The 54,736-nt window shown below is 68.4% G+C and carries 58 protein-coding genes and 4 pseudogenes (1 of these 62 cut by a window edge); 37 read left to right on the forward strand and 25 right to left on the reverse strand.

The genetic code is table 11. The features are described 5' to 3' along the window. Positions 1 to 553: 553 nt before the first annotated feature. The 3 genes from ACTMTI_RS50865 to ACTMTI_RS50875 all read right to left on the reverse strand — a co-directional run bounded on the left by ACTMTI_RS50865 (position 554) and on the right by ACTMTI_RS50875 (position 2,568). Positions 554 to 1,699, reverse strand: a complete 1,146-nt coding sequence (locus ACTMTI_RS50865) for an MFS transporter (protein WP_441128118.1) — start codon at positions 1,697 to 1,699, stop codon at positions 554 to 556. A gap of 77 nt (positions 1,700 to 1,776) precedes the next feature. After that, entirely contained in the window at positions 1,777 to 2,298 is a 522-nt protein-coding gene (locus tag ACTMTI_RS50870) for a tyrosine-type recombinase/integrase (RefSeq protein WP_441128174.1), read from the reverse strand. A gap of 6 nt (positions 2,299 to 2,304) precedes the next feature. Beyond that, on the reverse strand, positions 2,305 to 2,568 hold the full coding sequence (locus ACTMTI_RS50875; protein ID WP_441128119.1) for a hypothetical protein: 264 nt from the start codon (positions 2,566 to 2,568) through the stop codon (positions 2,305 to 2,307). Positions 2,569 to 2,621: 53 nt separating this feature from the next. On the opposite strand from ACTMTI_RS50875, the gene ACTMTI_RS50880 reads away from it, so the two are divergent. The 5 genes from ACTMTI_RS50880 to ACTMTI_RS50900 all read left to right on the forward strand — a co-directional run bounded on the left by ACTMTI_RS50880 (position 2,622) and on the right by ACTMTI_RS50900 (position 9,513). Next, positions 2,622 to 3,746 (forward strand): aminotransferase class I/II-fold pyridoxal phosphate-dependent enzyme, encoded by a 1,125-nt coding sequence (locus ACTMTI_RS50880; protein WP_441128120.1) that lies wholly within the window; start codon positions 2,622 to 2,624, stop codon positions 3,744 to 3,746. 222 nt (positions 3,747 to 3,968) lie between these two features. Continuing rightward, a complete protein-coding gene (locus ACTMTI_RS50885; protein WP_441128121.1) occupies positions 3,969 to 4,595 on the forward strand; it encodes a GNAT family N-acetyltransferase in 627 nt (208 codons plus the stop codon). Between the two features lie 666 nt (positions 4,596 to 5,261). Then, positions 5,262 to 5,516, forward strand: a complete 255-nt coding sequence (locus ACTMTI_RS50890; RefSeq protein ID WP_441128122.1) for a transposase — start codon at positions 5,262 to 5,264, stop codon at positions 5,514 to 5,516. Between the two features lie 70 nt (positions 5,517 to 5,586). Continuing rightward, positions 5,587 to 6,504, forward strand: a complete 918-nt coding sequence (locus ACTMTI_RS50895; protein WP_441128123.1) for a carbohydrate ABC transporter permease — start codon at positions 5,587 to 5,589, stop codon at positions 6,502 to 6,504. 888 nt (positions 6,505 to 7,392) lie between these two features. Continuing rightward, complete coding sequence (locus ACTMTI_RS50900; RefSeq protein WP_441128124.1) at positions 7,393 to 9,513, forward strand: recombinase family protein; 2,121 nt, start codon at positions 7,393 to 7,395, stop codon at positions 9,511 to 9,513. 11 nt (positions 9,514 to 9,524) lie between these two features. Here the strand turns inward: ACTMTI_RS50900 and ACTMTI_RS50905 are convergent, their stop codons facing one another. The 4 genes from ACTMTI_RS50905 to ACTMTI_RS50920 all read right to left on the reverse strand — a co-directional run bounded on the left by ACTMTI_RS50905 (position 9,525) and on the right by ACTMTI_RS50920 (position 14,288). Next, a complete protein-coding gene (locus ACTMTI_RS50905; RefSeq protein ID WP_441128125.1) occupies positions 9,525 to 10,394 on the reverse strand; it encodes an IS4 family transposase in 870 nt (289 codons plus the stop codon). Continuing rightward, on the reverse strand, positions 10,391 to 10,600 hold the full coding sequence (locus ACTMTI_RS50910) for a Tn3 family transposase (protein WP_441128175.1): 210 nt from the start codon (positions 10,598 to 10,600) through the stop codon (positions 10,391 to 10,393). The genes ACTMTI_RS50905 and ACTMTI_RS50910 overlap by 4 nt, the downstream gene beginning before the upstream one ends. A gap of 66 nt (positions 10,601 to 10,666) precedes the next feature. After that, the gene (locus ACTMTI_RS50915) at positions 10,667 to 12,052 is read right to left on the reverse strand and encodes a glycoside hydrolase family 6 protein (RefSeq protein WP_441128126.1); all 1,386 of its coding nucleotides are present in this window, start codon (positions 12,050 to 12,052) and stop codon (positions 10,667 to 10,669) included. A 46-nt stretch (positions 12,053 to 12,098) separates the two neighbouring features. Next, on the reverse strand, positions 12,099 to 14,288 hold the full coding sequence (locus ACTMTI_RS50920) for a glycoside hydrolase family 9 protein (RefSeq protein ID WP_441128127.1): 2,190 nt from the start codon (positions 14,286 to 14,288) through the stop codon (positions 12,099 to 12,101). Positions 14,289 to 14,583: 295 nt separating this feature from the next. Between ACTMTI_RS50920 and ACTMTI_RS50925 the strand changes: the two genes are divergently transcribed. From ACTMTI_RS50925 to ACTMTI_RS50955, 7 genes are all read left to right on the forward strand, one after another. Then, positions 14,584 to 15,867, forward strand: a complete 1,284-nt coding sequence (locus ACTMTI_RS50925; RefSeq protein ID WP_441128128.1) for an ABC transporter substrate-binding protein — start codon at positions 14,584 to 14,586, stop codon at positions 15,865 to 15,867. Positions 15,868 to 15,871: 4 nt separating this feature from the next. Next, entirely contained in the window at positions 15,872 to 16,792 is a 921-nt protein-coding gene (locus tag ACTMTI_RS50930) for a carbohydrate ABC transporter permease (RefSeq protein WP_441128129.1), read from the forward strand. 2 nt (positions 16,793 to 16,794) lie between these two features. Beyond that, positions 16,795 to 17,616 (forward strand): carbohydrate ABC transporter permease, encoded by an 822-nt coding sequence (locus ACTMTI_RS50935; protein ID WP_441128130.1) that lies wholly within the window; start codon positions 16,795 to 16,797, stop codon positions 17,614 to 17,616. Then, positions 17,613 to 18,947, forward strand: coding sequence for a GH1 family beta-glucosidase (locus ACTMTI_RS50940; protein WP_441128131.1), 1,335 nt, complete (start codon positions 17,613 to 17,615; stop codon positions 18,945 to 18,947). The genes ACTMTI_RS50935 and ACTMTI_RS50940 overlap by 4 nt, the downstream gene beginning before the upstream one ends. Next, positions 18,944 to 19,936, forward strand: coding sequence for a LacI family DNA-binding transcriptional regulator (locus tag ACTMTI_RS50945; RefSeq protein WP_441128132.1), 993 nt, complete (start codon positions 18,944 to 18,946; stop codon positions 19,934 to 19,936). The genes ACTMTI_RS50940 and ACTMTI_RS50945 overlap by 4 nt, the downstream gene beginning before the upstream one ends. Then, positions 19,933 to 20,895, forward strand: a complete 963-nt coding sequence (locus ACTMTI_RS50950; protein ID WP_441128133.1) for an aldo/keto reductase family protein — start codon at positions 19,933 to 19,935, stop codon at positions 20,893 to 20,895. The genes ACTMTI_RS50945 and ACTMTI_RS50950 overlap by 4 nt, the downstream gene beginning before the upstream one ends. An 82-nt stretch (positions 20,896 to 20,977) precedes the next feature. After that, positions 20,978 to 21,979 (forward strand): LacI family DNA-binding transcriptional regulator, encoded by a 1,002-nt coding sequence (locus ACTMTI_RS50955; protein WP_441128134.1) that lies wholly within the window; start codon positions 20,978 to 20,980, stop codon positions 21,977 to 21,979. A gap of 688 nt (positions 21,980 to 22,667) precedes the next feature. Here the strand turns inward: ACTMTI_RS50955 and ACTMTI_RS50960 are convergent. Both ACTMTI_RS50960 and ACTMTI_RS50965 read right to left on the reverse strand, forming a co-directional pair. Next, positions 22,668 to 23,582, reverse strand: coding sequence for an IS1380 family transposase (locus tag ACTMTI_RS50960; RefSeq protein WP_441128135.1), 915 nt, complete (start codon positions 23,580 to 23,582; stop codon positions 22,668 to 22,670). A gap of 471 nt (positions 23,583 to 24,053) precedes the next feature. Then, complete coding sequence (locus tag ACTMTI_RS50965) at positions 24,054 to 24,599, reverse strand: GNAT family N-acetyltransferase (protein WP_441128136.1); 546 nt, start codon at positions 24,597 to 24,599, stop codon at positions 24,054 to 24,056. Between the two features lie 156 nt (positions 24,600 to 24,755). On the opposite strand from ACTMTI_RS50965, the pseudogene ACTMTI_RS50970 reads away from it, so the two are divergent. From ACTMTI_RS50970 to ACTMTI_RS50995, 6 genes and pseudogenes are all read left to right on the forward strand, one after another. Further along, positions 24,756 to 25,975 (forward strand): annotated as a pseudogene (locus tag ACTMTI_RS50970) (IS30 family transposase). Between the two features lie 36 nt (positions 25,976 to 26,011). After that, on the forward strand, positions 26,012 to 26,707 hold the full coding sequence (locus ACTMTI_RS50975) for a class I SAM-dependent methyltransferase (RefSeq protein ID WP_441128137.1): 696 nt from the start codon (positions 26,012 to 26,014) through the stop codon (positions 26,705 to 26,707). A gap of 174 nt (positions 26,708 to 26,881) precedes the next feature. Beyond that, positions 26,882 to 27,298 carry an IS3 family transposase gene (locus ACTMTI_RS50980; protein ID WP_441128138.1) on the forward strand — a complete coding sequence of 139 codons (417 nt, stop codon included), beginning with the start codon at positions 26,882 to 26,884 and terminating at the stop codon, positions 27,296 to 27,298. A 99-nt stretch (positions 27,299 to 27,397) separates the two neighbouring features. Then, the gene (locus ACTMTI_RS50985) at positions 27,398 to 27,616 is read left to right on the forward strand and encodes a hypothetical protein (RefSeq protein WP_441128139.1); all 219 of its coding nucleotides are present in this window, start codon (positions 27,398 to 27,400) and stop codon (positions 27,614 to 27,616) included. Beyond that, entirely contained in the window at positions 27,613 to 28,398 is a 786-nt protein-coding gene (locus ACTMTI_RS50990; RefSeq protein ID WP_441128140.1) for a thioesterase family protein, read from the forward strand. The genes ACTMTI_RS50985 and ACTMTI_RS50990 overlap by 4 nt, the downstream gene beginning before the upstream one ends. Before the next feature lie 159 nt (positions 28,399 to 28,557). Continuing rightward, positions 28,558 to 28,938 (forward strand): winged helix-turn-helix transcriptional regulator, encoded by a 381-nt coding sequence (locus ACTMTI_RS50995; protein WP_441128141.1) that lies wholly within the window; start codon positions 28,558 to 28,560, stop codon positions 28,936 to 28,938. A 66-nt stretch (positions 28,939 to 29,004) separates the two neighbouring features. On the opposite strand, the gene ACTMTI_RS51000 is transcribed toward ACTMTI_RS50995, so the two are convergent. The 3 genes from ACTMTI_RS51000 to ACTMTI_RS51010 all read right to left on the reverse strand — a co-directional run bounded on the left by ACTMTI_RS51000 (position 29,005) and on the right by ACTMTI_RS51010 (position 30,830). Next, positions 29,005 to 29,268 carry a hypothetical protein gene (locus ACTMTI_RS51000; protein WP_441128142.1) on the reverse strand — a complete coding sequence of 88 codons (264 nt, stop codon included), beginning with the start codon at positions 29,266 to 29,268 and terminating at the stop codon, positions 29,005 to 29,007. Positions 29,269 to 29,426: 158 nt separating this feature from the next. Further along, positions 29,427 to 30,251 carry a hypothetical protein gene (locus ACTMTI_RS51005; protein WP_441128143.1) on the reverse strand — a complete coding sequence of 275 codons (825 nt, stop codon included), beginning with the start codon at positions 30,249 to 30,251 and terminating at the stop codon, positions 29,427 to 29,429. A 15-nt stretch (positions 30,252 to 30,266) separates the two neighbouring features. Further along, entirely contained in the window at positions 30,267 to 30,830 is a 564-nt protein-coding gene (locus ACTMTI_RS51010) for a hypothetical protein (protein ID WP_441128144.1), read from the reverse strand. Positions 30,831 to 31,124: 294 nt separating this feature from the next. Between ACTMTI_RS51010 and ACTMTI_RS51015 the strand changes: the two genes are divergently transcribed. After that, positions 31,125 to 31,454, forward strand: coding sequence for a hypothetical protein (locus tag ACTMTI_RS51015; protein ID WP_441128145.1), 330 nt, complete (start codon positions 31,125 to 31,127; stop codon positions 31,452 to 31,454). Here ACTMTI_RS51015 and ACTMTI_RS51020 read toward each other — a convergent pair. Next, positions 31,444 to 32,412: a GlxA family transcriptional regulator gene (locus ACTMTI_RS51020; protein WP_441128146.1), complete on the reverse strand. Its 969-nt coding sequence runs from the start codon at positions 32,410 to 32,412 to the stop codon at positions 31,444 to 31,446. The two genes, ACTMTI_RS51015 and ACTMTI_RS51020, sit on opposite strands and share 11 nt — an antisense overlap. A gap of 71 nt (positions 32,413 to 32,483) precedes the next feature. Between ACTMTI_RS51020 and ACTMTI_RS51025 the strand changes: the two genes are divergently transcribed. Further along, positions 32,484 to 33,227, forward strand: a complete 744-nt coding sequence (locus ACTMTI_RS51025; RefSeq protein WP_441128147.1) for a DJ-1/PfpI family protein — start codon at positions 32,484 to 32,486, stop codon at positions 33,225 to 33,227. A 66-nt stretch (positions 33,228 to 33,293) separates the two neighbouring features. On the opposite strand, the gene ACTMTI_RS51030 is transcribed toward ACTMTI_RS51025, so the two are convergent. Further along, entirely contained in the window at positions 33,294 to 33,491 is a 198-nt protein-coding gene (locus ACTMTI_RS51030; RefSeq protein WP_441128148.1) for a hypothetical protein, read from the reverse strand. Between the two features lie 350 nt (positions 33,492 to 33,841). On the opposite strand from ACTMTI_RS51030, the gene ACTMTI_RS51035 reads away from it, so the two are divergent. The 9 genes and pseudogenes from ACTMTI_RS51035 (at position 33,842) to ACTMTI_RS51075 (ending at position 41,191) form a co-directional block, all read left to right on the forward strand. Beyond that, positions 33,842 to 34,066 carry a hypothetical protein gene (locus ACTMTI_RS51035; protein ID WP_441128149.1) on the forward strand — a complete coding sequence of 75 codons (225 nt, stop codon included), beginning with the start codon at positions 33,842 to 33,844 and terminating at the stop codon, positions 34,064 to 34,066. Between the two features lie 279 nt (positions 34,067 to 34,345). After that, positions 34,346 to 34,813, forward strand: a complete 468-nt coding sequence (locus tag ACTMTI_RS51040; RefSeq protein ID WP_441128150.1) for a hypothetical protein — start codon at positions 34,346 to 34,348, stop codon at positions 34,811 to 34,813. A gap of 691 nt (positions 34,814 to 35,504) precedes the next feature. Further along, positions 35,505 to 36,134: a beta-galactosidase small subunit gene (locus ACTMTI_RS51045; RefSeq protein WP_441128151.1), complete on the forward strand. Its 630-nt coding sequence runs from the start codon at positions 35,505 to 35,507 to the stop codon at positions 36,132 to 36,134. After that, a complete protein-coding gene (locus tag ACTMTI_RS51050) occupies positions 36,131 to 36,307 on the forward strand; it encodes a hypothetical protein (protein WP_441128152.1) in 177 nt (58 codons plus the stop codon). The genes ACTMTI_RS51045 and ACTMTI_RS51050 overlap by 4 nt, the downstream gene beginning before the upstream one ends. A 195-nt stretch (positions 36,308 to 36,502) precedes the next feature. Further along, positions 36,503 to 37,384, forward strand: a pseudogene (locus ACTMTI_RS51055) (MFS transporter); the annotation flags it as partial. Positions 37,385 to 37,424: 40 nt separating this feature from the next. Then, positions 37,425 to 38,033: a hypothetical protein gene (locus tag ACTMTI_RS51060; RefSeq protein WP_441128153.1), complete on the forward strand. Its 609-nt coding sequence runs from the start codon at positions 37,425 to 37,427 to the stop codon at positions 38,031 to 38,033. Between the two features lie 213 nt (positions 38,034 to 38,246). Then, complete coding sequence (locus ACTMTI_RS51065) at positions 38,247 to 39,299, forward strand: ABC transporter substrate-binding protein (protein WP_441128154.1); 1,053 nt, start codon at positions 38,247 to 38,249, stop codon at positions 39,297 to 39,299. Next, positions 39,292 to 40,389 carry a FecCD family ABC transporter permease gene (locus ACTMTI_RS51070; protein WP_441128155.1) on the forward strand — a complete coding sequence of 366 codons (1,098 nt, stop codon included), beginning with the start codon at positions 39,292 to 39,294 and terminating at the stop codon, positions 40,387 to 40,389. Before ACTMTI_RS51065 ends, ACTMTI_RS51070 begins: the two co-directional genes overlap by 8 nt. Beyond that, positions 40,379 to 41,191: an ABC transporter ATP-binding protein gene (locus ACTMTI_RS51075; protein ID WP_441128156.1), complete on the forward strand. Its 813-nt coding sequence runs from the start codon at positions 40,379 to 40,381 to the stop codon at positions 41,189 to 41,191. The genes ACTMTI_RS51070 and ACTMTI_RS51075 overlap by 11 nt, the downstream gene beginning before the upstream one ends. Before the next feature lie 20 nt (positions 41,192 to 41,211). On the opposite strand, the gene ACTMTI_RS51080 is transcribed toward ACTMTI_RS51075, so the two are convergent. From ACTMTI_RS51080 to ACTMTI_RS51090, 3 genes and pseudogenes are all read right to left on the reverse strand, one after another. Next, positions 41,212 to 41,547: an iron chelate uptake ABC transporter family permease subunit gene (locus ACTMTI_RS51080; RefSeq protein ID WP_441128176.1), complete on the reverse strand. Its 336-nt coding sequence runs from the start codon at positions 41,545 to 41,547 to the stop codon at positions 41,212 to 41,214. A 534-nt stretch (positions 41,548 to 42,081) separates the two neighbouring features. After that, a complete protein-coding gene (locus ACTMTI_RS51085; RefSeq protein WP_441128177.1) occupies positions 42,082 to 43,008 on the reverse strand; it encodes an RNA-guided endonuclease InsQ/TnpB family protein in 927 nt (308 codons plus the stop codon). 100 nt (positions 43,009 to 43,108) lie between these two features. Then, a pseudogene (locus ACTMTI_RS51090) lies at positions 43,109 to 43,180 on the reverse strand (helix-turn-helix domain-containing protein); the annotation flags it as partial. A gap of 22 nt (positions 43,181 to 43,202) precedes the next feature. Here ACTMTI_RS51090 and tnpA point away from each other — a divergent pair. Both tnpA and ACTMTI_RS51100 read left to right on the forward strand, forming a co-directional pair. Further along, on the forward strand, positions 43,203 to 43,619 hold the full coding sequence (gene tnpA / locus ACTMTI_RS51095) for an IS200/IS605 family transposase (protein WP_441128157.1): 417 nt from the start codon (positions 43,203 to 43,205) through the stop codon (positions 43,617 to 43,619). Between the two features lie 436 nt (positions 43,620 to 44,055). Further along, positions 44,056 to 44,493 carry a pyridoxamine 5'-phosphate oxidase family protein gene (locus ACTMTI_RS51100; protein ID WP_441128158.1) on the forward strand — a complete coding sequence of 146 codons (438 nt, stop codon included), beginning with the start codon at positions 44,056 to 44,058 and terminating at the stop codon, positions 44,491 to 44,493. Between the two features lie 206 nt (positions 44,494 to 44,699). Here ACTMTI_RS51100 and ACTMTI_RS51105 read toward each other — a convergent pair. The 5 genes and pseudogenes from ACTMTI_RS51105 to ACTMTI_RS51125 form a co-directional block, all read right to left on the reverse strand. After that, positions 44,700 to 44,962: pseudogene (locus tag ACTMTI_RS51105) on the reverse strand (BMP family lipoprotein); the annotation flags it as partial. A 22-nt stretch (positions 44,963 to 44,984) separates the two neighbouring features. Next, a complete protein-coding gene (locus ACTMTI_RS51110; RefSeq protein WP_441128159.1) occupies positions 44,985 to 46,226 on the reverse strand; it encodes an IS110 family transposase in 1,242 nt (413 codons plus the stop codon). A gap of 258 nt (positions 46,227 to 46,484) precedes the next feature. After that, positions 46,485 to 47,216: a hypothetical protein gene (locus tag ACTMTI_RS51115; RefSeq protein ID WP_441128160.1), complete on the reverse strand. Its 732-nt coding sequence runs from the start codon at positions 47,214 to 47,216 to the stop codon at positions 46,485 to 46,487. 25 nt (positions 47,217 to 47,241) lie between these two features. Beyond that, on the reverse strand, positions 47,242 to 47,856 hold the full coding sequence (locus ACTMTI_RS51120; RefSeq protein ID WP_441128161.1) for a hypothetical protein: 615 nt from the start codon (positions 47,854 to 47,856) through the stop codon (positions 47,242 to 47,244). Positions 47,857 to 48,035: 179 nt separating this feature from the next. Further along, a complete protein-coding gene (locus tag ACTMTI_RS51125) occupies positions 48,036 to 48,164 on the reverse strand; it encodes a hypothetical protein (RefSeq protein WP_441128162.1) in 129 nt (42 codons plus the stop codon). Positions 48,165 to 48,262: 98 nt separating this feature from the next. On the opposite strand from ACTMTI_RS51125, the gene ACTMTI_RS51130 reads away from it, so the two are divergent. The 6 genes from ACTMTI_RS51130 (at position 48,263) to ACTMTI_RS51155 (ending at position 51,632) form a co-directional block, all read left to right on the forward strand. Continuing rightward, entirely contained in the window at positions 48,263 to 48,853 is a 591-nt protein-coding gene (locus ACTMTI_RS51130) for a DinB family protein (RefSeq protein ID WP_441128163.1), read from the forward strand. A gap of 68 nt (positions 48,854 to 48,921) precedes the next feature. Then, positions 48,922 to 49,401 (forward strand): nitroreductase family deazaflavin-dependent oxidoreductase, encoded by a 480-nt coding sequence (locus tag ACTMTI_RS51135; RefSeq protein WP_441128164.1) that lies wholly within the window; start codon positions 48,922 to 48,924, stop codon positions 49,399 to 49,401. A gap of 209 nt (positions 49,402 to 49,610) precedes the next feature. Further along, the gene (locus ACTMTI_RS51140) at positions 49,611 to 50,039 is read left to right on the forward strand and encodes a hypothetical protein (protein ID WP_441128165.1); all 429 of its coding nucleotides are present in this window, start codon (positions 49,611 to 49,613) and stop codon (positions 50,037 to 50,039) included. After that, positions 50,036 to 50,332, forward strand: coding sequence for a hypothetical protein (locus tag ACTMTI_RS51145; RefSeq protein ID WP_441128166.1), 297 nt, complete (start codon positions 50,036 to 50,038; stop codon positions 50,330 to 50,332). The genes ACTMTI_RS51140 and ACTMTI_RS51145 overlap by 4 nt, the downstream gene beginning before the upstream one ends. A 219-nt stretch (positions 50,333 to 50,551) precedes the next feature. Next, the gene (locus tag ACTMTI_RS51150; protein WP_441128178.1) at positions 50,552 to 50,905 is read left to right on the forward strand and encodes a Mu transposase domain-containing protein; all 354 of its coding nucleotides are present in this window, start codon (positions 50,552 to 50,554) and stop codon (positions 50,903 to 50,905) included. Between the two features lie 91 nt (positions 50,906 to 50,996). After that, complete coding sequence (locus tag ACTMTI_RS51155) at positions 50,997 to 51,632, forward strand: GntR family transcriptional regulator (protein WP_441128167.1); 636 nt, start codon at positions 50,997 to 50,999, stop codon at positions 51,630 to 51,632. A 24-nt stretch (positions 51,633 to 51,656) separates the two neighbouring features. Here ACTMTI_RS51155 and ACTMTI_RS51160 read toward each other — a convergent pair whose 3' ends face one another. The 3 genes in view from ACTMTI_RS51160 to ACTMTI_RS51170 are tightly spaced (at most 11 nt apart) and all read right to left on the reverse strand, a layout consistent with a single transcriptional unit that may run on beyond the window. Further along, positions 51,657 to 52,043, reverse strand: coding sequence for a RidA family protein (locus ACTMTI_RS51160; RefSeq protein ID WP_441128168.1), 387 nt, complete (start codon positions 52,041 to 52,043; stop codon positions 51,657 to 51,659). A gap of 11 nt (positions 52,044 to 52,054) precedes the next feature. Next, the gene (locus ACTMTI_RS51165) at positions 52,055 to 53,287 is read right to left on the reverse strand and encodes an alanine racemase (protein WP_441128169.1); all 1,233 of its coding nucleotides are present in this window, start codon (positions 53,285 to 53,287) and stop codon (positions 52,055 to 52,057) included. Then, positions 53,284 to 54,736, reverse strand: partial view of an N-acyl-D-amino-acid deacylase family protein gene (locus ACTMTI_RS51170; protein ID WP_441128170.1) — the 3' portion only. Its footprint extends 113 nt past the window's final position; 1,453 of the gene's 1,566 nt are visible here — the last part of the coding sequence; its start codon lies beyond the right edge, outside the window — the gene reads right to left on this strand; the stop codon is at positions 53,284 to 53,286. Before ACTMTI_RS51170 ends, ACTMTI_RS51165 begins: the two co-directional genes overlap by 4 nt.

The following is a 54,736-nucleotide window of genomic DNA, read 5'->3' on the forward strand; positions in this document are numbered from 1 at the left end:
ATCCCGTCAACCTGGCGCTGTCCGGCGCTGCCAGTGCTTCCAGGTTGGAACTGGACCGGCCGGACTTCGCGGCCGCCCTGGTTCTGGACGGAAAACCGCCACCCGCTGGTCATCGCAGTGCGCTGACGACAAGGTCAAGGTCGCCGATCCGTCGAAGGTCGACCACGTCACGCTCAAGTGGCCCAACGCCTGCGCTCGCGACTTCGTGCTCCAGACCTCGATCGACGGCCTCACCTGGACCGACGTCGCATCCCTCCAGCCCGCGTTCGACGTAATTCGGTTGTCCTGGAGGTAACAGCGGCGTGATGCCGCAGGTCACGGCGTTGAGGGCTGGTCCACGAGTCGATTTTGCCTAGAGACACGCGCACGTGAACATGCTGGGCCGCTACTCCTTCGCTCTGCCCGAGCTGCCGGGAGGGTTGCGACCGCTGGGTGATCCAGGCGATGTCCACGACGACGACATCGGCGGCTGAGACGTCAGGGTCGATGAAGCGGCGGATCCGCTAGGGGCAGGCGATCCGGTCGGTCTTGGGACGGGTCCTGGCCACCTAGATCACGATGGGCCTCCGGCGGGGAGTTCGACGCGGCGGAAGATCCGCCACAGGGTCAGGTCGTAGAGGGTCTTGGCGGTCCCGGCGATGAGGAACGGCCAGGCCAGACCGAGGGGCTGCAGCAGCCCGGCCAGCGCGGGACCGGCGGGCCGGGTCAGGTAGCGGGCGGTGTTGGTGACGGCGGCTGCGGTGGTGCGCTCGGTGGGCGGGACCATGGCCATGACGTAGGCCTGGCGGGTGGGCACGTCCATCGAGGACAGGCAGGCGCGGGCCAGCAGCAGCCCCGCCGCTACTGGGAACCCCGGGGCGAAGGCGACGCCGATGAGCAGCAGGTTACTCGGCAGGTGGGTGAAGACCATCGTGTTCAGCAGCCCGATCCTGGCCGCGATGACCGGCGCGAGCAGGAAGGAGGCGGTCTGCAGGGCGGCACAGCCCGCGAACAGCAGCCCGATGCTCACCGTGTCAGCTTGGTAGTGGACGCCCAGCCAGTAGGCCAGATAGGCCTGCACAACGAAACCCCCGGCCAGGCTGTCCACGGCGAACAGCGCCGCCAGCCGGACCACGACCGGGCGAGGCCGGACCGGCGCGGAGACCTGAACCGAGGCCACCTCGAGCGAGGCGGGCAGCCGCAGGGCCAGCAACGCACCAGCCACGCCCACGGCCAGCAACACCCCGCCGAGCAGCGACCGCGAGGGCGGGAGCGCGCCCAGCAGCGCGCCGGCGGCCCCGGCGGTGGCAGCGACGGCGTTGTAGAGGCCGAAGCCGCGCACGGCCACGCCGCTGCCATCCAGCATGACCTGCTCCACGGTGGTGAACGGCCCGGACTCGACCACCTCGACCGACAGCGCGCCGGATAGAGCGGCCAGGATCAGCAGCCACACCGGAGCTCCGAGCGCGATCAGCGACCCGCACAGAGCCAGGGCCAGGTACAACACGGCGTAGGAGCGGCGACGGCCGAACCGGTCGCCCCAGCGGGCCAGGGCGATGCTGGCCAGCGCGCCCCCGGCCATCACGGCGGCCAGCACGAGACCGACCCCGGCGGCCTGCAGCCCCTCAGCCTGCAGCAGCGTGGCCAGCTGGACGGCGGCCAGGCCGTACGCCAGACCGCGTAAGGCCTGCGCTGCGAAGATCAACCGCGCGGCACTCACGCGGGCTTCCTGCCGTCCCCCTGCCATCCATCAGGCATATCGATCCCCTTGCACTCAGATTCCTCGAAGGTCCGCCCTCACCGCTTGCGGGCGGCAGGATCGCGTCCAGCCTGCCAGCGCCCGAGAGCTTCACTCGAGACCCGGGCATAGCGGGCCAGCGGGCGCAGCGCATCCTGGTCGACTTTGGCATAGAGCGACGTGGACAGCTGGCTGCGGTGCCGCAGCACCTGCCCGACCTCGGGCAGCGACGCGCCGGCGCGCAGCATCTCGGTCGCCAGCGCGTGACGGAGCAGGTGCGCGCCACGGCGCTCGAGCCCGGCCCGGTCGCAGGCCCGGCCCATGACCGCGCGGACCGCCTCCGGCGTCAGCTGCCGGTAAGGCCGCCGCACCGTCACGAACACCGCCCGCGACTGGCAGGCGGGACGGCCGCCACAGAGCCAGGCGGCCAGCGCTTCCCCGGCCGGGGCCGGCAGGGGAAGCCGCTCGGTGCGGCTGCCCTTGCCCGTGACCGCGATCTCGCCGGCCCGCCAGTCGATGTCACCGAGCTGCAGGCCGGCGGCCTCGGCGCCGCGCAGCCCGAGCCGGGCCAGCAGCGACAGGACTGCCTAATCGCGCAGGCCGGCCGCCGTGTCCCGGTCGCAGCCCGCCAACAGCAGCTCGATCTCGGCTGCCGGCAGCCCGCGCGGCAGTGCGGACAGCCGCCAGGACGCGACCGCCGGGACCGCCCCGGCAAGCGGAACGGCGGTCCGCCCCGTCGCGTGCGCGAACCGCCCGTCCGCGGTGCCCAGCATCACGTGCGCGTCGACCAGTCGCTCCAGACCGCAGCGCTCGGCCAGCCTGCGGGGCAGACGGCGCTGCTTTCCGGGCACGGCCTAGGATCAGCCGCTAAGTCGACACACGTACCAGCAGACGGGATCGCGACGTGCAACTGCCTCCGTTCTTGATCGAGCGCATGTTCGCCAAGCATGAGTTCACGTGCCGGGTGAACCTGACCGGATCAGACACCGAAGGACTGTCGCTGGATGCGCTGTGGGAGGTCGCCCCCGAGGACACGCGTCGGTGGTACGAGTCCCTGACGCTGGGTTACACCGAATCCCCGGGCCACCCGCTGTTGAGGGAGTTGGCCGCCCAGTCCTCCGGTGTCCGATCGGGCTCAGCGGTGCAGGTCTTCGCCGGCGCCACCGAGGCAGTGTTCGTGCTCTTCAACGCCATCCTCAGCCCCAAGGACCAGGTGGTGGTCATCGGCCCCACGTACCAGCTGCTGATCGATGTGCCACGTGCGATCGGGGCGGAGGTGACCGAGATCCGCCTCCGGCGGGAGGACGGTTGGCGCTTGGATGTGGACGAGGTCAGGCGCGCCCTGCGGCCGAATACTCGGCTGATCGTGGCGAACTTTCCCCACAACCCCACGGGAGCATTGCCGGAAGCGCCTGTCTTCGAGGAGCTTCTGGGCCTGGTAGACGGCAGCGAGATCCTTCTGCTGAGCGACGAGATCTACCGAGGCATCGAGCTGGAGCCGCAGCGCCGGCTCCCGTCCGCGGCGGCGATGACGGCCAACGCGATCTCGGTCACGGGCGTTTCGAAGGTACTGGGCATGGCCGGGGTCCGGATCGGCTGGACGGTCACGCAGAACGCAGCGGTGACGGCGCGCCTGCTGGACTACCGCTACTGGACGACGCTGGCCACGAGCGCGCCGAGCGAGGTCCTGGCCATCGCGGGCCTGCAGGCGGCTCCCGCGCTTGTGGATCGCGCCAACAGCCTGGTCCGCGCCAACGCAGGTGCGCTGGCCTCGTTCGTGGAGTCCACGCCTGGGTGGGACTGGGTGCCCCCGGTCGGTGGGACCTGCGCCTACCCGTGGCTGACGGCGACGGAGGCGCGGGCGTTCTCCGAGTGGCTGGTCGACCGTCACGGTGTGCTGTTGGCTCCTGACGTGATGTTCGAGCATACCGGGCAGCACCTGCGGTTCGGCATGGGCAGGGCGCTGTTCCCCGAGGGGATGGCCACGCTCTCCCAAGCGTGGCCGGAGTGGCAGCGCGTAACCTCCTGAACATGGCAAGTTATGGCGAATAAGAGGTAACGAGCTTTCGGAAGCTGCACGTTTCTCGGACTTGCCGAGCGGTTCGGAGTGGCCCTGGGCATAAACAAGTTGGTCTCGTGCCTTGCCAGCCGGGATCATCGACGAATGTCGCGGAGTTCCTTGGATCGAGCGCGCCAGTTGTGGGCGGACCTGGCTCGTGTTCCTGTCACGTTTCCCGAACGTGGGAGTGTCGTGGTCTCGCCGGGATCGTGGTTGTGCCCGCCGGGGTGGACGGGCGTCGTCGCGCTGGACGGAGCGGTCCTGGCCACCGTGCCGAGCGCTGACTTGATAAAGCCGGTGCGGGGCACGCTGCTCCTCGATATCGCTCGAACCGGTATTGATCTTGCTCTGCTTCCGCCTCAGCTGCCCGCCCTGGACGTTCTGGGTCCGGCAACGCTGGCATACCTCGACGCTGGGGATTTCGTTGCTGCTCATACCGAGGGCGAGGTCGAGGGCCTGCCTGCGGGTCATCACGATGTTCGCGAGCTGGTGGCCTCGGTGGACCAGCAGGACGCGGAGGAGAGCGGTCTGGAGGAGATCGCTTCGACTGCCTTCGCGATTCGCGAAGGGCGGGCTGTGATCGCTGCCGCCGAATATCAGGCATGGCTGAGCATGGCGGCGCATCTGTTCGTCTTGACCGCCCCGGGCCATCGTGGTCGTGGCTTGGCTCGTCGGGTGGCCTCGGCGGCGGCTGCCGACGCGATGGAGAACGGGCTGGTGCCGCAGTGGAGGGCGCGGCCGGAGCCGTCGCGACGGGTGGCCCGAGCGCTCGGTTTCCGGGAGTTCGGTTCGCAGATCAGCATCCTGCTCGGGCGCTGACCAGCGTGCACCTGCCACGTCGCCCAGGTGGCGGTATGGGTGAGAAGCCTCCGATAGCGGAGCGGCGATGCAGGCGGCTACGTTCTTCCGAGTCATCGTGTGTCCCTCCGCAGACTGTCGTGCAGAACGGTCAGCGGGATGAACGCCGTCTGGGCAGCGAGATCCTTGGGGTGGGACCGGCTGGCGTGGGCACCTGTTAGGCGTTCGGCCAGCGCGGCAACGGCGTCTCGATCTCCTTCGAACGCCTGGCGCTCCTCCTCGGTGAGCTCGAGGCCGGCGACGCTATCGACTTCGACTCCGGCGAGGAGCACATGCTGAGCAGCGTCTCTGGTGCCGCACGACTGATGTTGGTGATGGTCTCGCCGGTCACCGGCGCGTCACCGGGCCATTGATCCGCGTTTCCGTGACAGACCGTCATCCCGCTCCCCTCTCTGCCGAGCGATGTCAAACGCAGCATTCATTCGTCAGTTCCTTCTCGGCGGTGTTCGCGGTGGCGGCTCCGTCACCGCGGACACCGGTGATGATCGCGGCTGTTAGCGTCCGCGGGCCGGCGAAACAGCTACCGGATAGCAATGCACTTCATCAGAGCTTGGTCATGGTCCTCGACCTGTTCAGCGGTGTAGGTGTAGCTGAACGGCCTTGTCAGGCGGGGCCATCGTGGGGGTCATGGACTTACAAGCTGTCGAGGCGCTGAATGAGGACCTCGAGGCCTTCACCAGTGACATCTTCAAGTACCTCGGCTACCAAGGCCAACGCAGCTATGGCCAGCAGTATCTGCGCGGGCTGATGCTCGACGGAAAGCGGAAATCGGTGGAGCCGATGGCCAGCCGACTGGGCCTGCCCCGGCAGAATCTTGGCCACTTCATCGCTCGAGCCGCCTCGGCGACGCGAGCACATACGGTGTCGCGCTGTGCCTGCTGACCCTCACGTTCGCCGCCCTGACGCTGCGCGTCACCCGACGTGAGACCTACGAGCGCTGAGAGGCCGGGACATGACCGCAATCATCGGCCGGGCGGCGCCCGGCCCGCGCAACAACCCGAGCGACGGCAAGACCCACGCGAACACCCCGTCCTCCCGTCGGCGGATCAACGTGCTCGGCGCTATCGGGCACGTGCTGCTGGCGGCCTGGGCGCTGCTCATCATCGTGCCATTTATCTGGGTGTTTCTGGCCTCGTTCAAGAACACCACGGAGATCTTCAGCGCGCCGTGGACCCTGCCGGACCACCTGCGTTGGGAGAACTGGGGCCGGGCCTGGAACAAGGCGCACGTCGGCCGCTACGTCATCAACAGCGTGCTCGTGGTGAGCCTGAGCACAGCCGGCACGATGCTGCTGTCCTCCATGGCGGCGTACGTGCTGGCACGGTACAGGTTCTGGGGCAATCGGCTGATCTACTTCGCCTTCGTCGCCGGCATCGCATTCCCGCCGTCCCTGGCCGTCGTGCCGCTGTTCTTCGTGGTGAAGAACTTCGGCCTGCTCAACACCTACACCGGCCTGATCCTGGTGTACATCGCCTACTCGCTGCCCTTCACAATATTCTTCCTGTCCGCGTTCCTCCGCTCACTGCCCAGCTCCGTGGCGGAGGCGGCAACGATCGACGGCGCGTCGCACACCCGGCTGTTCTTCTCGGTGATGCTGCCGATGGCCAAACCGGGTTTGATCAGCCTCACGATCTTCAACCTGATCGGCCAGTGGGCGCAGTATCTCCTGCCGCTGGTGCTCATGGCCGGCGCGAAGGACAAGTGGATGCTCACCCAGGGCATCGCGGACATCTCGACAGCGGCCGGATTCGAGGCGGACTGGTCCAGCCTCTTCGCCGCGCTGACGATCTCGATCCTGCCCATGATTGTGATGTACGTCATCTTCCAGCGCCAGATCCAGGCCGGCCTCACCGCCGGTGCCGTCCAGTAACCGCAGCAACCGGATAGGGCGGCACCAGGCATCCGTGATCATGCGGAACGACACCAGGCCAATGCCGTTTAGTTAACGATCATGCTCTGGTTCGAGGTGGCTGGGGCAAGAGCGCGACGGTGGGCGGTCCTGCGTGCCGGATGCCCTTGTCGGAGGGGCGGCGTTCTCTGTAGCTGCTTCGTCGGGTGCGTTTGACGGCTCGGGGGTAGCTGCGATGCCGGCGGGAGGGGTTGCGATTGCGAGGCCGGCCGACCTGGTGGACGGTGCGCGTCCAGAGGGTGTCGTGGGGTGCAGGGGGGGAAGGCCGCCCGGTCAGTGATCGAGCGGCGCACGATGCGCAAGGTGGCCAGGAACTTGATCCGGTCGGGGTCGACCCCTCGGTGGTGGCCGCGATGCAGATCAGGGTGGCCAAGGCCCAGTGGGTAAGGAGGTAGGCCCAGATCTCCTGGCGCGCCAGGTCGGGGAGTGCGGGACCGCAGAATCCGGCCCGGCCCGCGCAGATGGGTTTTCAGCTGATCGAAGCCGGTTTCAAGCAGCTTTCTACAGTGCACCTATATAGCTGTTAGGGCCTGGAGCTGCGATGATTGGCATCGAAGGTCTGCTGGAGTTGGCGGCTGTCGTCCAGCGGCTCAAGGAGGAGAGCGCCCCGCGGGAAGGGGGTGCGGCATCACCGCCTGTCGGCGATCGGAGGGCGAGCCGGGCTCTCCACGACCCGGCCGACGACCTCCTCGCCCATCGGATGGGGCGATTTGCCGGAAACGAGTCGGATTGCGGCGATTCGAATGCTGGCGCTGCTGGTGGAGCGACGGTTATCCCGCCCGGCGACGAGTCTGACCGGCGGTGCCGATGAGCAGGCAGGCGAACATATCTCCAGGGTCGCCGGGGAAGGTGAGACGCGAGCACACCGACCGGATGGCGGTGGTGTACGTGCGCCAGTCGACCCGCCGTCAGGTGCTTGAGCACACCGAGTCGGCCCGGGTTCAGTACGCGCTCGTGGACCGGGCGGTGGCGCTGGGCTGGGCGGCCGGCAGGGTCAAGGTGATCGATGCCGACCTGGGCATGTCCGGCGCCAGCGCGCAGGGACGGCCGGGGTTCGCCGAGTTGGTGAGCGAGGTCGGGCTCGGTCATGTGGGGATCGTGCTGGGGGTGGAGGTCTCGCGGCTGGCCCGCTCGGGCCGGGACTGGTATCAGTTGATGGAGCTGTGCGCGTTGGCGGGAACGCTGCTCGGCGACAGCGACGGGATCTATGATCCGGCTCAGTACAACGACCGGCTGCTGCTCGGGCTGAAGGGCACCATGTCGGAGGCGGAACTCCACCTGATCAAACAGCGGATGGCGGCGGGACGGCTGGCCAAGGCCCAGCGGGGCGAGTTGTTCTTCTCGGTGCCGACCGGGTATGTGCTGCGCCCCTCGGGAGAGGTGGTCAAGGACCCCGACGAGCAGGTCCAGGCCGTCATCAGGCTCATCTTCGAGCTGTTCGACGAACTCGGCACGATCAACGCGGTCCTGGCCTACCTGGTCGAACACCGGATCCAGCTGGGGATCCGGCTGCGGGAAGGAGTCGATCAGGGCGAGCTTGCCTGGCGTCGCCCGAACCGGATGACGCTGACCAACATCCTGCACAACCCGATCTACGCCGGGATCTATGCCTACGGCCGCAGCGGTGTCGATCATCGCAAGAAGGTTCCCGGCCGCCCCTTCACCGGGCGTGTGACGGTGCCGAGGCGACAGTGGCAGGTGGTCTTGCCGGACCGGGTGCCCGCCTACATCAGCGCTGCGCAGTATGAGCGCAACCTGGAGCGGATGGCGGCCAATCGCGCCCGCGCGGAGTCGGTGGGCGCGGCTCGCAGCGGCCGCGCCCTGCTGGTCGGGGTGATCCGGTGCGGCCGCTGCGGCCACCGGATGATCGTCCAATACCATCGGCGCGGCGACGACTCGCTGCACAACTACGTGTGCATGCGCGAGTACGCCGACCGCGGCGGGCCGCGCTGCCAGCAGCTGGCGGGCCCGTGCGTGGACGCGCATGTCACCGGCCAATTGCTTCAGATGATCGCTCCGGCGGCGTTGGAGGTGTCGCTGCGCGCCGCCGAGCGGATCGAGGCCGACCGCGCCCGGCTGGAGCAGCTGTGGCAACAGCGGCTGGAGCGCGCCGCCTATGCCGCCGACCGGGCCCGGCGCCAATACCAGCTGGCCGAACCGGAAAACCGGCTGGTCGTACGGCAGCTGGAACGCGACTGGGAACAGGCGCTGGCCGAGCTGGAGAGCCTGCGCGAGGATCACGACCGGTTCCTGGCCGGCCGGCCGCTGCTGCTGTCGGCGGCCGAGCGCGAGCAGATCCGCGAGCTGGCCGCCGATCTTCCGGCGCTGTGGCATGCCGACACCACCTCCAACGCCGATCGCAAGCAGCTCCTGCGCACCATCATCGAGGCCGTCACGGTCACTGTCCACGGCGAATGCGAGCAGGTCACCGCCCAGATCACCTGGGCAGGCGGACACACCACCACCGGCGACTTCGTCCGCCCGGTCGCCCGGCTGGAGCAACTGTCGTACTACCCGCGCCTGGCCGAGCTGGTCCTGCAACTCGACGACGCCGGCCTGACCAGCGCCCAGATCGCCGACCGGCTCAACGCCGAAGGCTTACGCCCGCCCAAACGGTTCGCCACCTTCGGCGCTCAGGCCATCCGCGACCTGATCCGCCGTCTGCGCACCACCACCGACCAGCCAGGCCGCACCTGGCCCAAGCGCCGCCCACCCGGCCGCCATGCCTGGTGGTCCGCCGAACTCGCCCGCGAGCTGGCCATGCCCCCGGTCACCCTCTACAACTGGATCCGCCGCGGCTGGGTGACCGCTCGCCAAGAACCCGGCACCAGACTCTGGATCGTCACCGCAGACGCCGCTGAAGTCGACCGGCTGCGCGCCCTTCGGGCGCTGCCTCACGGCTACCACAACCGCAGACGCTGGCAGCAGCAGAACCCGCCCCACCGCTCCGACGAGCCCACTACCAGCTGAGGCTCTTCCTCTTACGCGGCCAAGCTGTAGTTATCGGTGCATTGTGCTTGACAGATCTCGGCTTCCCACCGCTGGTGGTAGCAGGAGGCCAGATGCTCGGCGGTGGCCTCGGCCGGGTCGAGAATGCTGGTGATCAACCGGATGTGGTCGCCCTTGCGACCGGGCACGGTGTAGTCGACCACGCGAACGACCACCGCCCGGTCGGGGTCGAGGTCGCGGCCCTGGCGAGCGTCTTCACGCAGCCGATCCTTCTGCGACCTGTGCAGGCCGACCACGGGGTTGGTGATGACCGCGAGCCAGGATCCGTCGTCCAGGTCGCACAGCCAGTACGGGCGGAGCCCGGCCTGCACCCGCCACAGTAGCTGGGCGCCGCTACGGCGGGCCTGACCCCAGGCGTAGAAGCTGTAGAAGCCGCGATCGGCGAGCAGCAGCATGTCCTCTTCCAGCCGCTCGTACAGGGAGTAGGCCAGGGTCTGTTCACCGTCCCAGCAGCCCGACACATCCGCCGCGACGATCGCGTGACCGGCGCACTCGCTGATGGCCACGACCCGGGCCTGCGCAAAGGCGGTCTCATACCCGCCCGCGCTGTCCTTGGGGAACTCTTCGAGGTTCGCCGGAGTGTCGGGCAGGTCGAGCACGAATCTGTCGATCGCCATCAGCCGCCACCGGCCGAGCCACGCACCCGCCGTCGTCGGGGAGGCGGCTGGGCGGGCCACACGCTCGAACACCTCCTTGACCGGCTCGGCGCCCAAGCGCCGCCTGGCCTGAGTCACCGCACCTCGCGTCGGCGGCTCCCACCGCGAGCCCGGCACGAACGCGAGCATCCCGGTCAGTTTCTCGGCGACCTCCTGTCCTTGGCATTGGCCCAAGATCATTCTCATCGCCAATGGCTGTTCCTGGGTTCCTCAACCCCGGCGTAGTCGGCGCGATGCACCGTCTGCCCCTCGCGACGGAGCTGGTTGAGTACCAAGGACATGTCCAGCGTGGTCTGGTACATCACCAGGTCGGCCACCAGGGTGTTGAACTTGATCGCTTTCTCCTGCTCCTCGGGCTCGTTGTCGACGTGGCCGAGGCGACGGACGAGCAGATGGGGATAGCATGCCCGGCGCCACGTGTGACGCCGGGCATGCTTCTCTCTGAGCTCGTGACTAGGTCACGTGCCGTCGATCAGCCGTATGGCGAGGTCCGGGCTGAACGTTCCGGCGGGCACGTTCGGCGCGATGCCGCAGTTGCCGTCCGAGTCGCCGGGAACCTTGCCCCAGAGCAGCATCTCGGCGCCGCCGCCGATCTGCGTCGTAGTGCCGAGCTTGCGGCCTGCAGGGTTGCACCATTCGCCGTTGGAGCCGTTGCCGTTGCGGCTGGTGTCGATCACGAACTTGGCGGTGCCGCCGAGCGCGGAGTTGATCTCGTTGCCGTAGGTGGACGACTGGCTGGTGGTGTAGTAGTTGGAGACGTTGACCGAGAAGCCGCGGACGTTGGCGACGCCCACGCTGCTCAGCCGGGAGGCCATGGTCGCCGGTGCGGTCCAGCCGGCGTTGCCGGCGTCGAGGTAGGCCCAGGTGTTGGCGGCCTTGTCGCGGAACTGTTCGGTGGCGTAGGTCAGCATGCGGATGCGTTCTTGCCGGGCCGTTTCGCTCATGCAGTCGAAGTCGCCGAGGGAGTCGGGCTCGATGACGACGAGCGCGGGTCGGTTGCCGATGCCGGAGGCGAATGCGGAGATCCATGTCTTGTACGCCGCTTCGCTGCCGGCGCCGCCGCCGGAGTGGCCGCCGCACGCGTCGCGGCCGGGGATGTTGTATGCGACCAGGATCGGCAGTTTGTCGGCGCTGTCCGCGGCGCCCACGAAGCCGGAGACGGCGGCGGTGATGTCGCCGCTCCAGCTACCGAACCATCGGGCCATCGGCTTGGAGGCGATTGAGGACTGGATCCGGGCGGCCCGGGAGTCGCCGGAGTTGTTTCTCACCCAGACGGCGGGGTTGGAGTTGGGGTCGACGTAGAAGCCGCTCGTCATGCCGATCGGCCCGGACCCGGACGTCGTCTCGGTGAGGGAGACGTTGTCGAGGTAGACGGTGTGGGCGACGTTCTTACCGAGTTGGAACGAAACCTGTCCGGCCGTCGTGCTCAGGCTGGAGGTGAAGGGGAAGCTGAAGCGCTTGCTCGTCGTGGTGAGCGCGATCGTCTTTGTCAGGGTGTTGGTGTACGGGCTGTTGGCCAGTTGCACGGTGGTGACCGCGCTGACCGAGGTGGAGGCGGAGGCGTCGAAGGACAGCGTGTAGGTCTTGCCGCTGGTCAGGGTGATGTTGTTCTGGGCGACCATGGCGTCCCACGGGTTGGCCGTGCCACCGGCCACGTTGACGCGCAGCCGCCCGGTGTCCACCGCCATGGAGGTGTTGGCAGAGTTCCACCATGGTGCGGTGCCGGTGCTGAATGTGCCGTTGACCACCAGTTCGGTCGCGGCTGTGGCGGGCGTGGCGACGGTCACCGACAGGGCGGTCGCCGTTGCGGCGGTGATCGCCGCCAACCGGGTTAATACTCGCATGTACTGCTTTCCTTTCTAGAGGATTCCTGCCACAGGAAGTCGGCTGTCACAGGGAGTCGGCGAAGGCGGCGATCCAGGCAAGGGATGAGTTCCAGTTGATCGCCACCTCGTTGGTGGACCAGGAGCCGATGTCGTCGATGTAGCACTTGGCCGGCGTACAGCCGGCGAGGTTGCGCTGGGCGACCGGGTCCTGGAGACCGGAATTGGGGCCTCCGGCCAGGGAGCCGGGGGCGGGGGTGGGAAGGCTCGGGTCGATCTGGTGGGCCCAGAATCGGTGGTGCTGGTTGTGGCTGGCCCGCTCGCCGTACCCGGTGACATAGGACTGGTTCAGCGCGTTGCGCCCGAACAGGTAGTCCATCGACTCCAGGACCGCCTCGCGGTAGCGGCGGTCGCGGGTGAGGTCGTAGGCCATCGCCATGATCACTGCGCTGTTGGTGGTGGCGCTGGTCGAGCCCCAGACGTACCTGCCGTCGGCCGGCAGGTAGGGGTTGGCGTAACCCTGGACGCTCATGTCGCGCACGTAGCCGTCGGCGACGGACAGCACCCTCTTGCGCGCGGCGGCGGACATGGCGGCCGGGAAGCGGCCGAGCAGCCGGGCGACGGTCAGGTCGGCCAGCGCGCCGGTCGACTGCCAGGAGAACCCGTCCGCGGTCAGCTTCGTGGTGACGAAGGTCAGGTAGGAGTGCTTGCCGGTGGTCGCGTACAGCTCGGCGGCCGCCCAGGAGAACTCGTCGGAGACGTCGGTGTCGTCGTAAGCGCCCCCACCCTCGCCTCCGGGCGGTGCGTAGAGGTCGGGATGCGCACGGGCCGCCCGCCAAGCTGTCTCGGCCGCCTCAAGGCAACGCCGGGCGAACGCGCGGTCCCATGCCTTCCAGATCCGGGCACACTGGGCGCCGGCTGCGGCGAGGTTGAGAGTCGCGGCCGTGGAGGGCGGGTAGAGGTAGCGTGGCTGGGTGTCCAGGTGCGGGATCGTCGGGTGCCCGGTCCACGCGGCGTCGTGCATCTTGTGGTGGACCAGGCCGCTGCCGGGCACCTGCATGCGAAGCAGGAACTCCACCTCCCAGCGCGCCTCGTCGAGCACGTCCGGGACGCCGTTGCCGGCCTCGGGGACGCGCAGCAGGCCGTCGTGTATCCCCTCCCGATCGTCCTGCCTGCGCGAGCGCTCGTAGAGGTCCATGAGCTGCCAGGCGGCGAGGGCGCCGTTCACCACGTACTTGCCGTGGTCGCCCGCGTCGTACCAGCCTCCGCGCACGTCCAGCGTGTGGTCGCACGTGCCCGGCAGACATGGGACGCGGGTGTCCCCCTGGTTGGGGGCGACGCCGAGGTGCCCGGCCGGCCTGGCGTAGGCGTCGCCGACGTACGCGGCCTCGATCGGGATGCCGCTGCGGTTGTGGTAGAAGTACGCCAGCGCGTCCCTGCGCAGCCCGTCGTACAGGTCGTCGCCGATGTCGAACGGCAGGCTGACCTGGTCGCCGACCGCGAGTGTGTAGCCGGTGCCCGCCTTGCGGACGGACGAGAAGTCGGCCAGGTGGACATGGTCGCCGGACATCGCGTCGGCGCCATGCACCCGGGTGCGGCCCTGGGCCACGGCTGCGCCGCGCGTGTTGAGCAGCCGCCATTCCAGCGGCTCGGTCCCGGGGTTGACGATCGTGGCGCGTTTGGGGCCCGAGGTCGCGTAGCCGTGCTGGTTGACCCGCACCGGCGAGCCGAGGTCCCGGTCGCCTCCGGGCGGGAGCACCCCGCCGACCAGGGAGATCTCGTCCAGGCAGAGCGTGTACGGCTCCGTGGCGCCGCCCATCTGGAAGGTCACCTGTCCGTGCGAGTCCGAGACGTTCGACGTCGCGGTGTACTCGAACGTGCGCGGCGTGGCTGTCAGCTCGGGCCGTTGGTCCAGGGGGGTGGTGTACGGCGGGCCGGCGAGCTGGACGGTAGTGCGGATGGTGACGTCCCGGCTGGCGGAGGCGGTGAAGCGGAGGGTGTATGGCTGGCCGTCCTCCAACGGGACGTCGTTCTGGCCGATCATGGAGTCCCACGGGTTCGTGGTGCCGGCGGGGACGTCGGCGCACAGCCGGCCCGATTCGACGCGTGACGGGGTGTTCTGGCTGCTCCACCAAGGGTCTTTGCCGCTGTCGAAGCCGCCGTTCAGGAGTCTTTCGTAGGAGTCGGCGTGCGCGGGGGTCGCGAGGCCGGCGAGGAGGAGGACACAGGCCGCGGACAGCCTGAGTGTGGCGGACATACCGGGACCTTTCAGGTCGCTGGACAGAGTCGTCCCCGGGATACCGCGGCGTCAGTGTCGAATCTTCTGCGAGGGCACCGCGAGCTGTCAACTGTTTCGCGGAGATTGAACCTTGCTCTCTCCGCCCCCTTCTCAGCGGTGCGACAATCCCCTAACATCGGCTGGGAGCGCTCCCAATAATGTACAGAAAAAGCTCTGGAACACCGGCACAATCCGCGGCGTCAACGCAGGTAGTCGAGTGTATCGAGCGGCTTCATCCCCTCTGGAACCGCTCCCGGAAAACAGGGAGAATGAGATGACGACAAGGCTGGCGCGGCCGCTGATCGCCGCCGCCCTCACCGGCCTGCTCGCGGCGTGCGGCGCCGGCGCACAGACGCCGGACACCGCGACGCAGGGAAAGATCACCCTGGTGGTCAAGACCTTCAGCGAGTTCGGCTACGAGGAGCTCTACAAGCAGTACGAGGCCGCTCATCCTGGAATAACGATCAAGCAGGAGAGCATCGCCCAGCTCGGCGACTACCTGCCCAAGCTGCAGCAGTGGATGGCCTCGGGCAGCGGAGCCGGAGACGTGGTCGCGCTGGAGGAGGGCATCCTCATCCAGTTCATGGCCAAGCCCGAGCGGTTCGTGAACCTTCTCGACCACGGAGCCGGGTCACTGAAGGCCGATTTCCTGGAATGGAAGTGGAAGCAGGCACTCACGAACGACGGCTCCAAACTCGTCGGGCTCGGCACCGACGTCGGCGCGCAAGGCATGTGCTACCGGACAGACCTGCTGGCCAAGGCCGGGCTGCCCACCGATCGCGAGAAGGTCGGTGAGCTCTGGCCGACCTGGGACGCTTACCTTGCCACCGGGCAGAAGTTCGCTCAGGCCAAGACGGGAGCGCACTTCTTCGACTCGGCCGGCGGCATCTATCAGAACATCCTGATGCAGCAGGGCGACCACACCTACTACGACACCTCCAACAACCTGGTGATCGACACCAATCCCGGGGTGAAGGCGTCCTGGGACCAGGCGGTCAAGATGATCCAGGGTGGGCTGTCGGCGAATCTCGCGCAGTGGAGCCCGCAGTGGAACGCCGGGTTCAAGAAGGGCACCTTCGCCACCATCCCGTGCCCGTCGTGGATGCTCGGCGTCATTGAGGAGCAGGCGGGGCCGGAGAACGCCGGCAAGTGGGACGTGGCGCGCGTGCCGGGTGACGGAGCCGTTCGCGGCGGCTCGTTCCTGGCGGTGCCGAAGCAGAGCAAGCACCAGAAGGAAGCAGCCGAGCTGATCAAATTCCTCACCAGCCCGAAGGGGCAGATCGCGGCGTTCAAGGCCAAGAGCAACTTCCCCTCATCGCCGCAGGCCATCGATGACCCGGCGGTGCAGGGCTTCGTCAACGACTACTTCAACAACGCTCCCGTCGGGAAGATCTTCGGAGCGAGCGCGAAGGCGCTCAAGCCGGTGTACCTGGGGCCGGACAACAACCCGGTCGGTGACCGCGTCGGCAACGCGCTGATGGCCGTCGAGCAGGGCAAGCTGCAGCCGGACGAGGCGTGGACCAAGGCTGTCGAGGACGCCAAGCGTGCTGCTAAGTAACAAAGTGCGATCCGCTACGCACGCGAGGTCGCGGGCGGGACTGCTGTCCCGCCTCGACCTGGTGGGCTCGCCCTACCTTTTCGTGGCGCCGTTCTTCGTGATCTTCGGGGTCTTCGGGCTCTTCCCGTTGCTGTACACCGCATGGGTCTCGCTGCACGACTGGGACCTGGCAGGAGACGCGGGGTTCGTCGGGCTGGCAAACTATGCGGATCTGTTCGCCGACCCCGACTTCTGGAACGCGGTCGTCAACACCCTCGGCATGTTCGTGCTGGCCACGGTGCCGCAGTTGCTCCTGGCACTGGTCGTGGCGAGCCTGCTCAACCAGCGGCTGCGTGCGCTGACGTTCTTCCGGATGGGGGTGCTCGCGCCGATCGTCACCTCGGTGGCGGCGGTGGGCATCGTGTTCAGCCAGATCTTCGACCGCGACGCCGGCATGGCCAACGGCCTACTCGCCCTGCTGGGCGTGGACCCGGTGGACTGGCGGGCGGACAAGTGGTCGTCCTGGCTGGCGATCTCGGTCATGGTCGATTGGCGATGGACCGGCTACAACGCGCTGATCTTCCTGGCCGCGATGCAGTCGGTGCCGCGCGACGTGTACGAGGCGGCGGCCATCGACGGCGCCTCCAAGGCCAGGCAGTTCTGGGGCATCACGGTGCCGCTGATCCGGCCGGCGATCCTGTTCGCTGTGATCATCTCGACAATCGGCGGGATGCAGCTGTTCACCGAACCGCTCATCTTCGGCCAGGGCGCCTACGCCATCTCCGGCGGCAGCCTGCGGCAGTTCCAGACCGTGGCCATGTACATGTTCGAGAAGGCCTTCAGGGACTTCGACTACGGCTATGGCTCGGCCGTCGCCTGGATGATCTTCCTGCTCATCGTGGTCTTCGCTCTGGTCAACTTCCTGCTCACGCGGAGAGCGAGATAGCCATGCGAACCTCAGGACCCCTGGTCTACCTCACCCTGCTGGCGGCGATCGCACTGTCGGTCTTCCCGCTCTACTGGCTGTTCGTCGTGGCCACCCGGGCCAACGACGTCGTCGGCGACTGGCCGCCGCCCCTCACCCCGGGCGGCAACCTGGGCGAGAACGTCACGCGGCTCTTCGCGGCCGAGGACGCCAATTTCCTGCTGGGGATGGTCAACTCCGCTATCGCCTCCATCACCGTGACCGTGTCGGTGGTGTTCTTCTGCTCGCTGGCCGGCTTTGCGTTCGCCAAGCTGCGCTTCCGCGGCAGGAACGCGCTGTTGCTCGTCATCCTGGCCACGATGATGATCCCGGTCCAGATGGGCATCATCCCACTCTATATGATCATGGTGGAGCTCGGCTGGCAGAACCGGCTGCAGGCGGTCATCGTGCCGTTCCTGGTCTCGGCGTTCGGTGTCTTCCTGATGCGGCAGTACGCCGAGCGGGCCGTCCCCGACGAGTTGGTCGAGGCGGCGCGGGTGGACGGCTGCTCGACCTTCGGCATCTTCTGGAAGGTCGTGCTGCCCGCCCTACGGCCGGGCGCCGCCGTGCTGGGGCTGTTCACCTTCATGGGCACCTGGAACGAGTTCCTGTGGCCGCTGGCCGTTCTGGAGGCCGACAACCCGACCGTCCAGTTCTCGCTCAGTCAGTTGTCCAGCACGTACTACACCGACTACACGCTCATGTTTTCCGGGACGCTGATCGCCACGCTCCCGCTGCTGTTCGTCTTCATCGCGTTCGGCCGCCAGATCATCGGCGGCATCATGGAAGGAGCCGTCAAGGCGTGAACACGTTCGATCCTGGCTTTCTCTGGGGGGCCGCCACCTCGAGCTACCAGATCGAGGGGGCGTCCGCCGAGGACGGACGCGAGCCTTCGATCTGGGATGTCTTCGCCGCGCAGCCCGGCAACGTGCGCGACGGCGACACCGGCGACATCGCCTGTGACCACTACCACCGCTACCGCGACGACGTCGCCCTCATGGCCGAGCTCGGCCTGCGCGCCTACCGCTTCTCCGTGGCCTGGCCGCGGGTGCAGCCGCTCGGATCGGGGGCCGTCAACCAGCGCGGCCTGGACTTCTACCGGCGCCTCGTGGACGAGCTGCTGAGCCGCGAGATCCAGCCGTGGCCGACGCTGTACCACTGGGACCTGCCCCAGCCACTGGAGGACGCCGGTGGCTGGCCCGCGCGGGACACGGCCCTGCGCTTCGCCGACTACGCCGCCGCCGTGCACGACGCGCTGGCCGACAGGGTAACGCACTGGACCACGCTCAACGAGCCCTGGTGCTCGGCCTTCCTCGGGTACGCCACCGGAGAGCACGCGCCCGGCCGGCGTGAGCCTGCCGCCGCCATCCGTGCCGTGCACCACCTGCTGCTCGGACACGGCATGGCCGCGAGCGCCATGAGCGGCTCGCGGGTCGGCATCACGCTGAACCCCGCCCAGGTGAGCCCGGCCACCGGCTCGGCCGAGGACGTGGACGCCGCGCGCCGCATCGACGGCGTGGCCAACCGGATCTTCCTGGACCCGCTGTTCCGGGCCGCGTACCCAGCGGACGTGGTCCAGGACCTGACCGAGGTGACCGGCTTCGAGCACGTCCGTGACGGCGACCTGAAGGTGATCGCGGCGCCGCTGGACTTCCTCGGCGTCAACTACTACACCCCGGCCATCGTCTCCGGAGACGGTCCCGCCCGCCCGCCGGGCAAGCCGAGCCCATACGTCGGGTCGGAGACGGTGCGGTTCGTTGACGGCGGGGGGCCGCGGACCACCCTGGGATGGGAGGTCGACGAGAGCGGGCTGTCCGACCTGCTCGTGCGGCTCGCCCGCGACTACCCGGTGACCGCCCTCTACGTCACCGAGAACGGCGCGGCCTATGACGAGGAGGTTCACGACGCCGACCGGATCGCCTACTTCGATGGCCACCTGCGCGCCTGCCACGACGCCGTTGCGCAGGGAGTGCCGCTGCGCGGCTATTTCGCCTGGTCTCTGTTGGACAACTTCGAGTGGGCGCACGGGTACGCCCAGCGGTTCGGCCTGGTGCACGTCGACTTCGCCACGCAGCGCCGTACCCCCAAGGACAGCGCGCGCTGGTACGCCGAGGTGATCAGGCGCGGTGGGCTGTGAGACCCACGATCGAGCAGGTGGCCGCGCACGCGGGGGTCGGCCGGAGCACGGTCTCCCGCGTGCTCAACGGCTCCTCCAAGGTGCGCCCGAGGACCAGGCTCACCGTGCAGAAGGCCATCGAGGAGTTGCGCTACACCCCCAACCGGGCCGCGCGTTCGCTGGTCACCCGGCGCATGGACACGGTCGCGCTGGTCATCTCCGAGTCTCCCGAGCGCGTGTTCAGCGACCCGTTCTTCGCGGGCGTGGTACGCGGCATCGCGGCGCAGCTGACGTCGTCCGGCAAGCAGCTGCTGATAACCATGGCCCGGTCGAGCAGCGAGCGGTCAGCGTTGGAGGCCTATCTCGGGGGCGGCCACGTGGACGGGGTCCTGCTGCTCTCGCTGCACCACGAGGATCCGCTCCCGTCCCGCCTGGGGGAGCTCGGCGTCCCGGCGGTGCTGGGCGGCAGGCCGCTCGATCCCGCTCTCGCCGCTCATGTCGTGGACGTGGACAACCAGGCGGGAGCGTACCTGGCGGTACGGCACCTGATCGAGCGGGGACGCCGCCGGATCGCGACCATCACGGGGCCGATGGACATGCTCGTCAGCGTCCACCGACTGGGGGGCTACCGTGATTGCCTGACCGCCTCCGGGATCGAGGAGAGTTCCGATCTCGTGGCGGGCGGGGACTTCAGTGAGCGGAGCGGTGCCGTGGCCATGCGGGCACTGCTGGCCCGCAGGCCCGACCTCGACGCGGTCTTCGCCGCCTCCGACCTGATGGCCCTGGGCGCGCTGCGGGTGCTGCGCGAGGCAGGCCGCGCCGACGTGGCCGTCGTGGGCTTCGACGACTCGCCACTCGCCGAGCAGGCCGGGCTCACCTCGGTCCATCAGCCGGTCGAGGACATGGGCCGGGAGATGGTCCGCCTGCTGCTCATGCTGATCGGCGGCGGGACACCGAGCCGATCCGTCCTCGTCCTCACCCCACACCTCGCGACAAGGGAGACTTCATGAAATTTCGTCATCTTGGGCACAGCGGGCTCATGATCAGCGAGATCGCCTACGGCAACTGGCTCACCGAGGACACCGTCGAACCCTGCGTGCACGCCGCCCTCGACGCCGGGATCACCACGTTCGACACCGCCGACGCCTACGCCGAGACCCGCGCCGAGGAGGCGCTCGGCCAGGCGCTGCGGGACGTCCGCCGCGATTCGGTGGAGATCCTCACCAAGATCTACTGGCCCACCGGCCCCGGCCCCAACGACCGCGGCCTGTCCCGCAAGCACATCATGCGCTCGATCGACGGCTCCCTGCGCCGCCTCCGCACCGACTACGTGGATCTCTACCAGGCGCACCGCTACGACTACGCCACCCCCCTGGAGGAGACCCTGCGGGCCTTCGACGACCTGGTGCGAGCCGGCAAGGTCCTGTACGTCGGTGTCTCCGACTGGACGGCGGAGCAGATCGCCGACGCGCTGCGGATCGCCGACGACCTGGGCCTGGACCGGATCGTGTCCAACCAGCCGCAGTACAACATGCTCCGCAGGGTCATCGAGCCGGAGATCCTGCCACTGTGCGCCAAGGAAGGTGTCGGCCAGCTCGTCTACCAGCCGATGGCCCAAGGCGTGCTGGCCGGGCGCTACTCCCCCGGCCAGGCGCCGCCCGCCGAGGCGCGCAGGGAGTTCGTGGGCCGCCTGCTCACCGACGACGTCCTGACACGTGTGGAGCGGCTCCGCCCGATCGCGGCGGACCTCGGGCTGACCATGGCGCAACTGGCGATCGCCTGGGTACTGCGCGGCCCCGGGGTCTCGGCCGCGATCGTCGGCGGCTCACGGCCCGAGCAGGTGCACGACAGTGCGGCGGCATCCGGGGCGACCCTCGGAGACGACGTGCTCCGCGCGATCGACCAGATCTTGGACGACGTGGTGGAACGCGTGGCCGACGGGCCGTTCAGCCCGCTCACCAGGCCCTGATCGCGAGTGGAAGCGCTCACAGACTGGAAGCCTGGTACCCTCCACATGACCAGCATGTAAACGCTTGGGAGCGCTCCTAAAAATGACGGATCGGCAGCCGACGCTGGACGAGGTGGCCCGGCGGGCGGGAGTGTCCAGGGGCACGGTGTCTCGGGTGATCAACAACGCCCCGCATGTCAGCCGGGCCGCGCGGCAGGCCGTGGAGCGGGCCATCAAGGACCTGGGCTACGTGCCCAACGTCGCCGCCCGCTCCCTGGCCACCCAGCGCAGTGGCGCGGTCGTGCTGGCGGTCTCCAGCGACGACCAGGCCCTGTTCACCAACCCCTTCTTCGCCGAGGTCATCGTCGGGGTGAACGCCGTCCTGGAGGAAACCGACCTCGAGCTGCTGCTGATCCTGGCCGCCTCCGAGCGCGGCAGGAACCGGCTGGCCCGTGTCCTGCAGTCACGCAGGGCCGACGGTGTCATGCTGCTGGCCCTGCGGGAAAACGACCCCCTGGCGAAGGTGGCCGCCGAGGGCGGCGTCCCCGTGGTATACGGCGGACGCTCCCTGGGCAGCTCCCACCACTGGTACGTGGACGCCGACAACCGCGACGGCGCTCGCCAGGCGGCCGAATACCTGATCTCCACCGGCCGCACCCGGATCGCGACCATCACCGGGCCGCTCGACATGCACGTCGGCCTATCCCGCTACCTGGGCTTCCGCGAGGCGCTGGCGCTGGCCGGACTCGGAGCCGAGCGGGTCGCGCACGGCGACTTCACCGAGGCGAGCGGAGCCGCCGCGATGGCTCGCCTGCTGACCGAGCATCCGGATCTCGACGCCGTGCTGATCGCCTCCGACGAGATGGCCGTGGGCGCGCTCGGCGTGCTGAAAGAGCACGGCCGGACCGTACCCGGCGACATCGCGGTCGTGGGGTTCGACGACGTGGTGACCGCCCGGCACACCCATCCCACCCTGACCACGGTACGCCAGCCCATCAAAGCTCTCGGCCGCGAGATGACCCGCATGCTGCTCGCCCTGATCCGGGGCGGGCAACCCACCCCACTCATCCTCCCCACCGAACTGGTCATCCGCGAATCCGCCTGAACCCATATCGCGGCACGGCATGCGGCTGCCCGAACATCCGTGCCGGGGGCCGGAACTGGCGACCTCGCGTAATCAAGTGTCGCGTGTTCGCGCCCTCTGGAACTGCAAAGGTCACACGACGTAGTAGCCAGTGGATGAGTGGGGCCGCGGGACGGGGTGTCTGTAAGAGCCGTGCAATGGAGTACATGGGTTTGATGTTTGTCCAGGTCAGAAGGCTCATGGCGCGAGGGCTACGGCGAACCTTCAGGTAGTCGCCGCCGGTATTACAAAGGCTGGTGACCTGCACGAGCTCGAGCACCTGCCCCTGGTTGCGCCCGTCTTACCGACGCCCGGTTACCACCAGGAGCGCTGAGTGCTGTTCTATCGTGCCGCGGTCGATTTGTTGTCAAAGATCATAAACTTGGGTTCTGGCGCGATCAATGAGCTTGTCGTTTGGGTGTGGATCCTTTCCAGGGAGCCTCTGAGCTGGTGGTCTGAGCCTGGATGCACGGCGTGAATTCTTGTGATCGTTTTCCGGCTCAATTCCTCGACGAGGGCTGGTCGCGCAGGTGAGGACATGTTTTCGGGCGTGACAGAGCTGCCGTGCTCGCATCACGGCTTGTCCAGAGCCAGGTCGGGGTCGTGGAGCGCGTGCAGACGCTGATGGCCGGCGAGGGCCGTGCAGGAGTGTGACCAGGGGTTCGGTAGGTCAGGCCGCGTGTGCCGGTGGCGGATGGTGGGTGGCGGCGAAGACGTTCGTCCAGGCATGCCGCCAGGGCCAATGCTCGGGAAGGTGGAAGACCACGTGCCCGCGGCCGTGCCGGGCGATCCGCGCGGGGATGGCGATCAACTGGCGGCGCAGGGTCGCGCCGCGCGCTTTGGCGTGGAAGGCCGAGGTCAGGCAGCCGGTGGCGCGCGGCAGGTTATGGGTGAGGGCGGCCAAGGTGAGCCAGGCCGCGTTGGCTGCGAACGAGCCTGAGGGCAAATGGGCGAGCGGTCCGTCGATCAAGTCGGCGTTGACCTGCTCCTGCACGGCGTGATCACGATGCTGTTCCTCGGCCTGAAGCAGCGCATACGGGCTGTCGGTGAAGATCGGATAGTAGCGCCAGGAGGCGAACAGCTCGTCTTGGCCACGTCCGGCCTGCGGGTTGAGCCGCTTGACCCGGCGGACGATCAGCCGGGCGGTGACGGCCTTGCCGGTCTTGCTGGTGAAGGCGGTATAGCGGGTTTCGGCGACCTCGGCGTCAGAGACCCAGCCACCGGCTTGGGGGTCGAAAATGGCGCGCGGATACTTGATCGGTGTCCACGCGTCCTCGGCGATCGCGGCGATCGCGGCGATCGCCTCTTTGACCTTGGGGTCCAGCTTGGCGGTGACGGAGAAGCGGGCATCGTGCTCGCGGCACGCTGCGATCACCTGCGCGCCGTAGAAGGCGCTGTCCATCCGGACGATCAGGGTCGCGCCGGCGCCCGCGTCCCGGGCGGCGCCGATCTGCTCGCGCACGAACGAGGCCGCGCCACGGGCTGAACCGGCGCTGCCGCCGCGCAATCGGGTCCCGGCCACGATCGGCGCGGCCAGCGGGGTCGACACCGTCGCAAGCAGCACATTCAGCCCGCGTATCAGCACGCTCCTGCCCTGGATCGGTTGCTGTGCTCTCAGCCTGGATCCACAGGTTTGAATTCGGTGTGATGGCCGCGAAAAGGGGTGAGGTGTCCTCCGAGCTGGGATGATGGGAGTTCTCTAGGCTTCCAGGTCAACTTCAGTCCAGCCGTTTCAAGAACGGCCCTCCGTGATCTCCCGGTGGACTCGGCCGGCGGTCCCGCTACCGCGGGACCGCCAAGACCCATCTCCAGCATCTACTCATCGCCGCGGCGATGAACCTGACCCGGCTCGACGCATGGCTGACCGGAACGCCGCTGGCCCCGACCCGCAACCTCGCATTTCGCCGCTCTGAAGCGCTCCGACGGCATGATGCGACTCTGCGAAGACAAAGTGTGCAGACGCGGACCAACCCGGTGAGGCGCATAGTGGCGTGAGTGAAGAGGGGTTTGAGGAATATCGGAACCGGATCAAGCCCAGCGCGCCAGCCTTACCGATTTACGGACACGTCTTCCGCCATGTCACGACGACCCCGGACTCACCCGGCATCCGCGAGGACGGAGCATCCGGGGCGGTCTGGAGCTTCACTCTCTCGAAGCCAAGGCGCCGGGGAACGGCCGCGCTGGCAAGATTGGCCGCGTCGTGCCGAATTTCCAGCCACTTGACTCCATCCAGCGCGAATCCCGCCATGATCAGCGCGGCGACGGCCTCAGCGACCAGGCCCCGGCCGGTCCAGTCCCCATGCAGCCAATAACCGATCTCCAGGCCGCCCGGCCCGACCCTGCGCATCAAGCCGCAGCCGCCCACCACCAGGCCCTCCGCAATGATGGCGTACTTGTACGCCTCGTCCCGCTCCCACTCCGAAACAGCCGTGGTCACCAGCTTGGTCGCGACTTCATGACTGTCTCCCACAGCAAGGGGCGACCAGGGGAGCAGATGATCGTGGGAGTCTCTGATCGCCTGAGTCACCGCATTGATGTCCTCCTTCTGCCATCGGCGCAGTTCAAGGCGGTCGCAGAGAAGAATTGCGGCGGGACGTTGCATCACCCCATGATCCACCTCAGACAGATTCTCATCAACATCCCTAGAAAAGGCGGCCGGGAGGCTCGGCGCAAAGCTCCCAGCATGGAAAAGCCCCCCGTGATCACTTACCGTCGTCCGTTCTAGCGATCGTCGCAACACCCCAGCTTGGGGAGTGCGATGGAGTTCGAGATCCGCGAGATCCGGTCCTCTCAGGGGCGGAGAAAGCTGACCCGTGAGCGGGAGGAATACTTCCGCCTTATGGATCAAGGCTTCAGCAGCATGGAAGCGTGCCGCATCGTCGGGATCAACTACCGGACGGGGAAGCGGTGGCGGAACGGCTCGGCGCCGAATAAGGCAAAAAAGAAGGGGGCCCCACCGGTCAGACGACCGGCGGGGCCCCTTCTGACGTGTCCCGCTACCTGCGGGAAGACGAGCGGATCTACGTTGCTGACCAGGTGCGGGAGAAGGTGTCGATCCGAGAGATCGCACGCGAGCTGGGCCGTGCGCCCTCGACCATCAGCCGGGAGATCCGCCGCAACCGGCATCCCACTACGGCCAGTACCGGCCGTACGCGGCTCAGGCTCGTGCCGACGCGCGCCGGCCGCGCCCCAAGCCCAGCAAGATCGGGCAGAACCCGGAGTTACGGGCCTACATTCAGGAGAACCTGCACAAGCGCTGGAGCCCGGAGCAGATCGTGCAGAGCCTGCGCCTGGCCTTTCCCGAGCGGGCGGAGATGCACGTGTGTCACGAGACCATCTACCAGGCCCTCTATGTCCAGGGCCGCGGCGAGCTACGCCGTGAGGTAAGCCGGGCGTTGCGCACTGGCCGTGCCATGCGCAAGCCGCGCCGTCTGGCCCAGCAGCGCCAGCCCCGCTGCAGCGCTCCGATGGTGATGATCAGCGAGCGGCCGGCGGAGGCCGACGACCGCGCCGTTCCCGGCCATTGGGAAGGCGACCTCATCATCGGCAAGAACCAGTTGTCCGCCATCGGGACGCTGGTCGAGCGCACCACCCGCTATGTCATGCTCGTCCACCTGCCACACGACCACAGCGCGGTCAGCATGCGCGATGCCCTGCTGGACAGCATCGTGACGCTCCCGACCCATCTCAGACGCTCCCTCACATGGGATCAGGGCAGCGAGATGGGCCGCCACCACGAGTTCTCCATCGCCGCTGACATGCCCGTCTACTTCTGCAACCCGGCCAGCCCGTGGCAGAGGGGCTCGAACGAGAAGCATCAACGGCCTGCTACGCCAGTACTTCCCCAAGGGCGCCGACCTGTCGGTCCACACCCGCGAGCAGCTCGTCGCCGCTGAATTGAACGCCAGGCCACGGAAGACGCTCGGCTGGGAGACCCCAGCAGAACGCCTCGCGAAGCTCTTGGCCGCCTGCGCCTGACCTCGGGGAGGCGGTGCTGCGGTAATCCCATCTGCGATGAAAACGCGGCAGCAGATGAGAATCGCGGTGTCGAAACGCACCGCGCGCAGGCTGACCACGGTTTGCGGCGCTTGTGCGATTATCTCCAGCATGCCTACCGATCTGCGCAGCCGATGGAATCACAACACGCATTACCATCACCTGGCCTTGGAGGCCGTGACACCCGGGGCAAAGACGGCTCTGGACGTGGGCACAGGCGATGGTCTGCTGGCGGCCGATCTACGCGAGTTGGTGCCGCAGGTAACTGCCATCGATCTGGATCCTGCAGTTCTCGACCGGGCTCGCACGACGAGGGCGGACGTGGACTGGGTCGTGGGCGACGTGATGAGCACTCCGTTACCCGAGGGGCACTTCGACGTCGTCACGTCCATCGCCACCGTGCACCACCTGCCTGACTTGAGCGCCGGATTCACCAGGTTGGCCTCGCTCACAGCGCCAGGTGGAGCGCTCGTCGTGATCGGTTGCGCAAATAGCGGACGTCCACGCGACTACCTGATGGACGCCGTCGGCGTCGCCCAAAACCAGGTGTTCTCGCGCACACGCGGCTACTGGCATCACACGGCACCCGTGAAGATGACCTTTGCCCACACTTACGCCCAGGTGAAGCAGATCGCCTCCGCTGTCCTACCAGGGATGCGCTGGCGTCGGCTTCCACTTTTTCGCTACGCCGTTGTCTGGCGCAAGCCCGCCTGAAGTACCGGTGCTCGGCGTCGACGAACGCGCACGTCTGGGCGAACGTCGCCGGTGTGCTCCCCGGCCGGGACGCCGATTGGGAGGCATGGTGGGCATCCTTCCCAGGGAGGACCGGCCGTCCTCGGAAGGATGCCCACCGGTGACCGCCCAGCCATGCTGGACTGCCGCCAGCAAATGATCACCTGTGTTGCGACGACCCCTGGAATTCGCCCGTCCGTGATCACGGGGGGGGCTTGTGTTGATCTACTTCGCCAACGGTGTCTCTCATCGGGCGGCGCCTGGCGCAGCGTCGCCCAGCCGTCCGCGGCCCGCTCCACCCGCCAGGCCGACGGCCACACCCTGCGCACGTCCGCTGCCGCCGGCGCCACTCGCGCACCGGGCCCGCGGATCGCCGAGCATCTGCGCCGAGAGGGCTGGCGGATCTCTGACAACACGGTCGCGAAGATCATGCGTGAGCATGGGCTGGCCGCCCGGGTCAGGCCGCGGGCGCAGGTCCACCACCCGGCAGGACGGGAGCCGCTGGCATGCCGCCGACCAGGTCAGGCGAGACTTCCGCGCCGCTGCGCCGGACCAGCGGTGGGTGGGCGATGACACCTAGATCCACCTAGATCCCCACCGGGGAGGGGAAACTGCAGCTATGGCGGGGGTGCCGGACTGACCCTGCCCACCCTCGTCGGTGCCGCCGCGGCCGTGCTGCCGCCGCACAGCTTCTCGACCGGCTCCGGAGTGGTCACCATGGCGCGGCAGATCGGCACCGTGCTCGGCATCGCGATGCTGGTCGCCGCCCTCGGCACCTCCACGGGCCGCGAATCCTCCTTCGACGACGGCTGGCTGCTCACGCTGCTGACGACGGCCGCCACGGCGGCGACCCGCCTGCTCATCCGCCGCCCGCAAGGGAGCGGCTCGTGATCTCTCCCGGCGCGCTACTACGGGCCGCGCCGCTGGACGAGCCGATCGAGACCGGCTCGCACCTGCGAGGTTTCGGCGGCGTCCACGGCGGGCTGGCCCTCGCTCTGCTGACCACCGCGATGGCGGAACGGGCTCCTGCCACGCTCCTCCAGAGGGTCACGGCCCGCTACCTTCGACCGCTCGGGGACGAGTTCCGGATCGAGGTCTCGACGGAACGCTCCGGTCGTACCATGACCGCGCTCGCCGCCCGGGCAATGACGCAGAAGGATGTCCACGTCGACGCGACGGCGATCTTCGCGACGCCACAACCGGCGTCCTGGCCGACCGTCGCCCCTCCGGCGCCCGCGGCCCCGCCGCCCGAGCAATGCGAGGTCTTCACGATCCCGCCCGGGTTCGTGCCGATCTCGACGTCCATGGAGATCCGCCCCGTCGGACCGAACCGCCCCTACACGGGCGGCGCCGAGCCCGAACTGACCGCCTGGATCCGGCTGCTGGAGGACGACGAGCCCCCCGACGTCCACCGCCTGATCCCCCTCATGGACGGCCTGGCGCCCTCCTACACCGCCGTCCTGCCGGAGCTCGTGCTCCTCCCCACCGTCGAATTCGCCGTGAGACCCGCCGCCGCCGGGCTGAAGCGAGCCGCCTCACCGTGGGTGCTGCTGCGCGCCCGTACGCACCAGGCAGGCGCCGACGGCTGGGTCGACGAGGGCATCGACGCCTGGGGACCGGACGGCGACCACCTCGGCAGCGCCAGGCAGACACGCCTAGTACGGCCCGCATGACGGGGGTTCACCTGCGTGGGCAGCGCACGCGGCGGCGCGACCGCCACCGGCCACCCGGCGAGGTCCGGCACGGACGGCGACTATGCTGCGCGACATGCCGAAGGACGCACAACCGCGCGAGTGCTCCATCGCCGACACCCTGGACCTGGTCGGCGAACGGTGGAGCTCCTGGCCATCCGCGAGCTCAGCTACGGCGTCGGGCGTTTCGATCAGATCGTCCGCAACACAGGCGCCCCTCGCGACATCCTCACCGCTCGGCTCCGGAAACTGGAGTCGAACGGGATCATCCAGCGGAAACGCTACAGCGAACACCCGGTCCGCCACGAGTACCATCTCACGCCCGCCGGCGTGGAACTGTGCGACGTCCTGATCGCCCTGATGAAGTGGGGCGACCGCCACTTGCACCCCGGCGATCCTCCCGTGCGGTGGCGGCACTCCTGCGGCCAGACCGTCGACCCCCTGCTGATCTGCCGTCACTGCGGTGGTGAGGCCCGCGTCGGCGCTCATTCCCCCACCGGCAGAGGCGCCCTGACCACCTGACGCCCCACGAACGCCCGCATCGTCGGCGTGGCCATCAGCACTACCTTCGAGCCTCCGGGGGTCCGCTCAGCAGGCGACCTGCGGATTCTCGCCCGTCTGATACCCCCCAATTCCGGAGAGTTCGAGCAGGTCCTGATAGTGGTCGGGGAAGCCGCATGCCTCGGGGGTGCAGCCGCGCGCCCCGGGGATCAAGTCCCAGTCGTTGGGCAGGTCGGTGCCCGGGCGGCGGGTGAGCGGGTAAATGTAGATCAGCGTGCGGCCCGCGCCGAGCGCGTTCAGGTGGATCGTCGCGCCGCCGGTGCTCTGGAGTTCCAGGTGCGGCACCTTCATGCCGGGCAGATGAGCGGCCGCGCCGTCGTCCTTGGGAACGGGCAGGTCAGCGGGCCAGGCTCATGTGGTCGGTCATCAGGTCCTTCCTTCGTCGGCGCCGTGGGCAGGAGGGCGACCCCGGCAGCGGCGGCTCCGGGCCTATTCGTCGCGGCCGGTTGTCACTCGCGCCCCGTGAGGATCTCCGCTGATGGTCTCGCCGTGAGCAGCAACGGCGTGGCGACGCCGGCGTGGGAGGCCACGTCGGCGAGGAACGCGGACAGCCAGCCGAGAGCGTCCAGCGACCACTCGGCGAGGTCGCCGCGCAGCGTGACGCGATGGTGGGCGGGACCGCGCCACAGCTCGTCGGTGATCGCGGGTCCCAAGGCAGGTTCATTCCGCTCCGCCGGTGTGATCGAGTCCAAGGAGAAGATCTCCTGCTGGAACTCCCGCAGCCAGGAGACCATCGTGGTCGCCGCCGATCCGATGGCGGGGTCCTGGCCCGAGTCGAGCGTCACCCGCACCCGTGTCCGGGCCCGCGGGTCGCGGTCGGCGAACCAGCCGGTGTCCTGGAGCAGGTTCATCACCGAGTCCGGGCGCGATGGCGGGTGAAGGCTCTGCACGGGCAGCAGTACCTGGACCGCTTCGAGGCGCGGCACCCCAATCCGCGCGACGACGTCGCCGGCGCACGACAGGAACGGCTGCACGGGCAGCGGCCGCCGGGGACGCGCTGGTTCGGCCAGCGACACCTGGAACCAGGCGACGCGTGTCGGCCGCGCCTCGGCGGTTGTGTCGCGCCCGGCGGTTATGTCGTGGCCGGCGTCGTTCATGCCCCAGAGGCCGCCGGACGAGCCGGCCGCCGTGTCGGCGAGCCAGCCCATCGCCGACGACCTGGCCAGGAACAGGCTGTAGGCGTCGGAGGAGGCGACGCGCGGATCTCGCCAGGCGTGCGGTGTCAGGCGGCCGTGCAGGGCCGCGAACATGGTGCCCACCGGCTCGATGCTCACGTCGCCTCCCTCAACCTATCGCCTGCACTTGATGTTGCGCGCCGGGGTCGTGAGCTTGCGCGGGTCGTCGGCCTGGCCGACCAGGTCGACGTCGATGACGCTACGCCACCCCGTCACGCTTCCGTTGTTGCAGGCCGCCCGGCCGGTCGCGCGGTTGCCGCGGCCACCGCCGGACTTCACCGTCTTCTTGCCCGGGGAACCGACGTTGCGCCACTTGCCGTCGCTGTAGTACTGCTGCAGTTGCACGGTGACGACGGCCGTACTGGCCCTGCAGTTGCCGTTGACCCACCAGCCGTGCCCGGATGCCTCGAAGGCGGACGATGAGACGTGGACGTTGTCACCGTTGGTCGTGAAGAGGCACAGCGCCGCGGCGACCGCCTCCTCGGCCACCGCGTCCTCGTCCTCCCCGGAGCTGGTGTTGTCCAGGGTTAACCCGCCGAGCGCGAGGTCGGACGCGGGGGCCGGCGCCGGCTCAGCCGCCGGTACGGGGTCGGCCGAGGCCGTCGCCGGCGAGAGGCCGAGCATCGCCACGCTCACGATGGCCGCGGCGGAAAAGATTCTGCGAAGAGCATGAGGCATGAAGGAATCTCCAGGTCGAGGGAGCATGGCGGCACGCAGCACGGCACCCCGCATGGCGTTGAACTCCTGCGCAGCCCAGACCTCGGGCCGTGCCGCCTGGCCTGGAAAGAAGCCGGGCGTCACACCGCCAGCTACGCGCGGGAACGTCGAGGTCACATCATCGGTGGAGCGGACGGCACGAACCGGCAGCCACGACGGAACGACGGAAGTGGATCACCAGACCAAACAGCCAAGATCGTCTTCCGTGCTGTAACGCCCCCGCGATGAAGCGCCCTGTGGACGCAGGGCACAAGCATGGTGATCTACGTTTTTGGTGTCAACCGTAACGCCCGCCACGATTGTCCGGAATATGCGACAAACCCGAGCCGTCTTGGCGACAACTTTCAGGGGGCAGACGGCGTCTACGGCGCGGACGAACTCACGGGCCCGCGGGAGGCGGCAGGGCCGGCGCCGTCGCAGGCTTGGGCATCACGCTTCCCGGACGCTGACGGCGGCGCCGTGGTGGCCGGGCGCCTCGATCGCGCTGGACAACGCGACAGGCGGCCCCTCTCCGCGCGGTTCCCGCCGTTCGCCCGTGCGCACTACAAGGCGAAAGCCCCCGACGTTCCTGAATTCATGGCCTGACCTGCTTCTGGAGTTTGAACGTGGCGCGGTACGCGCTGGGACTGGGGCCGATGCGGGAGGCGAAGTGCGAGCGCAGCGTCACGGGTGAGCCGAAGCCGGCCAGGGCGGCGATCCGCTCGACTGGAAGATCAGTGGTCTCCAGCAGTTCCCGGGCGCGGTCCAGCCGCGCGGTCAGCAGCCATTTCCGCGGAGTGGTGCCCGTCTGTGCCCGGAACTGCCGGTTGAGGCTGCGTACGCTCAAGCGGGCGTGCCGGGCGATGTCGCCCAACGTCAGAGGCAGATGCAGGTTCTCGCGCATCCACTGCAAGGTCGATTGGAGGATCGGGCCGTCGCTTCGGGGAGCGGGGTGCCGGATGATCTGGGCCTGCTCACCGTCGCGCTGCGGCGGCATCACCACGGTACGTGCGGCACCGGCGGCCGCCGCGGCACCGTGATCGGTGCGGATCATGTGCAGGCACAGATCGAGTCCCGCGGCGGCCCCCGCGGAGGTCAGCACCTGCCCGTTGTCGACGAACAGGACCGCTGGGTCCACCGTGACACGCGGGTAGGACCGGGCGAGATCCTGGGCGGCACGCCAGTGTGTAGTGGCCCGGAGTCCGTCCAACAGCCCGGCGGCGGCCAGGACGAAGGCGCCCGTGCAGATCGACGCGATCCGTGCGCCGTTCCCCGCGGCCGTGCGCAGCAGCTCCAGCACTCGTGGTTCCGGCGGCTCGTGGTGTCGGCCTACGCCCGGCACCACGAGCGTGTCGGCGTCGGCGGCCGCGTCGAGCGGGAAGTCGCAGCGCACCCGGAAGCTCGGGACGCCGACAGCGGTGGCGGTGACGTCCTGATCACCGCAAACCCGGACCTCATACCGAGGAGTTCCGTCAGAACTCCATGCCGCGGAGAACGCCTGACACGGCACCGCCAGATCGAACGCGACGACCCCGTCGAAGGCCAGTACCGCCACCGTGTGCATGGCCAGAACGTATCGCAACACGGCACGGCCGGCCCTGGTCCGGTCATCCCGTCAATCTCGACACTTGGGCCATGGAACGCAGAAACCTCTTGATGGGTGTGACCGCCTCGATCTCCGCGGCCGCCCTACCGGATACCGTGGCCGCTGCCGCCACGGCGGACTCGCCCGTCGGCGCCCGGCAACGCGTGCACATCGTGTTGTTCGACGGCGTCGAGGAACTGGATTTCGCCGCGCCGCTGGAAACCCTCGACATCGCCGGCAAGTTCGGCGCGCCCATCGAGACGAGGCTGGTCACCGTCGAAGGGCCGCGTAGGGTGACGGCCAGTTGCGGCACGCGGATCGATGTAGACGCCGACTGGATGCCCGGGGAGGCGGACGTGATCCTGGTGCCGGGCGGCGACGTCCGGGATGCCGGCAAGCCCGGCGTGGCGGCGGAGATCAAGCGCGGAGTGATCCCGACCGCGTTGCGCGCGGCCCGCAGACGGGGGCTGACCATGGCGTCGGTGTGTACCGGCGCGCTGCTGCTGGGCGCGGCGGGTCTGGTCCGGGGCCGGCCGTGCACCACGCATCACGGCAGCAAGAAACAATTGGCTGAGCAGGGCGGCAAGGTCGTCAACGGGCCCGGCGGAGGCATGCTGGGGCCACGCGTGGTCGACGACGGTGACCTGGTCACCTCAGCCGGCGTCACGAGCGGCCTGGAACTGGCCTTGTGGCTCGTCCAGCGCGCATATGGCACGCAAATGTCCATGAACGTCGAGATGGTGCTGGAGTACGAACGCCGCGGCGTCGTCCACGAGGCCCGCCGCCGCGGCTAGCCCGGCTTGATTCGGCGAAGCCGGGAAGATCGAGTCGAGTTTGGTGATGTTGAGTGGGGTCGCTGGTCAGGCGGCGATCCCGCTGCGGTGGGCGAGGTCGTCGATGGCTCGTTGGTAGGCGGCGGGGGCGGTGGCCAGAAGGCTGGGCTGGAGGAGTACGGCCATGCCGGAGGTCAGGAAGTGGTCGTGGGCGGCGTAACGGCACCGAGCCGTGGTGCCGGTCCAGGAGTGGCTGAGCAACTCCTGGACTGCGAACAGGTTCATCCCAGCCAGGTATAGCTGGGAGGCGCAAAAGTGCCACAGCACGTGCAGCGTTAACCGTCCCGACCAGGTCGGCAGATGGCGGTCGACGGCGTCGATCAAGGCTCGGCGAAACACGTCCGCGGCGGCGCTGGGTGCAGTTGCCCTCGGCGTTCTTCCGCTCAGAAGGGAACAGCGGGGTGCGGTGGCTGGACAGGTCGAGCTCAAACAGCCCGAGGACGTCTTCAATGAACCACCGCAGGCTGCAGCTGCATCCTGGACAGGTGCAGTGGCTTCACGAGCCTGATCGAGCGCGAGGCCCGCAGCAACGAGCACGCTCACCAGGGCGGCACCGGCCAGTGCGGGCACTGCGGATGCTACCCCGAGGCAGACGGAGCGAGGACATCGCGACGACCGACCACATCCGGGTCACCACCGAAGACCTGATCGCCGCAGGCCTGCTGCGCCGGATGCGGCCCGACGTCGCCGAGGCGATCCTGCCCGAGGTCCGCCAGGCCCTCACCGCCAAGGAATGGGATCGGCTCGGGGCCGCCGATGCCCTCTACGAACAGGCCGAACGCGAGGGCCAGAGCCGATAATGGTGACGGCCGGCTGACTCGCCCGTGGTCGTGGCCGCGCGCAGCATCAGTAACAGCGTCCCCGCCAGTACGGCGAGCCCGAACGCGGTCGCGATCGCCTGTGTCGGGCTCCGGAACCGTTCGAGGGCGGTCGCCCCTCTCATCCCGCGCACCGCACCCTGCCGGCGGGACCGTCACGAATGTCACCACCCAGACCGTATCGGGTGGGAACGGGGTGGCGACTCCGGGGTGAACCCGGGCCGGGCGGCGCACGTTGGCAGGGGCATAAGGAAACTTGTCGTGGCGACGGGCGTCCTGTTCGCGCTGTCGGGCTGCGCCGCCGAGCCGGAGTGCACGCTGATCGGCACTTCTGTCGGGATCTCGGTGCACGTCGACGCGCCGCTCGCGGACAGGGTCTCGGCGGCCGAGCTGACGGCGTGCTGGAACGGCTCCTGCCGTACGGCGAAGGTGGAGCTGCACCCGGCCGGCGGCGTCGCGCGGCAGACCTGCGAGGGCGAGGCCTGCGCGGCGGAGGTCGAGCCGACGGGCGGCAAGCAGGGGTTCGGGGACGTTGCGGGACTGCCCAAGGCGCCGGTGCGGGTGGAACCGCGGCTGAAGGGGCAGGGAGGCGAGCTCGTCGTGGAGCGGGAGCTGACCGTCACGCCCGAGGGCAGCTCCCTAACGGCCCGAACTGCGGCGCTGGTGGGCCGCAGGCCGCGATCGCCGTCTCGGGCTCGGGCGTGGTCAGCGACGGGGGTGACCGCGTGACGGCGGGTCACGAGGGCTCCCCTCGCAGCGCGCCGGTCCGAACCCTGCACCGCAGGGAGTGGGCCAGGGCCTGAGCCGAGTAGTCGCCCGGGGTCCTGCGGTGCGCGCTCCGCCCAGCGTTCGATGACTCGGGAGTGGTCGCGTTCCGGCTCTGTGGTCATGGGCTGCTCTTCCTGGTGGGCATGCGGTGCGGTATCGCGGAACCGAGCCTGCATCAACGCTTACCTGAGGCGCTGGAGGAGATAAACCTGCGCGCTGGCGACGCCCTCCTTGAACCGCACCGCACTCGCCTCTTCCAACGAGCTGCGGCACAGCCTGCTGCCTTCAGCGACGTATCGGACCTCGAACTCCCCGTCCTGAGGAGGCGCATCCATCCCAGCAGCCAACGCGCGCAAAGCCGTCATGACCGAAAGTTCTCCACTACCAAGATTGGAATCGAAGGGGGAATCCGACAGCTCAACGGCACGGCATTGGATCTAGTCCGCCCCCCGCCAGGGTCTTTAGCCCCAGTATGTTCAAGCGAGAGTCGTGGTGCGGAGCGAGGCGTCCGCCGTCGTCACTCGGCGATGGAGATTGCGGGAGCCGAGGGCCGGGGGGGGCGACCTCCGGCTCCCGCAAGTTAGGCCGGTATCGCCGCGGACGCTTCGGCACGGGCGGGAAGCGGACGCAGGATCTGGTCCAGGCCGGTGCGATGCAAGATCTGAGCGCATCTGCCCTGCGCCCCGGCCAGCACCAGCCGGGCACCGAATCCGTGCGGACCAGGGTGGCGCCCGCTGCCCGGGAGGCGGGCCTCGCCACCGTCTACCGGTGGACCTCCGACGGCACCCGGCTGAAGCTGACCGTTTCCGTGACGCCCGAGGGCGACTGGCGGGTGCCGCTGCCCCGGCTCGGCATCCGGTTTGGGCTCGCGGGCTCGACGGACCGTGTGCGGTGGTTCGGCGGCGGTCCCGGTGAGGCCTACCCGGACTCCAGGTCGGCCTCCATGCTGGGCCGTTGGGAGTCCACAGTCGACGAGCTGCAGACGCCGTACGTCCGCCCGCAGGAGAACGGCACCCCCGCCGACGTCCGCTGGGCCGAGATCGGCGGCTTCAGGATCGAGAGCGACCCGGAGTTCTGGTTCAGCGCGCGGCGCTGGACCAACGAGCAGTTGGACACCGCCGCGCACCGCACCGACCTCACGGCCGGCGACCGGGTGTGGGCCAACCTCGACCATGGCCAGCACGGCATCGGCTCGCAGTCCTGTGGGCCCGGCCCGCTGCCGCACCACTACCTGCCGGCTCAGCCTGCGGAGTTCTGCTTCTACTTCCTGGAGATCAAGTGACTGACAAGGTCGTGAAGTCGCCCGCCGACGGCCAGCTCTTCACCCGTCCGGCCGCGGTCGCGTCCTGTCTCGGATTCATCCTCATCGGCATGCTCCAAGCCCTCAACGGCCCGGCGGTCCCGGGCCTGCGGGAGCAGTACGGGCTGACCCCGTCCGGGCGAGGCTGGGCCTGAGCCTGCACTTCGCGGGCAGGCTCGCGGGAGTCCTCGCCTTCAACGCCATCCAATCCCGCATCAGCAACAGGGCGCTGGTCGTCGCAAGCTACGCTCTGATGGCGGCGGGCGGCGCGGGCTTCGCGCTCGCCCCAAACTGGCCGGTGGCACTGGCCGCCGCCTTCCTCGGCGGCCTCGGCTTCGGCGGCATCGACTACGGCCTCAACCAACTGTTTCGCGGTCGGCTTCGGCGAGAAGTCCACTGCCATGCTGAACGTGCTCAACGCCCACTTCGGCATCGGAGCGGTGCTCGGACCGGCCGTCGTGGCCTGGCTGGGTCCGGACGACTTCGCGTACGCGTTCGCCGGCTGCGCGGTGCTGGCGGCGGCGCTGGCCCTGACCACGAACGGCATTCGCGCGAGGACGGCGGCCGGCGTCCCCTCCGAGGCGCCGTCCGTGAAACTGGGCCTGGCCCGCATCCTGATCGGCTTCATCGCCCTCTACATCCTCAACGTCGCCGTCGAGGCCGGGGCGGGCGGCTGGGAACCTGCCCACCTGGAAACCATCGGCTACAGCGTGACCGTGGCCGCCTCGGCGACCTCCGTCTCCGTGTACTGGCTGATGATGGCGGCGGGCCGCTTCCTCGTCGTCCCTATCACGCTGAAGTACTCCCCGGAACGCATTCTCACCGTATGCACGGCCGGCATGACCGTGTGCCTGCTGCTCACGCTCTTCAAGGGAGCGGCGCCCCTGGCCTACGTCGGTGTCGGACTGTTCATCGCGCCCGTCTTCCCCACCGGCCTGCCCTGGCTCAACAGGGCCCTTCCACAATCCAGACGCGCCGGCGCCGGGGTCATCGCGGCCTCGATGCTCGGCGGTGTGGCGGCGCCGCCCCTGCTCGGCGTGGGCATCGAGGTGTCGGGAATCCACGCCGTGCCCTGGCTACTCACCGCGCTGTCCGCCGCCTTCCTGGTGGCGACGGTCTGGCTGATCCGCCTGACGAGGACATCCGGTTCGCCGCTTGGGCGAAGGACGAACTCGGCTGAACCAGGAGATGGCGCGCCGCGTACCCCTTCCTACAGGCGTCGAGTCACCTGATCCCTAGACCTCGGCAATCGTGTGGGAGGATCTGGCCACGATGAGTCCGTTCTCAGTGGTGAGGTGGGTGCGCGCGGCGAGTTTCTCCGCCACGTGCGCCGCCCTGGCCACGCTCGGACACGTGATCGGCGGAGGCTCCTTCGACCCGGCGGCGGCGCTGGCCGGTTTCCTGCTCCTCCTCCTGCCCGCCTTGGCTCTGACCGGACGCGAACGCACTCTCGTCTCCATCCTGCCTGCGACGGCCGCGTCGCAGATCATCCTGCACACTTTCCTCACGCAGAGCGCCGACCGGCAAGCGGCGGCGCATTGTGCGGAGATGGCGGGGATGGACGGCATGGTTCACGTGCATCCCACCATCTCGCCCGGCGTCGGGATGCTGCTCCTGCACGCGGCGAGCGTGCTGCTCACCTCCGTGTGGCTGCGGTGGCTGGAGGCGGGGTTGTGCGCCCTGGTGCAGCAACTGGCCGGCTGGGTGCTGCGCCCGCTGCTGGTGCTGTTCTTCCTCGCTCTCGGCTGGATCGCCACTCCGCCACGGCTGATCACGCATGCGCGTCAGGACGAGAGCGCGCGCATCCGGCTGTTCCTGAAATACGTCCTCGTGGTCAGGGGACCACCTGAAGGGCAGGCCTGGCCCGCAGCGGCCGTGTGATCTGGTGATACCGAGCCTGCCGGTCAGGCTCGTCAGTCAAGCGTCAGCAGCAGTCCACTGCCCGGGCGCGGTCTCGCCATGATCAATGCTGCTGCCTGCGGGTCTTCCGACCGCCACACACCGGCCACCACCTGGCCGTTCGTGGCGTGCGCACCTCCAGGTCCGGCCCACAGAGAGCACGTACGCATGAACCCTTCTTGTTTTGCTGCCGCCATGGCCGCCCTCGTGGCCTTGACCGTCACCGGATGCGGAGCCGGCACCGAGCCCGCCGACCCCGCGGACGCGGCCATCGACACCTCGGCGCCCGCTGCCAGGACCAGCTATCCGCTGGCCTTCGACAACTGCGGCATGCGGGTGACCTTCGCCAAGCCACCGCAGCGGGTGCTAATCCTCAACGGCACCAGCGTTGGCGAGGTGGAGAGCTTCATCCTGCTTGGCCTGGAGAAGACCGTCCTGGCCAACGCGCAGAGCTACGGCGTGTCCGACGACCCGTCGATGATCGACAAGATCAAGGCCCTGCCGACCGGCGGGCTGAGCATGAACAAGAACTTCGACGTCCCCGCCGAGCAGGTGCTCAAGCTCAAGCCCGACCTGGTGGTGTCGACATGGTCGGGTGGGTTCGATGCTAAGAAGGGCTTCGCCACCCGCGAGCAGCTCGCCGCGTCCGGCATCACCTCGCTGGTCAACCCGGTGAACTGCGCGATGGGCAAGCCGGAGGCGACCGAAGAGGAGCAGCGCGCCTACCGCAACCAGTCGATCAACAGCTCACTGGAGTTCATCAGCCTCCTGGGGCGGATCTTCGACGTGCAGCAGCGCGCGCTCGACCTGATCAGCGGCCTGCGGGCCCGCGTCGAGATGGTACGCCAGCGCGTTGCGGGCCTGCCTGCCAAGAAGGTGCTCATCGCCTATCCCGGCATGGCCATGATGAACGCCAGCGGCCTGCCCGCCGTGATGACCGGAGGCATCTACGACGACGTCATCAGAGCGGCCGGCGGCGTCAACGCCTTCGCCGGCCAGACGTCCGACGCCACGCGCACCCTCAACAAGGAGCAGCTCGCCACCGCCCAGGTGGACGTGCTGGTGGTCGGGCTGTTCACGCCGCAAGAGAAGGGCGAGCAGGAGGCGGCCAAGCTGTTCGCCGCCTACCCGAACTGGGCGGCGTCGAAGTCGAAGACCTACACGGTCATCTCCGACGGCGTCTACCTCGGCCCGCTCAACGCGTGGGCAGTGGAGAAGATCTCCAAGGTGGTCCACCCCGGTGACTGACACCCTGACTCTTCCACCGCGGACCCGGCCCGCGCCGTCCCGCCGCCCGCATCTGATTTCCGGCCCAGCGACCGGGCTGCTGCTGGCCGCTCTGGTTGCCGGGCTGGTCGCGGCGCTGGTGGTCGGCATCTCCATCGGCTCGGTCAACCTCCCTCTCGCCCAGGTCTGGGGTGTGGTCTGGGCGCACGTCACCGGACGTGGCGCGCAGGCCGACCCGCTGCTCAGTCAGGTCGTCTGGGAGATCCGCACGCCGCGGGCGCTGCTGGCCGCCCTGGCCGGAGCCGGCCTGTCGGTGGCCGGGGTCGCGTTGCAGGCCCTGGTACGCAATCCACTCGCCGACCCGTACGTCCTGGGCGTCTCCTCGGCCGCATCCCTCGGAGCCGTGCTCGTCCCGGCGCTCGGCAGCACCGCGCTGGCGGGCGCGTTCGGCGTGACCGGCGCGGCCTTCGCTGCCGCCATGCTGTCGGCGCTGCTGGTCTACGTCCTGTCTCAGCGCGCCGGACGTCTGCTGGACACGTGGCTGGTGCTGACCGGGGTCGCCGTCGGCTACCTGTGCGCTGCGGCCACCACCTTCGTCCAGCTGCAGCTCAATCCCACCGAGCTGCAGGGGATGATGTTCTGGCTGATGGGCAGCGTCGCCGGCGCGTCCTGGCCAGACCTGGGCGTGCCCGCCCTGCTCATCGTCGCCTGCATGGTCTGGCTGGCGCTGCAGGCCCGGGCGCTCAACGCGTTGCTGGCCGGTGAGGAGGCGGCCATCGCCATCGGCGTGCCGGTGGCCGCCCCGCGGATCGGCCTGCTGGTCGCCGGGTCGCTGCTGACGGCCACCGTGGTGAGCGTCGTCGGCGGCATCGGCTTCATCGGGCTGATGATCCCGCACATGGTGCGGTTCGTCGTCGGTGCCGACCACCGGCGGGTGCTGCCCGTGTCGCTGCTGACCGGGGCGCTGTTCCTGGTGCTGGTGGATCTGGCGGCCCGGACCGTGGACCGGCCGAACGAGCTGCCGGTCGGGATCTTCACCACCGGGCTCGGCGTGCCGTTCTTCCTGTGGCTGCTGCGCCGCCGCGCGAAAGGCGGCACCGATGCGGCTTGACCTGAACGGCGTCAGCGCCCACATCGACGCCCGCCCCATCGTCGAGGATGTCACCCTGACCGCCGGGCCGGGCGATTTCGTTGCGCTCATCGGTCCCAACGGCAGCGGCAAGTCCACCCTGCTGCGTACGGTCTATCGATCCCTGCGCCCCTCGGCGGGCGTCATCCGGCTGAACGGGGAGGACCTGTGGCGGATGCGGCCCCGCCAGGCCGCGCGTCACCGCGCCGTACTGCCCCAGCACGGCCAGGCCGTGGAGGGATTCTCCGCGGCCGAGGTCGTCGCCGCCGGCCGTCACAGCCACAAGCGCCCGCTCGAACGCGAGACCTCCGCCGACCAGGCGGCGGTCACCACCGCACTCGAGCGGGTCGGCATGGATTGGGCCGCCGACCGGCTGATGACTTCTCTGTCCGGCGGGGAACGGCAACGCGTCCTGCTCGCCCGAGCCCTGGCGCAGGAGGCGCCGCTGCTGATCCTCGACGAGCCCACCAACCACTTGGACGTCGGATCCCAGCTTCTCCTGCTGGACCTGATCCGCTCCCTCGGGCTCACCTTGCTGGCCGCCCTGCACGACCTCGACCAGGCCGCCGCCTACGCCGACCAGGTGGTCGTGCTCCGCGACGGCCGCGTCGCCGGGCACGGCCCGCCCTTGGAGGTGCTGACGCCCGCCTTCATCGAGGAAGTCTTCGGCGTACGCGCCCACGTCGGCCCGCATCCCATCACCGGACGCCCGCACATCGCCGTGGCCTCACCGGTGACCACGTCAGATGAGCTGATCACAACCGGTATCCGCGAAGGAAGGTAACCCATGACCAAGCCGCTGACCTACCTCGGCACCGTGTGCGGCAGTTGCAGAGGCCCGGACAGGAAGCGGACGCCGTGTGGCACGATCAGATCGACGAAGCCGATCGCGCCCACGGCGGCAACGGCCACCGCGGTCAGCAGCGCGGTGACGGCGAGCAGGGTGACGGCGAGCAGTACGATGCGCGTCGTCCGCACGTCGACATCCAGCGAGGACGCGGTATCGGGGCCGAAAGAGAATCCGTCCAGAGCGCTCGCATACAGCCAGATGACGCACATCCCCACCACGCCCACGACCGCAGTGATGATCGCCAAGTCCCAGCGGGGCGAGGCCATCGAGCCGAGCAGCCAGTGTGTGATGGCGCGGGTCGCCCCCTACTTGCGCCTGTAGCCGGTGGCGCCCGCTGTTCCACGGGCAGAAGTCGTCGGCTCGGCGGTCCTCACCCTGACCAAGGGGAAGAGCCGCAACGTCTTCGTGGGTGGCGCCGCGATCCTAGTCGACCACCGAACGCCGCAGTGAGCTGAGCAGCTCATTCGACTACCCGGCGAGCTCAGGCATGTCCACGGCGGCCGTCCCGCCGTCATCACCGACGAGATGCTTCACAGGGGGAACTGGCGACCTCGCGTATTCAAGGGTCGCGTGTTGACGTGCTCTGGAGCTGTCAAAGTCACACGGCTTGACGCGCTCCCCGGGCTGAAGCCGGGGATTCGGCCTGCGCCGCCGCGTACTCATGCGGCGGCACTTCCGTGGCTTCCTGCTTCGCCGACCGTGCCCTTCCGCCGGTGCGTGCGCGCGGGCGGCTTGGTCTTACCGGTCTCCACAGGCGTTTTACGTCTCCGCTTCCCGCCCATCTCAGGCGCGGGTTTCCGTCCAGCGGCGACGACTCGACGTCCTTAGCTGCGGACGTTGATCGCGGCGTTGATGTCGCGGTCGTGGACCGCCCCGCACGGGCAGGCCCATTCCCGCACCCGCAGCGGCATGCTGTCGGCGACCGTCCCGCAGGCCGAGCACAGTTTCGACGACGGGAAGAACCGGTCGACGCGTACGAATGTCCTGCCATACCGCTTGGCCTTGTACTCCAGCATGCCGGTGAACGCCGACCACCCGGCATCGTGCACGCTCTTGGCCTGCCGAGTGCGCGCCAGCCCCTTGACCGCCAGGTCCTCCACGTACACCGCTTGATTCTCGCGGATGATCTGCGTGGAGAGCTGGTGGCAGAACTCGCGGCGCGCGTCGGCGACCCCGGCGTGCGCCCGGGCGACCTTCAGGCGGGCCTTGGCCCGGTTCGCCGAGCCCTTCTCCTTCCTCGACAGCGCCTTGTTCAGGCGCTTGAGCTTCTTCTCCGCCCGGCGCAGGAACCGGGGGGAGTCGACCTTGCGGCCATCGGACAGCACCGCGAAGTGACCGAGTCCCAGATCGATCCCCACCTCGCCGGCGGCCTCGGGCAGCGGTTCGAGGCGGACCTCGACGACGAACGAGGCGAAGTACCGGCCCGCCGCGTCCTTGATCACCGTGACCGAGGAGGGTTCGGAGGGCAGCTCCCGCGACCAGCGCACCGCGACATCCCCGATCTTCGGCAACCGCAGCCGCCTGCCCGGCGTGAGGGAGAACCGCGCGTTCTTGGTGAACCGGATCGCCTGCCTGTTGTCCTTGCGGGACCGCAAACGCGGCGGCCCCAGCTTCGGCCCCTTGCGCCTGCCGGCGATGGAGTCGAAGAAGTTGCGGAAGGCGGTGGTGCAGTCGGCCAGGGCCTGCTGCAGCACCACCGCCGACACCTCGGCAAGCCAGGCCCGCTGCGGGGTTTTCTTCGCCGCCGTGATGACCCGGGACGGACAGTTCGGCGTCGGTGAGGAACGGTTCGCCGTTCTGGTGCGCCTGGTTGCGGATCGTGAGGGCGTCGTTGAACACCACCCGGGCGCACCCGAACGCCTTGGCCAGCGCGATCCGCTGGGAAGGCGTCGGGTCGATCCGGTAGGAGTAACGCAGCCGCACACGATCATTCTAGCATTGGTCTATGACCGAAGATGGAGACATCAGAACTGGCAGGCACTGTGTTTTCGCGCTACACGCCCACTTGGTTTTCGCGACCAAGTTCCGGCATCCCGTCTTCAACCGAACCCATCTGGGACGCCTGGAGCAGATCATGCAAGCCGTCTGTGCCGACTTCGAGACCGAACTGGCCGAGTTCAACGGCGAGGCCAGCCACGTCCACCTGCTGGTGAACTTCCCACCCAAGATCGCCCTGTCCCGGCTGGTCAACAGCCTCAAGGGCGTGTCCTCCCGCAGGATGCGCCAGGAATTCCCCGAGTTGGCCCGCCACTACTACCGGGCGAACAATCTGTGGTCCGGCTCCTACTTCGCCGGCTCGGTCGGCGGCGCCCCCATCAGCGTCCTGCGCCAGTACATCGAACAGCAGAACCGGCCGGTCTGAGCCGCCAAAACGCCGGTCCGCCCGGCGGCGAACCCGCTTTCCCTGCCCCGCTACGCGGGAAAGTCCGCTTCATCCCCGGCCTGAAGGCCGGAGCGCTGCGGACGATCTGGGTAGCGGCCAGCGGATGGGCGGAGCCACTGGCCGTCAAGCCGGACGGCGTCTGCTTCCCTCCGGTGTGAACGTGAGGGTGTCCTTGAACGTTCTTCATGTTCGGCGTAGTGGTGTGGCGACGAGCGTGACCCTCGACAAGCAGGACGACCTGAGAGATGCGGGGGCCCTTGCATGAGGGCCACAAGTAGCCAAGGCCTCTACGTGGGCGTACCGATAACGCATATGAGCTTGCTCGCCTCGCAGATTCCGAGACCTGGCTTCGGGTGGATGGCCCTAGGCCGAATGGCGTATTTCTGCTGGTCCGAGTGACAGGAAGGATGCCCCTATGACGCGTTCCTCTTTCGACCTCGAGGCATTTCTCGCTCAGCCCCTCACTGCCCGCATCGCGACCAGCGGACCGACTGTGCGTCCAGTTTGGTATCTATGGGAGGAAGAAGTCTTCTGGATCTTGACGGGGCCATGGGCGAAGCTCTTCCACCGGGTCCGCAGCGATCCTCATGTCGCTCTTGCGGTGGACGACTGCGATCTGAGCACAGGTCTTGTCCGCCAGGTCATCGTGAGCGGGCGAGGTGTACTCGTTCCCTTCGATGTGCCACGCGGTCGGCGCAAGCTGGCTCGTTACCTAGGCGATGATGAGTCCCGCTGGGACCCTCGTTTCGTGCGCTACCTACATGATGATCCTGGACAACGCGGCACGGCATGGCTGAAACTGACGCCCACGTCTCTCACGGCCAAAGACCTGAGCTACCGCACAACCCCTTAGCGCACGACTGAGAAGATCGTTCATGTTCGGGGCGCTTCAGCGCCGGCCAGCCCAACTTGCCTTACGCGTGGCTCAACGGCCTTCAAGCGGCTGACCAGCTACGTCGCTGGACAACCCCAGATATCCGGTGGCGTCGGCGTCGGCCTTGACCACGTAGACCTCCCTGTAGGATCCGCGTTGGGTGTAGCTCGCCGCCACCTGAGCCCCCCTGCGGCCTGGTAGATCACGTCGGCGCCACCGTCGAACATGCCCTGGGCCACGGTCTTGCTCTTGGCAGGGTCGTTGAAGCCGCTGAAGTCGGGCGGTTCGGAGAGGTACTTGCTGTCGATTTTGATAGTGGGCTTGACTGCGCGGACACCAGCCACGAAGCCGGCCTCGAACTTGTCGATCAGCGGCAGGCGGACTCCGCCGACGAAGCCGACATGGTCCTTCTTGGTGTTTTCAGGGCCGCGGCCACTCCGACGAGAAAGACATCCCAGGAGCTTTAGTTGTCAAGCAGCAAGCGACTCGGCGTGATGCGACCAGGCAGTCACCTCGTCGTAGAGGGCGCCGGTCTTGAGGCAGCCGTGCAGGATGCCGACGAGGCAGTTGGCCACCTGGCGCAGGGCGGCGTTGTAGTCGGCGCCGCGGGTGCGTTGCTTGTCGTAGTAGGCGCGGGCGCCGGGCGAGCTGCGGACGGCGGTGGCGGCCTGGGTGATCAGGGCATCGATCAGCCGGTCGTTGTGCACGTAGCGGGCCGCGACGACCTTCTTCTTGCCCGAGGCCCGGGACAGCACCCGTCGATCATCACAGTTCTTGCGGGCCTTGGCGCTGGCATACCGCTTGGGGTCGTCGCCGAACTCTGCGAGCACCCGGGCGCTGAGGATCACTCCCAGCCCGGGCTGGGAGGTAATGATCTCAGCGGCCGGGTGCTGCCCAAAATGCGCCTCGACCTCCTTGTGCAGGCCCGCGACCTGCTGGTTCAAGGTGGCAAGGACGGCGATCAGGGCGCGGACGGAGGCGGCGTAGGCGGCGGTGACCACCTCAGGCTGGCCCAAGTGCTGCTCGCGCAGGGCGGCCTGGATCGGCGCGGCCTTGGCGGCCAGGTCGCCGCGGCGGCCGGCCCGCTTGAGCGCCGCGCTGATCTGGCTGATCGTCAGCCGTGCGGCGGCGGCCGGATCAGGCGCTTTGGCCAGCAGGTCAAGGGCTTCGGGGGCGTCCAGGTCGTCGAAAGCGGCCAGCGCGGCGGGGAAGTAGTCGCGCAGGGCGTGCCGCAGCCGCTGGGTTTGCCGGGTGCGCTCCCAGATCAGCGTCTTGTGCGCGCGGGTGACCACCTTGATGGCTTCGGCCTGGTCGCTGTCGCCGGCCACCGCGCGCAGCTGGTGGGCGTCGGTGCGCACCATGTCGGCCAGCACGTGCGCATCGGCCGCGTCGCTCTTGGCGCCCGACACCTTATGCCGCTTGCGGTAGTCGGCGGCCTGCAGCGGGTTGACCGCGAATACCTGGTAGCCGGCTGCCACCAACGCCTGCACCCACGGGCCCCGGTCGGTCTCGATGCCGATCAGCACCTGACGGGCGGCCTCCTGCTCATCCTCGATGTCGGTGCCGAACTGCCCGGCGATCATCGCGTGCAGCCGGGCCATGCCCGCCACCCCCTCCGGCAGCCGAGCCTTGGCCAGCCGCGCGCCGGCAGCGTCCATCAGCTCCACATCGTGGTGGTCCTCGGCCCAGTCATCTCCCACGAACAGCCGCACGAATCCTCCCGTCGATGTCCTCGTCTCCGCTGGTCAGCGGCCTGCGGGAGAGGCATCGGCGACCTAATGAAGCAGTGCTCACGCCACATGCGGGCGGGCACGACATCCCATAAGCGATCAACTCTCCCGACCTACCGGCAGGGGCACGGTCTTTCATCAGGACTCCACGTCCAGGAACCCCGAGTGCTCACCTGCCGGCAGCCACTATCCACCACGGAGTCTGCCGGATGGCTTACTCCCAGCACTCATTAGGAACCCTCATGCTCGGCGAACACCAGGTTGGCGATGTTTGGGCCAACGGCTGCGGCGTCGTCGACGATCGCGAACTTGGTGCCGGGGAACTCTGCGGCGACCTTCTTGATCTGGCCGGAGTAAGCGAAGCCGGACCGCGTTGATGGGGTTGTATCCGGCAGAGACGAGCAGGCGGAGTCGCTCCTCACGTGCCGCGTCGGGTTCGGCGCTGCCGGCTTCGAGTTCATTGATCTCGGCAAAGCCGAGCTTGGCCTTGGCCTTGTCCAGGCCTGCGGCGGTGGCGTCGTTGAGCGTTTTGTCGCCGCGACCACCGATGTCGTAGGCGACGCCTACCCTTACCTCGCGCCCCTCTGCGGCCGGGCCATCGCTGGCGGTCCCGGACGACGTGGCCGGTCCACGGCCGTCACCGCATGCAGCCACGCCCATAAACATGCCGATCGTCAACGCGGCCGTGACCACCCGGCCGAGCCTGTGGCGCGATCGAACCGGTGCTTTTCTTGCCCCGCGCGCGGACGGTGAGGTGCTCAGCAGATTCCGGACAGTTCGGGCCTGTCTCATGAGGGCGGGGAAGTCGGCGTCGAAGCGGGTCACGCCGGCCAGCCGCCCGAACGGCGTGTCGGCGGTCGGCACCCGCCCGTCGCCGGGGTCGAACCGGTCCAGTCCGGGCACCGGCCTGGCCTTCTGCTGCGTCCGGACGGCCTGCCCGCGCGGGTCGGCGAGGACGGCCTCGTTGCGCATGTAGGGGGCGCGCCGGTGAGCACGATCATGCCGGCGTCCACGTACGCGCCGGTCCTGGTGGTGACGGCGCGATCCTGCTGATGAGCTCCTGCCGGTCGGCCTGGCACGTCGAACCGCCGCCCTCCGGCCAGACCACGATCCTGGCTCTGGCTCCGGCTCCGGCCTCCTGTTGCGTGGCGGCCAGCAGGGAGTCGTTGACCGCCGCGAACGCCTGGCCGGATCGCCGCCGGGTCCGCCCGGGAGAGCAGCTCGGGCGAGTCGTAGCCATTGAGCGCCCGGCCGGACGCCTCCAGGACGGCACGGGCGGGGCTGACCCCCGCCACGCGTACCGTCTCGCCGGCGGGCTCCGACAGCGCCAGCCGCACGCTGCCGCCGGCCAGCACCACCCCAGCACGACCCCGAAGGGCGCCACCCGCCGCCAGGCGAACCCGTCCTGCCAGACGTGGTTGCAAACGGCGGCGAACCAGGCGATCAAGAAACTCACACCGTAGCTGCCCGTCAGGGAGGCGAGCTGGATGAGCGGTAGGTTGTCGTGCTGGGTGACGGCCAGCGAGCCGAGGATGTTGCCGACCGGGCTCGCGGTCGCCAGCGCGTACTCGACGCCGACCACCCCCGCGGGGAACACCAGCGTGCCCCACACCCTCCGAGCCGCGCCGCGACCAGCCGGTCCAGCAGGTACGGCACGGCCGTCGCCAGCGCCATAACCAGGGAGAGCATCAGGACCGGGCTGAAGACTGGAAGCCCGCTCTCGTACAACCAGAAGATGGCGGCCACGATCCCCGCGAGCCCGGGCAGGATCCGGCTGGTCCGCGAGAATCGTCACAGCAGGATCAGGTAGATCCACGCGGCCCCCGCCACCTCCCACCGCCCGTGCGCGGCCACGAGCGACACGAACGTCCCGGCACCGAGGAGCGCCCACCGAGCGCGCGTGCCTGTGAATGCGTCCATGGTCGGGAACGGTAGGCGGAGCTGAAAGGGGCGACCATGCCGCGCACCCCCGAACCAATGGTCGGGAACACCCGTCCAATGATGGGATCATGTCCGGCATGACTGGATCAGACCCGAAGGCAGACCTCCACCGCTATCTGCAAATCGCCCGCGACGCCCTCCTGTGGAAGCTCGACGGCCTGTCGGAGTACGACGTCCGCCGCCCTATGACCCCGACAGGCACCAACCTGCTGGGCCTGGTGAAGCACGTGGCCAGCGTCGAGTTCGCGTACTTCGGTGAAACCTTCGGCCGTCCGTCCGGCGAGCCGCTGCCCTGGTTCGAGGAAGGCGCGGAGCCGAACGCGGACATGTGGGCGACCACCGACGAGTCGCGCGAGGACATCGTCGGCCTCTACCACCGGGCGTGGGCGCACTCGGACGCGACGATCGAGGCGCTGGCGCTGGACGCGATCGGCCACGTCCAGTGGTGGCCGCCGGAGCGCCGGGAGGTCACGCTGCACCGCATCCTGACCCATGTGAGCGCCGAGACCCATCGGCACGCCGGCCACGCCGACATCGTCAGGGAAACGATCGACGGCGCCGCCGGCCTGCGGGCCGGCAACGACAAAATGCCGGCGGCCGACCAGGCGTGGTGGGAGGCTTACCGGGCCCGGCTGGAGCAGGCGGCACGCGCGGCGGGCAACCGGTAGTAGACCAAACGCTTGCTAGGTTCTGGTTTTTTCCCGCAGCGCAACCGTCAGCCGAACGTGAGCTGATCGTGGTCGAGCAGCAGCAGTCCAGCGGCGGGGTCCGGGCACGCGTGAGCTCCGCGCTGCGCCCGTTCTTCCAGTGGCTTGCCGGCACCAGGGGCTTCGCCAAGGTCGCGCCCAAGATCGGGCCGCGCCTCGACCGCCTCGTCAACCGCATGACGGGCGGCCGCGTGCTCATGGGCGACCAGATGATCCCCCACCTGCTGCTCACGACGAACGGAAGCAAGTCCGGGCAGCCCCGCGAGAGCCCGCTCGCCTGCCTGCCCGAGGACTGCAGCACGTTCCTCGTGGTCGGCAGCAACTTCGGCAGGGACCACCACCCTGCATGGAGCGGCAACCTGCTGAAGACCCCGCAGGCCACGATGCGGTTCCGTGGCCGCGTCATCCCCGTGACCGCCACCCTGCTGACGGGGACCGATCGCGAGCAGGCGTGGCAGGTCCTCATCGCTTCTGGCCGCTCTACCAGGGCCACACCGAGCGCTCGGTAGCCGGCGCACCGCGGCCAGCTGTCGGCGTACACGTGAATGTGCGCCAGCGTGTACGGATGAGAATGCACCGTTCTTAATGCAGTGACGCTATGTAACTGCGAAGCTACTGTCCTCTGGTCGGAGTCGGTGGAGGGCGGCTGACGGTGGTCTTGGACCCGCATCGCTGGTTGGAGCTAAGGCGGTTTCGCCCTCTGTACGAGTCCGGCGCGATGAGCTTGCGGGAGATCACGGCCGAGACCGGGTTGAACCGGCGGACCGTCACCAAGTACCTGTCGGGCGAGGTTCCGGTGACGCCACCGAAGCGGGCGCCCAGCAATCGGCCACGGCGGCGGGTGGTGGACGAGGTCGCGCCGTTGATCGACGCCATGTTGCGGGCGGAGATTCTGCTCAAGGGAGCGGTAATCCACGAGCGCCTGGTGGCCGACTACGGGTTCACCGGCAACTATCAGCGGGTCAAGATCTACTTGCAGGAGGCGCGCCCGAGGTTCGCCGCCGAACTCGGGATCAGCCCGGGCGAACTGGCGGGGCTACATCGCCGGTTCGAGGTGGTGCCGGGCGCTCAGGCGCAAGTGGGTTGGGGTGGCGAGGGCAAGATCTTGGCCCATGTCGGGATCCGAAGGTCTATTCGTTCCACATGACCTTGTCCTACTCGCGGGACCCGTTCTGCTGCTTCACCACCAGCGAGGATCTGGCAACCTTCTTCGTCTGCCACCGCCGGGCGTTCGAGCACTTCGGCGGGGTGTCGATGTCGATCGTCTACGACCGCACCAAGACGGTGGTTCGCCGCCACGTCGCGCCAGGTGAGGCTGTCCCGTTGCCTCTCCGAGGCGGTTGCCTTCGCCGGGCATTACGACTTCGACCCCGATGTGCTGGCCGCCTACCGGCCCACCGGCAAAGGCCGGGTCGAGCGGCAGGTCGCCATCGTCCGTGACCATGTCTGGCCGGGCGCGCGTTCTCCTCGATCGAGGAGCTCGACGCCGCCTTCGCCGCCTGGGTTCCGCTGCGGTGCTCCAAGGTTCATGGGACCCACGGCGAGGTCATCGCCTGCGGGCGGTCCGTGACCACACGGCGCTGCAGCCGATGCCACCCGCCCCGTATGTGGTGGCCCAGCGGCATCTCCGCTACGTCGGCAAAGATTGCCTCCCCTTGACTGGTCGCCTTCGAAGCGAACCTGTACTCGGTCCCGGCTCACCGGGTCCAACCACGCCAGCTGGTCGAGGTCAGAGCGACCAAGGTGCAGATCATGCTGCACGCCACCACACCCGACCACACCGGTCAGACACTGCTGGCCGCCCATCAGCGAGCCGTGCGCCAAGGTCAGGGCAAGGGCCACAACAGCCCAGAGCCGGCTCCCGGACCGTTGGCGGGCCTGCTCAACCGGTCGCCTCCTGGACGCGGACGGACGCTCGACCCGCGGTGGTCCCGCTCGCCCCCTGGCACGAATCCGTCGTCATACCTCCCGCCACGACCGATCCTGAACGCGAATCTGAGGGATAATCGATGAAGGATAATAAAGGAGCGAACGTATGGCTGACAGGTCTGCTGTGTCGCTGGGTGCAGCGTTGGGCCCAGCGAAGATCGACACAGCGCGGACTATGTCCCGGCAGGTCTACGAGACGCTTCGCGAGGCCATTGTCGAAGGTCGGCTCCAGCCGGGGCAGCGCGTTGTGGAGCTCGACGTCGCCCGGCAACTGAGCGTCAGCCAGACGACGGTGCGTGCGGCTCTGGATCAGCTCGCACATGATGGGCTGGTGCTCCGGTTTCCGCGGCGTGGTAGTTACGTGGCGTCGATCGAGAAGGAGCAGGCCCGGCATGCTTACGAGGTGCGGGCGACTCTGGAGCCTCTTGCTGTACGAGCTTTTTGTACCGACGCCGACGACACCGCCATCAAGCGGCTTGAGGAGCTTTTGCATGATCTGCGCGAAACAGCTGCCCGCGACGATCTGACCGGCTTCGTCGAGGCCGACCTCGCCTTCCACCACACTGTGTGGGAAGCGAGTGGAAACACCATGCTTGCCAGGGTATGGCCGCTGCTGGAGGCCGGGACGCGAAGCTTCGCCACGGTCACCAACCGTGTGTACTACCAGGATTTGGCGGAGGTGGCTGCCGAGCATGTCGCCCTGTTCGAGGCGCTCGCCACCAGGAACGCCGAGACAGCCGAACGGCTCGCCGTCGAGCACGTCAATGTCGTTTGGCAGCGGGCCGAACGCGCCGACGCCGGCGGAGGCTGAATGCCTCGCCGGCGCCGAGTTCGGTCATGAGGAGGGCAGTGCTGCCACGAGGTCGATCTCGACCAGGATCCCAGCCAGTTTCGACCCCACGGTGGTCCGGACGGGGAACGGGCGCGAAAGGTGCTCCTCGTACACGGCGTTGTAGTCGTGGAAGTCGCGATCCAGCTCGGCGAGGTGTGTGGTCACCTTCACCACGTGTGAGAAATCGAGGCCCTGTTCCGCCAACAGCGCAGCCAGATTGCGCAGCACCTGCCGTGTTTGCTCGGCGATCATCTCTCCCACGACTTGTCCGGTGACGGGATCATGGGGTCCCATCCCGGCGGTGTAGAGGAACCCGTTGGCCACGACGGCCTGCGAGTAGGCGCCTGCCGGCCGGGGCGCTGTGCTGGTGTGGAGATGATGTGTGGTCATGGTGTCCTGTCTCAGAATAGGGTGAAGATCACATCGGATATGTGGTCGGTCTCGTCCAGCACGGGAATGAGCCGCCAACGATCGAATGCCGCGCATGGATGGGCCACTCCCAGGCGGACAACGTCTCCGACGTCGAGGTCGGACTCGGGCGGAAGGCGCACGTAGGCGTGCTGGTCGTTGAGTGCCGCGACGATCGCGTCATCGAGTCGGCGGAGTAGTCCCGCGGGTGAGCGTGCGCTCAGGACGGTGGGTGGGGCGACGTCGAAGGCGAGGTCGCGCTTGCCGGCGCCCAGAAAAGCGAGTGAGGGCTCCGGTCGGGAAAGAACGTGGCTCCACACCTCGATCGCGGGGCGAAAACGCCCAGCGAGCGGGGACAGTGAGCCGAGATGCCCATGATCGTGAGTCACATAGCCACCGCTACGCAAGAGCACCGTGGACGCCGGTCCATTGAGCGTGGTGGCGACCACGTCGAAGTAGAGACTGCCGCCCGCGCTGAGGATGATCGGCGGTCGTGCGATCCCGGAATCCACTAGCCGATCGCCCAACTCGCGCAGGCTCTCGCAGAGAGCGTGCACCTGTGCCAGTTGCTCCGGCGTGCGCTCGCCACCGATGACGCCTTCATACGTGCTCGCGCCTACCACGCGCAGAATGCGAGTGTCCGCGGCGGTCTTGGCGACCAAGAGTGCCTCATCGACTCCGCGCGCCCCAGTCCTGCCGCCGGGGAAGCCGAGTTCCACCAAGACCGGCAGTTCACCGGCGAAGCAGCAGCGGCGGAGCTCGTCAGCCAGAAGGCGCACGCCCGCCACGCTGTCGACATAGCAGACCACCTCGAGGGTGGGATCGCGCGCCAGGACGCGGGCGAGCCACCGAATCCCAGCGGGGTCCACTAGCGGGCTGGCCAACAACACCCGGTTGGCCTCGGCAGAGATACATGCGGCCGCCTGGTCCACAGTTGCGGCGGTGAGCCCCCAGGCTCCGGCGCGGAGCTGTGCCCGCCAGATTCTCGGCGCCATGGTCGTCTTCGCGTGGGGCGCGAGCGACACACCCTGCTCGGCACACCAGACGGCCATCGTCGCGATGTTGTGTTCCAGGGCGTCGGCTCGCAGGATCATGAGCGGCAGAGTCACGATCGGATGGGGCCCGAACACGTTGAGCCGCAGGCCATTCAGCTCTTCGACAGGAATGCGGCCGAGCAGTGCGAATCCCTTGGATGCGGCAGGTATCACACACGACGCGTGGATCATGGGGACCATTCCCCTCGCCGGAGCGCCCGGCCGGGAGCTCGGCCAGTCAACTCGCCATCGATTAGCACCGGGACGCCTGCCACGAGCACGTGATCGACACCGACTGCGAGCTGGCGCGGTCGGTCGTAGTCGGATCGGTCGTCCACACGGGCAGGGTCGACCACCGCAAGGTCTGCGGCCCAGCCGTTTCGGATCTGGCCACGCCCCGCCAGGCTGAAGCGTTGCGCGGGACGACTAGCCAGGTGGACGGCTGCCTGTGCCCATGTCCAGTCACCGAGGTGGCGCACGTGCCGGCCAAGGAATCTCGCGAACGCGCCGAAGCCGCGCGGATGCGGATGAGCTCCGCCGTAGAGGCCGTCGGAACATCCCATGTGCGCCTCATGGCGGAGCACTTGTCTGATGTCGTTCTCCGTGATTGCCCCCGATTCCGCGAATACGCAGGCCACTTGGAGGTCGCAGTCGGCTAGCAGGAGGATGAGGAATTCGGCGAGATCGGAGTCCGTCCGCCTGGCGGCCTCGATGAGCGTCATGCCCTCGGCCCAGCCGTACTCGGAGTTGGCGGCGTGGGCCAGGATGGCCTGGCCCAGGGCGGGTTCGGTGGCGACGCGCTGCCTGACATGCTGCTCGGCATCAGGCAGTGCGAGCCAGGCCAAGGTGGCGTCAGGGCCGCCAGCCTGCCGCCGTAGGGGCAACAGCGCCATCGCGAGGAGCGTGCTGCCGCGCAGGTATGGGTAGGAGTCGAAGGTCAGGTCTATGCCGTCAGCGCGCGCCTGATCGGCCAGATCGACCAAGACGCGGCCTGGCCCGTGGTAATGGGAGATATGCACCCCAACATGGCTGGCGGCGCCGATGGATCGTACCTCGGACACCCCTTGGCCTGCGGCGTTGTCGTAACCGCGCATATGTGTGACATAGACACCGCCGCAGGCGGCGACAACGCGGGTGAGTTCTGCCAGTTCCGCTGCGTCGGCGTGCGCCCCAGGCATGTACTCCAGACCGCTGGATAGTCCGACGGCACCCTCGTCCATCCCCTGCCTGACCACGTCCGCCATCGCGGCCAGTGCGCCGTCGCTGGCCGAGGCCGACAGCCCGAGGACGGCATGCCGTACGGTCGCGGCAGGAACCAGATAGGCCACATTGACGGGAACGGCGCGATCACACTCTGCGAGCAGGTCGGCCACTGTACCGCCGTTGGCCAGTACGGTTGGTGGCGGCCCGTCGACCGAGCCGAAGTATCGGCGCACGTACTGGACTGTGTCCGCCCCTGCAGGCGCATAGCCCAGCCCGTCCTGTCCGAGAATTATGGTCGTGACCCCCTGTCGCAGCAGGGCCGCCCACGTCTCGGGGGACTGCAGTGCACCCACGGCATGTAGGTGGGTGTCCACGAAACCAGGGAAAACGTACTTACCTCTGACGTTAAGGTCGACAGCGGCGACAGCGCCCATCAGC

The organism is Nonomuraea sp. H19, assembly GCF_052068215.1.
Taxonomy (GTDB): Bacteria; Actinomycetota; Actinomycetes; order Streptosporangiales; family Streptosporangiaceae; genus Nonomuraea.

Bases quoted from the DNA above. Each gene is read 5' to 3' on its own strand.
- ACTMTI_RS51015 (WP_441128145.1), top strand. From the start codon at position 31,125: ATGGTGATCTACGTTTTTGGTGTCAACCGTAACGCCCGCCACGATTGT.
- ACTMTI_RS50925 (WP_441128128.1), top strand. From the start codon at position 14,584: ATGACGACAAGGCTGGCGCGGCCGCTGATCGCCGCCGCCCTCACCGGC.
- ACTMTI_RS50920 (WP_441128127.1), bottom strand. From the start codon at position 14,288: ATGTCCGCCACACTCAGGCTGTCCGCGGCCTGTGTCCTCCTCCTCGCC.
- ACTMTI_RS51125 (WP_441128162.1), bottom strand. From the start codon at position 48,164: ATGGACGCATTCACAGGCACGCGCGCTCGGTGGGCGCTCCTCGGTGCC.
- ACTMTI_RS51025 (WP_441128147.1), top strand. From the start codon at position 32,484: ATGGAACGCAGAAACCTCTTGATGGGTGTGACCGCCTCGATCTCCGCG.
- ACTMTI_RS51000 (WP_441128142.1), bottom strand. From the start codon at position 29,268: ATGAAGGTGCCGCACCTGGAACTCCAGAGCACCGGCGGCGCGACGATC.
- ACTMTI_RS51140 (WP_441128165.1), top strand. From the start codon at position 49,611: ATGAGCTTGCGGGAGATCACGGCCGAGACCGGGTTGAACCGGCGGACC.
- ACTMTI_RS50915 (WP_441128126.1), bottom strand. From the start codon at position 12,052: ATGCGAGTATTAACCCGGTTGGCGGCGATCACCGCCGCAACGGCGACC.
- ACTMTI_RS51130 (WP_441128163.1), top strand. From the start codon at position 48,263: ATGACTGGATCAGACCCGAAGGCAGACCTCCACCGCTATCTGCAAATC.
- ACTMTI_RS50890 (WP_441128122.1), top strand. From the start codon at position 5,262: ATGGACTTACAAGCTGTCGAGGCGCTGAATGAGGACCTCGAGGCCTTC.
- ACTMTI_RS51060 (WP_441128153.1), top strand. From the start codon at position 37,425: ATGAGTCCGTTCTCAGTGGTGAGGTGGGTGCGCGCGGCGAGTTTCTCC.
- ACTMTI_RS50965 (WP_441128136.1), bottom strand. From the start codon at position 24,599: ATGCAACGTCCCGCCGCAATTCTTCTCTGCGACCGCCTTGAACTGCGC.
- ACTMTI_RS50905 (WP_441128125.1), bottom strand. From the start codon at position 10,394: ATGAGAATGATCTTGGGCCAATGCCAAGGACAGGAGGTCGCCGAGAAA.
- ACTMTI_RS50950 (WP_441128133.1), top strand. From the start codon at position 19,933: ATGAAATTTCGTCATCTTGGGCACAGCGGGCTCATGATCAGCGAGATC.
- ACTMTI_RS51030 (WP_441128148.1), bottom strand. From the start codon at position 33,491: ATGAACCTGTTCGCAGTCCAGGAGTTGCTCAGCCACTCCTGGACCGGC.
- ACTMTI_RS51165 (WP_441128169.1), bottom strand. From the start codon at position 53,287: ATGATCCACGCGTCGTGTGTGATACCTGCCGCATCCAAGGGATTCGCA.
- ACTMTI_RS51155 (WP_441128167.1), top strand. From the start codon at position 50,997: ATGTCCCGGCAGGTCTACGAGACGCTTCGCGAGGCCATTGTCGAAGGT.
- ACTMTI_RS50935 (WP_441128130.1), top strand. From the start codon at position 16,795: ATGCGAACCTCAGGACCCCTGGTCTACCTCACCCTGCTGGCGGCGATC.
- ACTMTI_RS51065 (WP_441128154.1), top strand. From the start codon at position 38,247: ATGGCCGCCCTCGTGGCCTTGACCGTCACCGGATGCGGAGCCGGCACC.
- ACTMTI_RS51045 (WP_441128151.1), top strand. From the start codon at position 35,505: ATGCAAGATCTGAGCGCATCTGCCCTGCGCCCCGGCCAGCACCAGCCG.
- ACTMTI_RS50980 (WP_441128138.1), top strand. From the start codon at position 26,882: ATGATCACCTGTGTTGCGACGACCCCTGGAATTCGCCCGTCCGTGATC.
- ACTMTI_RS51160 (WP_441128168.1), bottom strand. From the start codon at position 52,043: ATGACCACACATCATCTCCACACCAGCACAGCGCCCCGGCCGGCAGGC.
- ACTMTI_RS51075 (WP_441128156.1), top strand. From the start codon at position 40,379: ATGCGGCTTGACCTGAACGGCGTCAGCGCCCACATCGACGCCCGCCCC.
- ACTMTI_RS51100 (WP_441128158.1), top strand. From the start codon at position 44,056: ATGACGCGTTCCTCTTTCGACCTCGAGGCATTTCTCGCTCAGCCCCTC.
- tnpA (WP_441128157.1), top strand. From the start codon at position 43,203: ATGACCGAAGATGGAGACATCAGAACTGGCAGGCACTGTGTTTTCGCG.
- ACTMTI_RS51010 (WP_441128144.1), bottom strand. From the start codon at position 30,830: ATGCCTCATGCTCTTCGCAGAATCTTTTCCGCCGCGGCCATCGTGAGC.
- ACTMTI_RS50975 (WP_441128137.1), top strand. From the start codon at position 26,012: ATGAAAACGCGGCAGCAGATGAGAATCGCGGTGTCGAAACGCACCGCG.
- ACTMTI_RS50955 (WP_441128134.1), top strand. From the start codon at position 20,978: ATGACGGATCGGCAGCCGACGCTGGACGAGGTGGCCCGGCGGGCGGGA.
- ACTMTI_RS51145 (WP_441128166.1), top strand. From the start codon at position 50,036: ATGACCTTGTCCTACTCGCGGGACCCGTTCTGCTGCTTCACCACCAGC.
- ACTMTI_RS50895 (WP_441128123.1), top strand. From the start codon at position 5,587: ATGACCGCAATCATCGGCCGGGCGGCGCCCGGCCCGCGCAACAACCCG.
- ACTMTI_RS51115 (WP_441128160.1), bottom strand. From the start codon at position 47,216: ATGCGCAACGAGGCCGTCCTCGCCGACCCGCGCGGGCAGGCCGTCCGG.
- ACTMTI_RS51035 (WP_441128149.1), top strand. From the start codon at position 33,842: ATGCTACCCCGAGGCAGACGGAGCGAGGACATCGCGACGACCGACCAC.
- ACTMTI_RS51020 (WP_441128146.1), bottom strand. From the start codon at position 32,412: ATGCACACGGTGGCGGTACTGGCCTTCGACGGGGTCGTCGCGTTCGAT.